The 49,347-nt window shown below is 62.7% G+C and carries 39 protein-coding genes and 2 pseudogenes; 23 read left to right on the plus strand and 18 right to left on the minus strand.

Annotated features, from left to right (window positions below; translation table 11 throughout):
• Positions 1-176 precede the first annotated feature (176 nt).
• A complete protein-coding gene (ycaC, locus tag HBO05_RS27665) occupies positions 177-803 on the minus strand; it encodes an isochorismate family cysteine hydrolase YcaC (RefSeq protein ID WP_032861405.1) in 627 nt (208 codons plus the stop codon).
• 64 nt (positions 804-867) lie between these two features.
• Positions 868-1,557 carry an isochorismatase family protein gene (locus HBO05_RS27670; protein ID WP_172314808.1) on the minus strand — a complete coding sequence of 230 codons (690 nt, stop codon included), beginning with the start codon at positions 1,555-1,557 and terminating at the stop codon, positions 868-870.
• 432 nt (positions 1,558-1,989) lie between these two features.
• On the opposite strand from HBO05_RS27670, the gene HBO05_RS27675 reads away from it, so the two are divergent.
• The 6 genes from HBO05_RS27675 to HBO05_RS27700 all read left to right on the plus strand — a co-directional run bounded on the left by HBO05_RS27675 (position 1,990) and on the right by HBO05_RS27700 (position 8,526).
• Positions 1,990-2,901 (plus strand): LysR substrate-binding domain-containing protein, encoded by a 912-nt coding sequence (locus tag HBO05_RS27675; RefSeq protein ID WP_169955267.1) that lies wholly within the window; start codon positions 1,990-1,992, stop codon positions 2,899-2,901.
• A gap of 330 nt (positions 2,902-3,231) precedes the next feature.
• Positions 3,232-3,906, plus strand: a complete 675-nt coding sequence (locus HBO05_RS27680) for a class I SAM-dependent methyltransferase (RefSeq protein WP_172314810.1) — start codon at positions 3,232-3,234, stop codon at positions 3,904-3,906.
• 13 nt (positions 3,907-3,919) lie between these two features.
• Complete coding sequence (locus tag HBO05_RS27685; protein ID WP_169955269.1) at positions 3,920-4,849, plus strand: isopenicillin N synthase family oxygenase; 930 nt, start codon at positions 3,920-3,922, stop codon at positions 4,847-4,849.
• Between the two features lie 23 nt (positions 4,850-4,872).
• Complete coding sequence (locus HBO05_RS27690; RefSeq protein ID WP_172314812.1) at positions 4,873-6,243, plus strand: NAD(P)-dependent oxidoreductase; 1,371 nt, start codon at positions 4,873-4,875, stop codon at positions 6,241-6,243.
• On the plus strand, positions 6,240-7,343 hold the full coding sequence (locus HBO05_RS27695) for a mandelate racemase/muconate lactonizing enzyme family protein (RefSeq protein ID WP_172314814.1): 1,104 nt from the start codon (positions 6,240-6,242) through the stop codon (positions 7,341-7,343). The genes HBO05_RS27690 and HBO05_RS27695 overlap by 4 nt, the downstream gene beginning before the upstream one ends.
• A gap of 40 nt (positions 7,344-7,383) precedes the next feature.
• Positions 7,384-8,526, plus strand: coding sequence for an aromatic ring-hydroxylating dioxygenase subunit alpha (locus HBO05_RS27700; RefSeq protein WP_172314816.1), 1,143 nt, complete (start codon positions 7,384-7,386; stop codon positions 8,524-8,526).
• A 91-nt stretch (positions 8,527-8,617) separates the two neighbouring features.
• On the opposite strand, the gene HBO05_RS27705 is transcribed toward HBO05_RS27700, so the two are convergent.
• Positions 8,618-9,523 (minus strand): LysR substrate-binding domain-containing protein, encoded by a 906-nt coding sequence (locus HBO05_RS27705; protein WP_170041572.1) that lies wholly within the window; start codon positions 9,521-9,523, stop codon positions 8,618-8,620.
• A 91-nt stretch (positions 9,524-9,614) separates the two neighbouring features.
• Between HBO05_RS27705 and HBO05_RS27710 the strand changes: the two genes are divergently transcribed.
• From HBO05_RS27710 to cysC, 4 genes are read left to right on the plus strand one after another with little or no spacing between them, the layout of a single operon-like run.
• Positions 9,615-10,550, plus strand: a complete 936-nt coding sequence (locus HBO05_RS27710; protein WP_172314818.1) for a DMT family transporter — start codon at positions 9,615-9,617, stop codon at positions 10,548-10,550.
• A gap of 37 nt (positions 10,551-10,587) precedes the next feature.
• On the plus strand, positions 10,588-14,691 hold the full coding sequence (locus tag HBO05_RS27715) for an SDR family oxidoreductase (protein WP_172314820.1): 4,104 nt from the start codon (positions 10,588-10,590) through the stop codon (positions 14,689-14,691).
• Positions 14,692-14,695: 4 nt separating this feature from the next.
• The gene (locus HBO05_RS27720) at positions 14,696-15,703 is read left to right on the plus strand and encodes an NAD(P)-dependent alcohol dehydrogenase (RefSeq protein ID WP_169955276.1); all 1,008 of its coding nucleotides are present in this window, start codon (positions 14,696-14,698) and stop codon (positions 15,701-15,703) included.
• 31 nt (positions 15,704-15,734) lie between these two features.
• Positions 15,735-16,355 carry an adenylyl-sulfate kinase gene (gene cysC / locus HBO05_RS27725; protein WP_172314822.1) on the plus strand — a complete coding sequence of 207 codons (621 nt, stop codon included), beginning with the start codon at positions 15,735-15,737 and terminating at the stop codon, positions 16,353-16,355.
• Positions 16,356-16,612: 257 nt separating this feature from the next.
• Here cysC and HBO05_RS27730 read toward each other — a convergent pair whose 3' ends face one another.
• A complete protein-coding gene (locus tag HBO05_RS27730) occupies positions 16,613-17,491 on the minus strand; it encodes a LysR family transcriptional regulator (protein WP_172314824.1) in 879 nt (292 codons plus the stop codon).
• A 132-nt stretch (positions 17,492-17,623) separates the two neighbouring features.
• Between HBO05_RS27730 and ampC the strand changes: the two genes are divergently transcribed.
• The gene (gene ampC, locus HBO05_RS27735; protein WP_172314826.1) at positions 17,624-18,766 is read left to right on the plus strand and encodes a class C beta-lactamase; all 1,143 of its coding nucleotides are present in this window, start codon (positions 17,624-17,626) and stop codon (positions 18,764-18,766) included.
• 194 nt (positions 18,767-18,960) lie between these two features.
• On the opposite strand, the gene HBO05_RS27740 is transcribed toward ampC, so the two are convergent.
• The 7 genes from HBO05_RS27740 to norR form a co-directional block, all read right to left on the minus strand.
• Positions 18,961-19,428 carry an SCP2 sterol-binding domain-containing protein gene (locus HBO05_RS27740; protein WP_169955280.1) on the minus strand — a complete coding sequence of 156 codons (468 nt, stop codon included), beginning with the start codon at positions 19,426-19,428 and terminating at the stop codon, positions 18,961-18,963.
• Positions 19,422-20,312 carry a U32 family peptidase gene (locus HBO05_RS27745; RefSeq protein WP_169955281.1) on the minus strand — a complete coding sequence of 297 codons (891 nt, stop codon included), beginning with the start codon at positions 20,310-20,312 and terminating at the stop codon, positions 19,422-19,424. The genes HBO05_RS27740 and HBO05_RS27745 overlap by 7 nt, the downstream gene beginning before the upstream one ends.
• Before the next feature lie 10 nt (positions 20,313-20,322).
• Positions 20,323-21,318 (minus strand): peptidase U32 family protein, encoded by a 996-nt coding sequence (locus HBO05_RS27750; protein ID WP_076960737.1) that lies wholly within the window; start codon positions 21,316-21,318, stop codon positions 20,323-20,325.
• A 183-nt stretch (positions 21,319-21,501) separates the two neighbouring features.
• On the minus strand, positions 21,502-22,737 hold the full coding sequence (gene glp / locus HBO05_RS27755) for a gephyrin-like molybdotransferase Glp (protein WP_169955282.1): 1,236 nt from the start codon (positions 22,735-22,737) through the stop codon (positions 21,502-21,504).
• Complete coding sequence (gene moaB, locus HBO05_RS27760) at positions 22,734-23,288, minus strand: molybdenum cofactor biosynthesis protein B (protein WP_169955283.1); 555 nt, start codon at positions 23,286-23,288, stop codon at positions 22,734-22,736. The genes glp and moaB overlap by 4 nt, the downstream gene beginning before the upstream one ends.
• A 92-nt stretch (positions 23,289-23,380) precedes the next feature.
• A complete protein-coding gene (pdxH, locus tag HBO05_RS27765) occupies positions 23,381-24,028 on the minus strand; it encodes a pyridoxamine 5'-phosphate oxidase (RefSeq protein ID WP_170058037.1) in 648 nt (215 codons plus the stop codon).
• Positions 24,029-24,128: 100 nt separating this feature from the next.
• Entirely contained in the window at positions 24,129-25,646 is a 1,518-nt protein-coding gene (norR, locus tag HBO05_RS27770) for a nitric oxide reductase transcriptional regulator NorR (protein ID WP_172314842.1), read from the minus strand.
• A 190-nt stretch (positions 25,647-25,836) separates the two neighbouring features.
• On the opposite strand from norR, the pseudogene HBO05_RS27775 reads away from it, so the two are divergent.
• A pseudogene (locus HBO05_RS27775) lies at positions 25,837-26,274 on the plus strand (hemerythrin domain-containing protein); the annotation flags it as partial.
• A gap of 40 nt (positions 26,275-26,314) precedes the next feature.
• Here the strand turns inward: HBO05_RS27775 and HBO05_RS27780 are convergent.
• Both HBO05_RS27780 and HBO05_RS27785 read right to left on the minus strand, forming a co-directional pair.
• Positions 26,315-26,746, minus strand: a complete 432-nt coding sequence (locus HBO05_RS27780; RefSeq protein WP_170041581.1) for a hypothetical protein — start codon at positions 26,744-26,746, stop codon at positions 26,315-26,317.
• Between the two features lie 10 nt (positions 26,747-26,756).
• Positions 26,757-27,944: an NnrS family protein gene (locus HBO05_RS27785; protein ID WP_170041582.1), complete on the minus strand. Its 1,188-nt coding sequence runs from the start codon at positions 27,942-27,944 to the stop codon at positions 26,757-26,759.
• Between the two features lie 513 nt (positions 27,945-28,457).
• Here HBO05_RS27785 and HBO05_RS27790 point away from each other — a divergent pair.
• Together HBO05_RS27790 and HBO05_RS27795 are read left to right on the plus strand one after the other, a co-directional pair.
• Entirely contained in the window at positions 28,458-29,159 is a 702-nt protein-coding gene (locus HBO05_RS27790; RefSeq protein ID WP_170041583.1) for a Crp/Fnr family transcriptional regulator, read from the plus strand.
• Positions 29,156-29,356: a protein DnrP gene (locus tag HBO05_RS27795; RefSeq protein ID WP_169955289.1), complete on the plus strand. Its 201-nt coding sequence runs from the start codon at positions 29,156-29,158 to the stop codon at positions 29,354-29,356. The genes HBO05_RS27790 and HBO05_RS27795 overlap by 4 nt, the downstream gene beginning before the upstream one ends.
• Here the strand turns inward: HBO05_RS27795 and HBO05_RS27800 are convergent.
• The 3 genes from HBO05_RS27800 to HBO05_RS27810 form a co-directional block, all read right to left on the minus strand.
• Positions 29,350-31,191 carry a VWA domain-containing protein gene (locus HBO05_RS27800; RefSeq protein ID WP_172314828.1) on the minus strand — a complete coding sequence of 614 codons (1,842 nt, stop codon included), beginning with the start codon at positions 31,189-31,191 and terminating at the stop codon, positions 29,350-29,352. The two genes, HBO05_RS27795 and HBO05_RS27800, sit on opposite strands and share 7 nt — an antisense overlap.
• Positions 31,192-31,263: 72 nt before the next feature.
• Complete coding sequence (locus HBO05_RS27805; protein ID WP_172314830.1) at positions 31,264-32,685, minus strand: cbb3-type cytochrome c oxidase subunit I; 1,422 nt, start codon at positions 32,683-32,685, stop codon at positions 31,264-31,266.
• A 3-nt stretch (positions 32,686-32,688) separates the two neighbouring features.
• Positions 32,689-33,129 (minus strand): cytochrome c, encoded by a 441-nt coding sequence (locus tag HBO05_RS27810; protein ID WP_154842703.1) that lies wholly within the window; start codon positions 33,127-33,129, stop codon positions 32,689-32,691.
• Positions 33,130-33,550: 421 nt separating this feature from the next.
• Between HBO05_RS27810 and HBO05_RS27815 the strand changes: the two genes are divergently transcribed.
• The 8 genes from HBO05_RS27815 to HBO05_RS27850 all read left to right on the plus strand — a co-directional run bounded on the left by HBO05_RS27815 (position 33,551) and on the right by HBO05_RS27850 (position 44,562).
• Positions 33,551-34,702: an LLM class flavin-dependent oxidoreductase gene (locus HBO05_RS27815; protein ID WP_172314832.1), complete on the plus strand. Its 1,152-nt coding sequence runs from the start codon at positions 33,551-33,553 to the stop codon at positions 34,700-34,702.
• Between the two features lie 19 nt (positions 34,703-34,721).
• Positions 34,722-35,753, plus strand: a complete 1,032-nt coding sequence (locus tag HBO05_RS27820) for an ABC transporter substrate-binding protein (protein ID WP_172314834.1) — start codon at positions 34,722-34,724, stop codon at positions 35,751-35,753.
• A gap of 53 nt (positions 35,754-35,806) precedes the next feature.
• The gene (locus HBO05_RS27825) at positions 35,807-36,865 is read left to right on the plus strand and encodes an ABC transporter substrate-binding protein (RefSeq protein WP_169955294.1); all 1,059 of its coding nucleotides are present in this window, start codon (positions 35,807-35,809) and stop codon (positions 36,863-36,865) included.
• A 306-nt stretch (positions 36,866-37,171) separates the two neighbouring features.
• On the plus strand, positions 37,172-39,409 hold the full coding sequence (locus HBO05_RS27830; RefSeq protein ID WP_172314836.1) for a TonB-dependent receptor: 2,238 nt from the start codon (positions 37,172-37,174) through the stop codon (positions 39,407-39,409).
• 152 nt (positions 39,410-39,561) lie between these two features.
• A complete protein-coding gene (locus HBO05_RS27835; RefSeq protein ID WP_172314838.1) occupies positions 39,562-42,024 on the plus strand; it encodes a TonB-dependent receptor in 2,463 nt (820 codons plus the stop codon).
• 205 nt (positions 42,025-42,229) lie between these two features.
• On the plus strand, positions 42,230-42,991 hold the full coding sequence (locus HBO05_RS27840; RefSeq protein ID WP_169955297.1) for an ABC transporter permease: 762 nt from the start codon (positions 42,230-42,232) through the stop codon (positions 42,989-42,991).
• Between the two features lie 9 nt (positions 42,992-43,000).
• Entirely contained in the window at positions 43,001-43,762 is a 762-nt protein-coding gene (locus HBO05_RS27845) for an ABC transporter permease (protein ID WP_170041590.1), read from the plus strand.
• Positions 43,763-43,773: 11 nt separating this feature from the next.
• A complete protein-coding gene (locus HBO05_RS27850) occupies positions 43,774-44,562 on the plus strand; it encodes an ABC transporter ATP-binding protein (RefSeq protein WP_170058031.1) in 789 nt (262 codons plus the stop codon).
• Positions 44,563-44,564: 2 nt separating this feature from the next.
• On the opposite strand, the gene HBO05_RS27855 is transcribed toward HBO05_RS27850, so the two are convergent.
• Positions 44,565-48,323 carry a hypothetical protein gene (locus tag HBO05_RS27855; protein WP_172314840.1) on the minus strand — a complete coding sequence of 1,253 codons (3,759 nt, stop codon included), beginning with the start codon at positions 48,321-48,323 and terminating at the stop codon, positions 44,565-44,567.
• 151 nt (positions 48,324-48,474) lie between these two features.
• A complete protein-coding gene (locus HBO05_RS27860; RefSeq protein ID WP_169955301.1) occupies positions 48,475-48,942 on the minus strand; it encodes a GNAT family N-acetyltransferase in 468 nt (155 codons plus the stop codon).
• A gap of 224 nt (positions 48,943-49,166) precedes the next feature.
• Here HBO05_RS27860 and HBO05_RS27865 point away from each other — a divergent pair.
• Positions 49,167-49,347: pseudogene (locus HBO05_RS27865) on the plus strand (ribonucleotide-diphosphate reductase subunit beta); the annotation flags it as partial.

The following is a 49,347-nucleotide window of genomic DNA, read 5'->3' on the forward strand; positions in this document are numbered from 1 at the left end:
TCGTTGACGATTTTCGCCGGCAAGCCGGCTCCTACAGAGTCAGATGAGCCCCGGCTTTTTGTAGGAGCTGGCTTGCCAGCGAAAAACGCAAACTGGCTGCGTTTCTGCAGGTTGCCCGCATTATCGTCGACGATTTTCGCCGGTAAGCCGGCTCCTACAGGAGGTGGGGCTGGGGCTTACTTGCCCTCGGTCAACGCGTTGTAGCTGGTGAACAGGTTGCGATAGTCCGGGATGTGGTTGGAGAACAAGGTCCCCAGGCCTTCGATATCGTTGCGCCAGTCGCGGTGCAGCTCGCACGCCAGGCCGAACCAGGTCATCAGTTGGGCGCCGTTGGCGGTCATGCGGGCCCAGGCCGATTGCTGGGTCAGTTCGTTGAAAGTGCCGGAGGCATCGGTCACCACAAACACGTCATAGCCTTCGGCCAGGGCCGACAGTGCCGGGAACGCCACGCACACCTCGGTCACCACGCCAGCGATGATCAGTTGCTTCTTGCCGGTGGCCTTGATGGCCTTGACGAAGTCTTCGTTGTCCCAGGCGTTGATCTGCCCAGGGCGGGCAATGTACGGCGCGTCCGGGAACAGGGCCTTGAGCTCGGGCACCAGCGGGCCGTTGGGGCCGGTTTCGAAGCTGGTGGTGAGGATGGTCGGCAGCTTGAAGTATTTGGCCAGGTCAGCCAGGGCCAGGACGTTGTTCTTGAACTTGTCGGGCTCGATATCGCGGACCAGTGACAGCAAGCCAGCCTGGTGGTCAACCAGCAGGACAGCTGCGTTGTCTTTGTCCAGGCGAACGTAAGGTTTAGACATCATGATGCTCCTGATAAAAAAGGTGCTTGCCCAAATGGACCGCACCGGGGAAGGTCAGCCGTATTTACTTGCGCTGGGAGTCTAGCTCTTCGTGATTGTTTGCCACTTGCTGGGCCTTGATGTAGCTCTCGATCAGCAGTTGGTAGTGCGGCATGGCCTGGGTGTAGACGTTCGCCCACTCCTGGGCATCCGGACGGTTCCACGAGCCTTGCAGTTCCGACAGGGTGCCCATGATGTCGATCGGCACCACGCCGGCCTGGGCCAGGCGCGCGACGGTCAGGTCGGTGGCCAGTTTCGAGTGGTTGCCCGACGCGTCGACTACGGCGAACACCTTGTAGCCTTCATGCACCGCCGCGATGGACGGAAACGCCAGGCACACGCTGGTCAGGGTGCCGGCAATCACCAGGGTCTTCTTGCCGGTGGCCTTGACCGCCGCGTGGAACTCGGGGTTATCCCAGGCATTGATCTCGCCGCGCCGGGCGACGTACTGGGCATGGGGCGCCGCTTCATGAATTTCCGGGATCAACGGGCCGTTCGGCCCCTGGGGCACTGAAGCGGTGGTGATGACCGGGATTTTCAGCAGGGTCGCGGCCTTGGCCAAGGCAATGGCATTGGCGCGCAATTGAGGAACATCAATGTCCTTGACGATCTGGAACAGGCCGCTCTGGTGGTCGATCAGCAACATGGCGGTGTCGGTGGGGTCAATCGTCGGCTTCTGACCATTAAAGTTTGCAGCGTTACTTGAAGCGCTCATTTGCATTTCCTCTTGCGTGGATGAACCTCCCTGGCATTACTGCCTGCCAAATGCCCGGCAGGCTCTGCACGTCCTGTGCAGATATGAATGGGTTACGACTCGCCAGGTTCGTTCGCTTTCGGACCTCAGGCCTCGAAGCGCCTGGCAACAGCTGACAATTCCAACAATGGAACGCCTGCGCACAGCAATTTTTGTTAGCGCAAGGCGATCATTTTTTGCATTCCTGCAGATTTACCCCGAACGGAGCCAACGCTCATGGACCACCCGAGCCAGTCCAGCCCACCGAGTGCCAGCCCATATGCCCCCTACCGCTACCGTGATTCACTGCGCGTGTGTGGCCTGAAACAAACAGCGGCTCCACCTTAGTCATCACTCTAGGTGTTCGGTAGTGGTTGAATTAGACTTCACCATCTCAAAATTGGAACGATGCGCATGTTCGACCTGAATGAACTCTTCCTCTACGCCAAGGTGGTGGAGCATGGTGGCTTTGCGGCGGCCGGTCGGGCACTCAACATGCCCAAGTCGACCTTGAGCCGCCGGGTCAGCCAGTTGGAGGCGCGGCTGGGGGCACGCCTGATACAGCGCTCGACCCGGCAGTTCCAGGTCACCGACATTGGCCTGGCCTATTACCGCCACTGCGTGGCGATGACCGCCGAGGCGGAGTCGGCCGAGGACCTGATCGCCTTCAACAAGGCCGAGCCGCGTGGGGTGATTCGCCTGAGTTGCACCACCGCCCTGCTCAATTACTGGGTGGCGCCGATGCTGGGCCAGTTCATGGCGCAGTGCCCCAGCGTCGAGCTCAACGTGAAGAGTTTCAACCGTAAGGTCGATGTGATCAGCGAGGGCTATGACATTGCGCTGAACCTGTGCTTCCCACCGTTGGAAAGCAGCGACCTGGTGATGAAGCTGCTCGCCAGGAGCACCCAGGTGCTGGTAGCGAGCCCGGGTTTTCTACAGGAGCATCCACGGCCCCTGGTCCCTGCCGATTTGTCAGGACTGCCGACCATCTGCTGGGGCAACCCGACAGCGCAGTACGTCTGGGGCCTGACCGGGCCAGCAGGCGAGACGGCCGAGATCTGCCACGCACCACGGCTGATCAGCGATGACATGCCCACCCTGAAAAGCGCGGTGCTCCAGGGCGTGGGCGTCGCCAACCTGCCGCTGGCGGTGGTCGAGGATGAGATCAGACACGGGCGCCTGATCAGCCTGCTCCCCGATTGGCGCCCCACCGAAGGCGTGATCACCGCCGTCTTCCCTTCAAGGAGGGGACTGTTGCCGTCGGTGCGCACGTTGATCGACTTTCTGGCGCAGGCGTTTGCCGCGCAGCAACAGCAGCACAGCTGAGGCCGCGCCCAAGGTGACGAAGTGTGACCGCGACCATTAACCGTACCCTGCTCGGCCCACATCCTGCGTACCTCCCACGGCGTGAAAAGCACTGCACCCCGGGCAACCTCCCTTGATCGCCCCCGGCGTCTGTGACTGGACGCCAGTGGCGGGAATTACATCAGCTCAATAAACGTTATGTATAACGACCAGTTAACCATGTCGCGCATTTTGTAGGATAAGTCGTCTATCCCCCGCTTTACACCATCGTAGTTACCGAACAAGAATGAACACCCCACGCAGTACCATTAACTAATTCAACCAGAAAAACATTTTTCCGGAGAATACAGAATGGCCAGCGAAAACTATGCAAGCAATGGCGTCGCAACTGCCCCATTAACTTCCGTGAATCAGGCACTCAACTTTGGTCGTGACTATTCGCGTCTAAAGAACTACTACGAGACCTGGTCAGCCGATTATGACAATGATGTCTCTGAAGAAAATTACTGCGGCCCCAGCATGCTCGCAGATCTCTTCGACTCATTGCACCGAGCCCCGCGGGAGCGCCAGTCGCTGCGTATCATGGATGCCTGCTGCGGCACTGGCCTGGTGGGTAAAGAGCTGATGCTACGGGGGTTTGCGCCGGTAGACGGGTGTGACCTGTCGCCGGCCATGACCCACCTGGCGCACAAGACCCAGGCCTACGCCAGACTGTATGGCGGGGTGGATCTTACGGAACACAATCCATTGATTGCAGATAACCAGTATGACGCGACCTTTTGTTGCGGTGCGTTTATCCAGGGCCACTTACCCATCGAGGCGATCCATGAACTTATGCGCATTACCACGCAGGGTGGAGTGATTCTGTTCAGTACTCGCTGTAGTTTTTATCAAGACGAACACTTTGATAAATTCCTGGACAAGTTAACCGCCTCTGCACAACTTTGTGCACTGAGCTCCTTTATGAACGCTGCTTACTTAAACGACGTGCAAGCCCACTACTTGGCGTTCGCCGTCAACAAATAATCAGGAGTCGAACATGGATGTGCTCAAAAGTATCTCCCTTGAGCGCCTTGCATCGACCCAAGCAGATTATGAAGTCAGCCGTTTGCGCGATTGTTGCGTCAATGATGGATTCTTCTACCTGGCCGATCATGGTATCCGGCTCTCGTTGATAGAGGATGCCTTGGCCACGGCGCGCCAGTTCTTTGCGCTGCCACTGTCGATCAAAAAGCAGTTCGGCCAGGACCGCCAAGTAGTCAGCCCCAAGACGTGCCGTGGGTATGTCGATACGTTTGGCGAGACCCTGCATGCGCCCACCGGCCCCGACCGCAAGCAGCATTTCGACATGGGCCGGGAAGCACCGGCCTGCGACTTGCCTTTTACCGGGCCAAACCTGCTGCCCAGCGACGACCAGGCGCCCGGATTTGCCATGGCCATGCTGGCTCTGCAACACGAAGTAATGAGCCGCGTAGTGCCCGCGCTGTTGCGCGGCCTGGCCCGGTCCCTGGGGCTGGATGGCGAATTTTTCCAGGGCTTTTTTTCCGACCCGGTGTTGATCCAGCGCGCCCTGTATTACCCGCCGTCGGGCAGCGGCGCGGGCAAGCACACCGATAACGGCATGTTTACCTTGCTGTTCCAGGACCCGCGAGATGCCTGCGCCCTCAGTGCGTTTTCCCAGGGGCGCTGGATCGACGTGCCGTGCCGCAAACACGAGGTGGTGGTCAATCTCGGCGATATGTTGATGAAGTGGAGCAACGGCCTGTTCACCAGCACACCGCACCAGGTCATCCACCGCGCCAGCACCGCCAGAGTGTCGTTGCCGTTTTTTGTGTACCCGAACATCGATGCGGTGTTCACGCCCCTGGGCGGCGACGCAACGGTCGCCTGCCAACAGGTGATGCTCGACAACTTTAATTCCATCTGGGTGTCCGGCCAGGGCGCCGGCAGGGCGCGCGAGTTCGCTTGAAGCAGCCCCACAGGAGAAGCGATATGGACAGCGCAACGCCAAGCAAAATCGCCTTCATCGGCGTCGGAAATATGGGCCGCCCCCTGGTGGAGCGCCTGCTGCACGCCGGCTACGCCGTGCAGGTGTATGACATCGACGCGGCACACACACGCTCGGTGATCGCCGCCGGTGCCTGCTGGAAGGCCACCCCGGCACTGTGCGCCAGTGGCTGTGAGGTGGTCGTGACCTGCCTGCCTCTGCCCCATCATGTACTGGAAAACATGACCGGGCCGCACGGCGCGCTGGCCGGGATGGCGGCGCATTCGGTGTGGATCGACACCTCCACCACCGACTACCACAACACCCGCTACATCGCCGGGCTGGCCCGGCAAAAATCCATCTACAGCCTGGAAGCCCCGGTCAGCAACCTGTCGCACATGGGGGTGGATTTCGCCAACGTGTGCTTTTACATCGGGGGCGATGAGCGCGGTTATCAATTGAGCCGCAACGTGTTGGAGACCATGGGCCGCAAGGCGTTTTACGTGGGCGAGATCGGCGCCGGGCAGTCCGTCAAGCTGCTGACCAACCTACTGTTCTACGCTGCGACCGCCGTGTGGGCCGAGTTACTGGTATTGGCCAGGGCCCATGAGATCCCGCTGCATTGGCTGTGGGATTTCGTCAAGACCTCCCGTGGCAACTGCTTTGTCAGCAACCAGTTGACCCCCTTTATGCTCGACGCCAGCTATGACCATTCCTGCACCCTGGAGATCACGGTCAAGGACATGAACCTCACCGAGGCGCTGGCCGATGAGCTGGGAGTGGCGATGCCGTTGGGGCGCATCGTCGCTGAGCGTTATCGACAGGCAGGCGCACAGTTCGACAGCCAGGACAATCACGTCAAGATCGCCGCCTTGAGCGAACAGGAAAATCGCATTGCCCTTGCCCTGCCGGGCTTCCAGGCGCCCTCGCCCTACGGAGCCAATCGCGCCTACCGCCATAGCGGCGCCTTTACCGAGGATGCCTTCGGTCGCATCACCCCCACCCTGCCGCACGCGTTCCATTGCGGCATCACCTTTACCGACAATCAGAAGATCAAGCTGGCGGCGCACCTGGTGGAGTTTCTCGCTTGCATCAACCGGGTCATCCTTGGCGAAGCGGCTGAGATCGGCAGCGCCATGGGCCTGTCACCGACGCTGATCACCCAGGTGGTCAACTGGAGCTGTGGCCCCAGCTGGGTGGCCGAACACCTGGACAGCTACGAGCCGTGTTTCGACAGCATCGCGGTGGTCGAGCAAAAACGCCACGCGCTGCAACTGAGCGTGATCAACCGGATCTTCCAACAATCGATCCTGGATGCGGCCATCCCACGCCGGATACCGGGCCTGGCCCTCGCCGAGGGGGTATGTGCGCCATGAAAATAACGTCGATCAAGGTCTATCAGTTCGATGTGCCGCTCAAGGAAAAATACAGCCTCAGCGGCGGGCGCCTGCACTATGCCGCGCTGGACTCCACCGTGGTGGTGATCGGCACCGACAGCGGCTTGCAGGGGGTGGGAGAAAGCTGCCCATGGGGCGCCACCTACCTGCCGGCCTATGCCAAAGGCGTACGGGCGGGGATCGCGGAACTGGCGCCGCACCTGCTGGGGGAGAACCCGCTGTACCTGGAGCAGATCAACGAGCGCATGGACGTCATGCTGCCCGGGCACCCCTATGTAAAAGCGGCCATTGACCTGGCCTGCTGGGACATTCTGGGCAAGCACTGCCAGTTGCCGGTGTATGCCTTGCTGGGAGGCAAATTCCAGGCCTCGATTGCCTTGCAGAGCAGCATCCCCACAGGTGATCCCGAGCACATGGCAACGCACCTGCAAGCCGCCCGCCAGCAGGGTTATCGTACCCATTCGTGCAAGGTGGGTACCGGTGTCGTGGAGGATGTCGCGCGGATCAACAGCCTGATCGAGCAACGCCTGCCGGGCGAGGTGATCACCTTCGATGTCAATCGCGCCTGGACGGTGGCCGATGCCGTCGCGGTGATGAACAGCGTGCAGGATCCCACGGTGTGTTTCGAACAGCCCTGTGAGTCCATGGACCAATGCCGCGCCGTGCGCGAGCTGACCCGCAACCCGATCATCCTGGATGAGTCCATCGTGACCCTGGCCGACCTGGTGTACGCCCAACGCCATAACATCACCCAGGCCATCGGGCTGAAAATCGCCCGGGTCGGCGGCTTGACCAAGGCCCGGCAACTGCGCGACTTCTGCCTCCATCACGGGATCCAGATGAACATCGAGGACGTCGGCGGCACGCTGGTGTCCGACAGCGCCGTCATGCACCTGGCTACCGCGACGCCGGCGCGTTTTCATCGTGCGAGCTGGAACTGTTGCCGCCACCACGATGTGCAACTGGCCACGGGCGGGTTCGATATTCGCCAGGGCCGCGCCTATGTGCAGGACAGGCCGGGGCTGGGGCTTGACCTTGACCCCCGGTGTTTCGAATCGGCGCTCGCCCAGTACAGCTGAGCCCCCCACCCCTTTATCCCCGTTGATCCATGGAGGTTCCATGTCCAGCGCCCCATCGTCCCCGCACCTGGCTCGAGGCTTTGCCGCCGACCCCTTTGCATCCTTCACCTTGCCCAGCGAACACTATGTGGACAGCGGGCTGTTCGAGCAGGAGATGCAGCTGATTTTCTGCAAGACCTGGCAGTACGTATGCCACGTGTCAGCCCTGGCCCAGGTCGGCGACTATTACGTACGCGACCTGGGCCGCCAGAGTGCCCTGGTGGTCAAGGACCAGGATGGCGCCTTCAAGGCCTTCCACAATGTGTGCCAGCACCGTGCACATCGGCTCGTGGAGGGCCGCGGGCATGTGCCCGGGCTGCTGACCTGCCCTTACCATGCCTGGGCCTACAACACCCAGGGCCAACTGATCAGTGCGCGCAAGTCCGAACACGTCAAGAACTTCAGCACCGCGCAGGTGCAACTCGCACCCATCCTGCTTGAGGTATTTTGCGGGTTTATCTTTATCAACTTCGACAGCCACTGCGCCTCCATGCAAACCCTGCTGCCCGGCCTGGAGGACTCCATCCGCGCGTTCGCCCCCGCACCGGAACGCTTGGTCCATGCCTACTCCAAGGACTACAGCGTGCAGTCGAACTGGAAGGTCTCGGTGGAGAACTATTCGGAGTGTTATCACTGCCCGATGTGCCACCCGACGCTGTCCATGGCCACCCTGGACCTGAAGAGCTACCACTTGGCGATCCATGAGCATTACCACGCCCATGTCAGCCACGACAGCGGTGAGAACCAGGGGTATACGATGAAGCAGACCTCAGCCCAGTCCCGCCAGTTTGGCGCCTGGTACCTATGGCCGAATTTTTGCCTGGAGGTTTACCCAGGAGGCTATATGAATGTGCTGCATCACATCCCGCTCGCGGTGGATCACACCGTGCAGGTGGTCGAATGGTTCTGCGAGGCGGCCACCCCCACGCGCGAAGAACAGGAAGTCATCGACTTTGTGGCGGTGATTCGTGAAGAAGATGTGCCGCTGTGCGCCAGCGTGCAGCGCGGCTTGAGCAGTGATGGCTACCAGCAGGGGCGTTTTATCGTCGACCCAGGCCTGGGCGCCAACAGCGAACACGCCGTGCATGACATCCAGAAAAAAACCCTGGCAGCCCTCGGCCTGCTGCTCGCCGAAGATCGCTAAGGCCCGTGTAGGCCGATGCCCCTGACTGAGCAGGCTTGCCGGCTCAGTCAGGGCACAAACGCTCCCCCCATGTGCTGGGCAGCGCTTAGCCTCAGTCGGCGAACGACGACTTCAACCATTCCAGCAACTGCCGGGCTGCCGGGCCCAGGTTGGCGTCTCGCCACTTGTAGACGCTCAGGGCTTGCGGCAAGTGGGTCGATTGCGCAAAGGGCCGCACCAGCTCACCGCTGGCCAGCATTCTTTCAGTGGTCCTGCGCCATCCCAGGGCAAAACCGAAGCCCGCGACGCAGGCCTGCATCATCACCGGATAGCTGTCGAAGAACTTGCCCTTGGGGTCGCCCAGCTTGATGCCGTACTCCAGCAACCAATCGTTCCAGGTGCTCCAGTCCTGCGGCACCGCGACATGGTGCAGCAGCGGCAGGTTGGCCAGGTCTGCCAGGGCCAGCGATGTACTGCCAAAGGACGCGAGATAACGGGGGCTGCACACCGGGTAGATTTCGTCGCTCAAGGTAAACAACCGCGTGTGGTCACCAGATGCCCGGCCCGAGGTCTGGATGGCGATATCAAATTTTTCCGCGGTTTCGGTAATGGGCTGGGTCGATGCGTTAAGCCGCACCTCGATCTCGGGGTGCTTGTTGTGCAACGCGGGAATATTGGGAGTCAGCCAGTAAAAGGCTTCGCACAGTTGCGCCACCAGCACCACTTCGCTGTTGTCCCGGCCTTTTTTCAGGTCTTCGGCTTGCGACGCAATGCCCAGGAAGGCGGTGCGCACGGTATCGCGAAATTCGACCCCCGCCGCCGTGAGGAACACCGCGCGGTTTCTACGGGTAAACAAAGCAACACCGAGAAATTCTTCGAGGGCACGGACCTGTTTGCTGATGGCTGCCTGGGTCAGGTGCAACTCTTCTGAGGCTTTGGAAAAGCTCTCAAGTCGCGCCGCCGCTTCAAAAGGCACAAGGCTGGACAGTGGAGGCAGTGAGCGTTTGAAATTATCCATAATTTTCAGTCCTTCTGCGTAACCATAAGTCACTTTAAATACAACCAGTGCTCACCCAAAATCCTTACTGCAGGCCAATCAAGGAAAACTCATGTCTGGAAGCACTACGATAACCGCCACCGATAACCGACAAAGCATTCTTATCGTGGTGGGTTCGGTATTTTTGCTGTCGGTGTCAGACGCCATCATCAAGGCGACCAGTCCCGATACGTCAATGTGGCAATTGTATGTGATCCGCTCCGTCCTGGCCTGCGCCATTCTGCTGGCGTTAGTGGTGCACATGCGCGGCGCCGCGCAGTTGCGCCCACTGTCCCCGCTGTGGGTGGTGATAAGAAGCCTGCTGCTGTCGTTGATGTGGATCGCCTTTTACGGCGCCCTGCCCTTTATCAGCCTGACCATCGCTGCCCTGGCAATCTACACCACGCCCCTGTTCATTGCGTTGTTCGCGGCCCTTTCACTGAAGGAAGACGTGACCCTGCGCAAATGGCTGGCGATCGGCCTGGGTTTTGTCGGGGTCTTGATCACCCTGGCGCCGAGCACCGAAGAATTCAATACCTATGCCCTGCTGCCGGTACTCGCCGCCATCCTGTACGCCCTCGCCGTGGTGGTGACCAAGGGCAAATGTGCCGATGAGGACCCCATGCTGCTGGCACTGGCCATGAATGCCGCGCTGCTGGTGATCGGTGTGCTCGGCAGCCTGGTGGTGATGCAGACCGGCCCGCATTTCCCGAGCAATGAAGGTTGGCGCTTCCTGATCGGCGGCTGGTCGACCATGGGCCAGGCCGACTGGTGGATCATGATCGTATTGGCGGTGTTGATGGTGCTGGTCAGCATCGGGATCGCCAAGGCCTATCAAATTGGCGAGACCTCGATCATCGGCGCGTTTGACTACACCTACCTGATTTTCGCCATCGCCTGGGGCGCCCTGCTGTTCAACGAAATGCTCAACGGCCGAACCGCCACCGGCCTGGTCCTCATTCTGCTCTCGGGTTTCCTTGCGCTGAAAAAACCCGCTGGCGAGCTGTAGATACCTCACGTGCACAGGCCCTGCCCAGGAGCTGTTTATGCTGACGTCATCTCATCTGCCCAATGTGATTGTGTGGGCCGTTTCCAGGAGCCGCTCAACCGCCTTCGAGCGCGCCGTGATGCAACACCCGGGCGTGAAGGTGCTGCATGAACAACTGTCGGAGCCGTTCCTGGCCCGACACTTCCCGGCAAAGCATGCGCTGATCGAGCGCAACCGCCAGGCCGCGCAAGGCCCTGCGGGCATCACCCACTACAGCCAGGCGCTGGCCCTGCTGAGCCAACGTCCGGCCGAACCCCAGCACCTGCAATGTGCCAAGGAGATCGCCTATTTCTTCGACTTCCAGGCCATCGATGGCGCCTGGTTGACCGCATTCAAGCATGTGTTCCTGGTGCGCCAGCCGCTGGCGGTCATGCAGTCGCTGTATCGCGTCAGCCAGGGCGGCGGCACCACCTATTTCGATGCCGACGAGTCGGGTTTCGATGAACTGGCACGCATTCGTGGCCTGGTGCTGGAGCATTGCCCCAGCGATCACGTGCTGTACCTGGACAGTGACGCCGACTTGATGGCAGACCCCCAGGGCACCCTGCTGCGCTTCTGCGATTTTGCCGGCATCGAGTATTCCCCAAGGCTGTTGGCGTGGCAGCCGGAACAGGTCGCGCAATGGCAGTTTTTCAAGGGCTGGCATGATGACGCCGAGCGCTCGTGCGGGTTCGCCCAGGTGACGCACCCGACCATGGATTTCCCGCCTATCGTCGAACAGACGGCCCGGGACAAGCAGGTGATTTATCGGTTTTTCCAGCTGTGCGCCACCTGGCAACGCCAGGCTGATACAGCCGATCACCTCAAGTGCCTGCATGAACCCGCCACCACGCGGCTCCAGGTGCTGTTACTGGCCCACACCGACGAGCAGCGCCAGCGCGCCCTGCAACTGGCGGCGCATTTGCCCGACGACTATGCCCTTTGGCTGCTGGACAGCGCCAGCCACACCCTGAGCGACCAGACCCTGCGTGAACTGGCGCTGTTGCAGGACGGGCCGCTGGTGCTGCTGACGGCCAACGAGCACTTGACCTATTGCTCGCCCGAGCAGGCGCGCCAGCGGTTCCTGTGCCTGGTGGCCCCGGATACGGCCTCGGCCAGGGCCCTTGGCCTGCCACTGATTACCCTCGAGCCAAACACCCCTGCTGCACAGGGGCCGCGAATCAGTGCTCAGTTGGCCACCCTCGCGCGCAACGCAAGCCTGCACAGCCGCGCACGCCAAATCGCCAGCAACCGCTACGCCAGTGCGGCCATCGCACCGGGCCTGTCATGGCAGCAACACTTCTTGCGCCTGCTGGAGCAGGCTCCCGAAAGCCTGGTCGCGATGACGCCCCACAGGCAGCTAAATGCGCGGCAGCTACACGCCCATGCCGTGACGCTGGCCGAGCGCCTGTCGAGCCAGTGTGCCCACGGCGGCTGGGTGGCGATCCGCCTGGACAAGGACCTGCGCAGCCTGATCAGCATGACCGCGTGCAGCCTGCTGGGCTGGCCCTACCTCGACATCCCCCATTGGTATGGGCTGGAGGCCACTGCCAAGGCCCTGGCCAATCTGCGGCCGGTGGTGGTGATCGGCGACAGCAGCAGCCTCAATGACCTGCCGCCCGGCTACCCCAGCCTGGTGTTCGATGAACTGCCCGCCACGCCCGCCCGGCCCGCCACCTTGCCCCACCGGGTACCGGGGGCAAATGACCTGGCCTACGGCCTGCTCACGTCCGGCACCACCGGCACGGCGAAGATCGTCACCATCGGCGAGCACGGCCGCCTGGACTCCCTGGCGTTGTGGCAACAGCACATCCGCCCGGGTGATCGGGTGGGCCTCAACGCCTGGATGGCCGGGTATGTGTATTACCCGATTTTCAGCGGCGCCACCGTGTGCCTGATGCCCGACGCCATGGTGCTCGACCCCCAGGCCCTGCGGGCATTCGTCGAGCATGGCCAGCTCAGCCAATTGATGATCACCCCCAGCCTGGCCGCAGGCCTGATGCACGATGAGCCCGCGTTCAAACAGGCCTTTGCCGGCGTGCGGTGCCTGTGGCTGAGCGGCGAACAACTGCCGCCGTCCACGCGGCAGAACCTGGTGCGCTGCCTGCCCAATTGCCGGGTGATCGACCTGTATGGCTCCAATGAAGCGGGCGACGTCGCGTTAGTCGCTCCCGACGGCCATCTGCAATGGACCCCTGGCACCCAGGCCTACGTGCTCGACCCGGCCCTCGATTGCACCCCACTGGGTGGCCACGGCGAACTGTACGTGCAGACCCCGGGGCTCAGCGTCGGCTACCTGGAGGACGATGCGGCCAACCGCAGCGCATTCGTGGCCAACCCACTGGCCCAGGAGTGCCCAGCGCTGGCCCCGCGGCTGCTGCGCACCGGCGACAGGGTCCGCCTGGACGAGGCCGGCGAGGTCTACCTGATCGGGCGCGCGACCACCCACCTCAAGGTGCGCGGCTTCAAGATCTTCAGCGCCGACGTCGAGCGCGTGTTGATGGCCCATCCCGAGGTGCGCAGCGCCCTGGTCACCACCCGTGGCGAAGGCCCGGACTTGCAGCTGGTGGCGTTTATCTGCGCCGTGGACTCCGGCAAGCCCCCCACTGCCGGCGCCCTGCGCCAGTGGGCGGGCCAGCACCTGCCCGCCTTCAGCGTGCCGCTGGGGTATTTTTTGGCCGCCTCGATTCCGGCAGGTGCCAGCCAGAAGCGCCTGGGCGCCCAGGCCCTGCTGCAACAGCCACTGACACCGCTGGCCGACGAGCAACCGCCGTTGACGCCGCTGCAAACCCGCCTGGCCCGGTTATGGGCGCGCTGCATGAACCTGCAAGGCGTCACCCTGGGGCCGGACAGCGACTTTATCGAGATTGGCGGCAGCCTGTTGCTGCTGGACTTGATCAATCGCATCAACCGCGCGTTCGACACCGACCTGACGATTGCCGACATCACCCGTGACTCGACATTGGCCGGGATCAGCCGGCAGTTGGCCCATCGGCTGCAAGGCGCGCCGCTTTTGGAAGTGGCCTTTTCGGTCACGGCACACGCCGAGCGTTATCTGGCGCACTTGAACACGGCCGTGGCGAACCTGCCCCAGGTGCCACCCCGCCTGGCCCGACGCACGCTGCTGGTCACCGGCGCCACCGGGTATCTGGGGCGCAGGGTGGTTGCCGAGCTGCAACACAGCGCCGGGGTGCAGACGGTGTTGTGCCTGGTGCGCGCCGATGATCCGGCCCAGGCCCAGCGGCGCATCGCCGAACTGGGCCTGACACCTGGCAACGCACGAGTCGTGGGCCTGGCCGGGGACCTGGCGCAACCACGGTTGGGCATGTCGAGCGCGGCCTATCAAAGCCTGTGCCAGGAGGTGGACTGCATCATTCACTGCGCCGCCGACGTCAACTGGCTAAAAAGTTATGAACGCCTGGCCCAGACCAACGTCGGTGGCGTAGTCGAGGTATTGGGCCTGGCCGCCGCAAGCGGTGCGGCCGTGGTGTTCGCCTCGACCCTGCCAGAGCCGGTCCCCTCCACCGGCTATAACCGCGCCAAGCTGGTGGCCGAACAACTCGCGCTGGGTTTTTGCCAAAGCCGTGGGCTGTGCCTGAACATCCTGCGCTGCGGTGACATCAGCGCCCCCGCCAACCCGGGCAGTGGTTCATCGATCAACCAGGAAGACTATGTGGGGCTGCTGATTCGCAGCTGCCTGGCGCTCAAGGCCTGGCCTGACGAAGCCCATTGGTCGCTGAACCTGACCCCCGTGGACTATGTCGCACAGGTGTTCACCCACACCGCCCTCCACGGCCAGGCCCTGGGTTTGCCGCCGCTCCAGCACCTGTACAACCCCGCACCGAACCTGCCCTGGACGCAGCTATGCGCCTGGATACAAACGCTGCTGGGCCACGCGCAGTTCGCGCCCCTACCCCTGGCGCAATGGCAAGCCCGACTCAAGGCGCAGGCCCCGGGCCAGGCCGTGCTGCAACGCACGCTGCTGATCCTGGAAATGATCATCGACGACTTCAGCCACTTCCACCCGCCACCGCCGCTGCTGCTCGATCACCTCAAGTGCCCGGTAATCGACGCCGAATGGACCCAGCACTATCTCGCGGCCTTAACCCTTACACAGGAGTGACCCCATGACACGCACCACTCACGGCTGGGCCGCCTATGGCCCGGGCTCGCCACTGGAACCTTTCACCTACCCGCGCCCGGACCCGGGGGCCAACGACGTGGAAATCCAGGTGACCCATTGCGGCGCCTGCACCAGTGACCTGCACCTGATTGAAGGCCATTGGGGCGAAGCCTCCCAATACCCTCAAGTGTGCGGCCACGAGGTCGTGGGGCGGGTGGTGCGTTGCGGCTCGGCGGTCACCCACCTGGCTGCCGGCCAGCGCGTTGGCGTGGGCTGGTACAAGGGCGCCTGCCTGGCGTGCGAATGGTGCCTCAAGGGCGAGGAGCAACACTGTGCGGCGGTGGTGGCGACCTGCGCCGATGGGCAAAAAGGCGGGTTTGCCGACTTCATGACCTGCGACAGCCGGTTCGTGTTCCCGATCCCCGACAACCTGCCCTCCCATGTCGCCGCTCCGTTGTTCTGCGCCGGGCAGACCGTGTTCACCGCGCTGCTGCGCGGCACCCGCCCGGGCATGCGCGTGGGGGTGCTGGGCATCGGAGGGCTCGGCCACCTGGCCATCCAGTTTGCGGCCAAGTTCGGCTGCACCGTCACCGCACTGTCGAGTTCCACCAGCAAAAAAACCCAGGCCTTGCAGTTGGGGGCCCGTCATTTCCACGGCCTGGACCCGGCCACCTTGCAGGCCCAGGAAAACACCCTGGACTTCCTGCTGGTCACCGCCTCCAACGACCAGGACTGGGAGCGCGCCATCGCCCTGCTGCGCCCCCACGGCACCCTGTGCTTTGCCGGGATGCCCGGCCCGGTCACGCTGGATATTGCGGCCATGACCTACAAGACCCTGACCGTCAGCACCGCCAATGTCGGCGGGCGCCACGACATGCTCAAGATGCTGGAATTTGCCAGCGAACATCATGTGTGGCCCCTGGTAGATATTTTTCCCACGGCGCAGATCAACCAGGCCCTCGACGCCCTACGCAACAACACCGTGCGCTACCGCGCGGTGATCGAGTTTTGACTGGCGTGCGCGCCCCCAGGAGATGCCCCTGATGCCTCCCTTCGCTCGCCCCCGGGAAACCCCGGACCTGGTGCCCCACCCGTTCGATGTCGAGCGCCAGGCCCAATGCAACCTTAAAGGGCATCGCTCATTGCTGTTGTGGTTCACCGGGATGTCGGGCGCCGGCAAGTCCTGTATTGCCAATTGCGTGCAGGCCAGCCTGCACGCGAAACAGCTGCACACCTGCCTGCTCGACGGCGACCGCCTGCGCCAGGGCTTGACCGCCGACCTGGGCTTTGCCGACAGCGACCGCAAGGAAAACATCCGACGCACCGCCGAGGTCGGCAAGTTGATGGTGGATGCCGGGGTCATCACCCTGGTGTGCCTGATCTCGCCCTTCGAACAGGAAAGACGCATGGCCAGGGCGCTGTTCGCCCCTGGCGACTTTATTGAAATCTTCATCGACGCACCGCTGCCGGTCCTCGAACAGCGCGACCCCAAGGGCCTTTATGCCAAGGCCCGCAAAGGCCTGATCAAGCACTTCACCGGCATTGACTCACCTTACGAGCGCCCGGTAGCCCCCGACATCGTGATTGACAGCGCCAACACCTCGATCGAACACGCCGCCCACACCATCGAGACGTTTGTCCTGCGCCAACGGCTGTGGACTTGACCCACCAACGGCCACCCCTGCCAACTGAGGCGTATTGACCCTCGCCTGGTGTTTGAGACCGGTCTTATGGTCGCCGTGGCCATGGTCACGATGAACCGCGCCAACTGGCGTAACTCGCGAAAGAAAACCACCACCATGACACTTTACGCACCGCAAATAGAGGTCAGTTGATTGGGGGCGCAATAGGAGTTAGAAGGGTCGGGGCAACCCAGTGCAGGAGCTGACTTGCCAGCGATGGCGTCCGGCAAGCCAGGCACCTACAGGCCCGTCACCTGCTCCAACAACCATTGCTTGAACGCCTGCATCGCCGGGGTTTCGGTGCGTGATTGCAGGCGCGTCAGCCAGTAGCTACCCGTGGTGATGCCCACGTCGAACGGCTGGCGGATCACGTCCTGGGCCAACTGGCGGGAGAACATCAGTGCCGGCGCCAGGGCCACACCATTGCCCTGCAAGGCCGCTTCCATCATCGCCAGGGACGAGTCGAACACGATGCTGCGCGGCACCAGGGTGTCGGCGGGCAAGCCCGCGGCCTGGAACCACAGGCTCCATTCATCCGCCCGGTAAGAGCGCAACAGCGTGTGCTTCAACACATCGCCCGGGCCTTGCAATTGGCGGGCAATCGCCGGTACGCACAGTACGGTCAGCGGCGCCGCCAGCAACTCACAGGCGTGGGTGCCATGCCACGCGCCGGCGCCGAAGCGGATCGCATAATCCAGGCCTTCAGCCGCCACATCCACACGGTTGTTGTGGGTCGACAAACGCAGGTCGATAAACGGGTAGCGCGCCTGGAAATCCGCCAGGCGCGGCAGCAGCCAGCCCACCGCAAACGTGCCCACCGCGCCCACCGTCAGCACCTCGCGGTAATGCCCGGCCTGGAACTGGCCCAGGGTCTGGGCGATACGATCGAAGGACTCGCGCAATACCGGCAACAGCGTCTCCCCTTCGCGGGTGAGCATCAGGCCACGGGGCAGGCGCTTGAACAGGGTGACGTTGAGTTGGGCCTCCAGGCTCTTGACCTGGTGACTGACCGCCGCCTGGGTCACGCACAACTCGATGGCCGCCCGGGTAAAGCTCAAATGCCTGGCAGAGGCTTCGAACGCGCGCAGTGCGTTAAGGGGGAAATGGGAACGCAACATGGTCTTAGCCCAAATTTTTCTAATGACTGGTGCGAGATATCATCGGTTGTCCGGGACCGGCAAACTGCCTATCTTGGCGGCGCCTGCGCAGGCCGTGATTCCCCCGACAATCCTCAAGGAAGCGACCTCATCATGTACCAACACGTGCGCAACGTCACGATTCTCAGCCTCTTGCTCGGCGCCGGCAACTGCCTGGCCGCCACCGACCTGCGCCAGGTGGTGGACGCCACCGTCAAGCCGCTGATGCAGCAGCAGGCAATCCCAGGCCTGGCTGTCGCCATCGTGCAGGACGGCAAGGCCCGATACTTTAACTACGGTGTCGCCGCGCAGGACAGCCAGCAGCCCGTCAGCGAAAACACCCTGTTCGAGATCGGCTCGGTCAGCAAGACCTTCACCGCGACCCTGGCCGGCTATGCCCAGGCCACCGGTAAGTTGAAGCTCTCCGCCCCGGCCAGCGACTACTTGCCAGCCTTGCGCGCCAGCCAGTTCGAGCACATCAGCGTACTTGACCTGGGCACCTACACCGCAGGCGGGCTGCCGTTGCAGTTCCCCGGCGAGGCGGACAATGCGCAGCAGATGATCGGCTACTTCCAGCACTGGAAAGCCACTTTCGCCCCCGGCACCCACCGCCAGTATTCCAACCCCAGCCTGGGCCTGTTCGGCTATCTGGCGGCGCAGAGCCTGCAGCAACCGTTCGACGTGGCGATGGAACAGACCCTGCTGCCCAAGCTCGGCCTCAAGCACACCTATCTCAAGGTGCCCAAGCCCCAGATGGGCTTGTATGCCCAAGGCTACGACAAGGCCGGCAAGCCGGTGCGCGTCAGCCCCGGGGCGTTTGACAGCGAAGCCTATGGGGTGAAGACCAGCCCGGCAGACCTGGCCCGCTACATGGCGCTGAACATGGACCCGACATCGCTGGAGCAGCCGCTGCAACAGGCCATCGCTACCACGCATACCGGTTACTACACCGTGGGCACTACCACCCAGGGCCTTGGTTGGGAGATGTACGCCTACCCGCTGAGTGTTGACGCCTTGGTCGACGGCAATTCCACACCCATGGCCATGGAGCCGCACCCGGTCCACTGGCTAACCCCGGCACAGCCGTTGCGCGCCAATACCCTGGTGAACAAGACCGGCTCGACCGGCGGTTTTGGCGCCTATATCGCTTATGTACCGAGCAGAGGCATCGGCGTGGTGATCCTGGCGAACAAGAACTACCCCAATGCCGAGCGGGTGAAAGCCGCCCACGCGATCCTGCAGGCCATGGAGCAATAGCCCAGCTTTTTTAACCCGTCATCTTGCCAATGTGGGAGCGGGCTTGCTCGCGAAGACGTCGGCCCAGCAAACATTGATGTTGACTGACACACTGCTTTCGCGAGCAAGCCCGCTCCCACAGGGGATCTGCGCTTGACTGACTGGCATTAGGGCTTGCCCGCTCCCACAGGGGCGCAGCTACGCGAGCTTGATCTTCAGGCCGCCAGGCCCTTGCCGGCTCGTTCCAGGTTGCGCCACAACCAGGGCGGCAACACGTCTGGGTCGAGGCTGTCGATCAGATTCTTCAGGCTCAAACCCAGCTCCGTGTCACCCTCGATCACCAACCGCCGGCGGAAGAACAAGGTATCCGGATCCTCCTGGCGGCTGGCCAATAACAGGAACTCGCGCCAGTTGCCGCTGATGGTCACCTGGGCCTGGGCCTGTTCGGCGATGCGCAGTCCGTCGCGGCCCAGGGTCAAGTACCAGCGCAAGCCCAGGTCGGGAATGCGCAGGCACATCCAGCGCCCGCGCAGCAGTTCAAAGCCGCCATCGCGCAAAGGTTCGGCCAGGCAGCGGTTCAGCGCCTGTTGCAAGGCCAGGCGCTGCACCACGAACGGCACCTTGCGCATCAACGGCAGTAAGCGGTCGGCGCCCTTGAGCAGCCATTGCTTGCGGTTCAGCACAGTCCCACCTCCTCGACCCGCAACATCCCGGCCTGGCCATGCCAGTAGCCATTGCAGCCTTCGACAAACACCGGCGGCGTGGCGCCCTGGCGGACCCGGTCAAAGGCTTCGACGATGCCCACCATGCCTTGCGCCCGTGGGCTCAGGCGCAGCAGATCGGCGCCGCAGCTGATCAGCCCCGGGTAATCGGCCAGCAGGTTGGTGACCTCCGCCGACAGAGTCTGGATACCATTCAAGGTAAACAGCGCCTGCCCTTCCTGGCTGGTCAAGGCCATGCCATCGGGGTAGTTGAGGCAGCAGAACTGGCAGTCATCCTTGGGCCGATTTTCCGCCCGCGCCGTAAAGCAGCGCGCCGAATAGGCCAGGGGCAGATGCCCATAGGCGAAGACTTCGACTTGCGGCAACGGCCGGCCCAGTTCACGCACCTGCTCCAACACATCGCCAATCAGCGCCGCCGAGCACTCCACCGGCGGCACCCAGCGCATCATCCCGGCATCCAGCAGTTGCACCAGGGCATGGCCGTTATACAGATTCAACGCCGGCCCACCGACAAAGGGCAGCTTGCGCTCGGCGAGCAGCTGCACGGCGCCCATGTCATTGGCCTCGACCAACACCTCGCCGTTGTCACACAGGCGACGCAGGCTCGACAGCTCCGAGGCGGCCTCGATCAGGGTCAGGCTCGACAGCACGATTTGCGCATGGCCCGCCGACTGCAATTCGCGGCCCAGGCCCAACCACTGGTCGAGGTTGAACGCGCGGCGCTTGGAGCACACGGTTTCCCCCAGGTAGATCACATCCAGCGGCAGGCTGGCCATCTCGCTGTAGAACTGCCCCAGTTGTTGCTTATCCCAATAAAACAGCACCGGTCCCAGGCTGAGTTTCATGTGCGGTTCCTCATTGCCACGAACGATGGTAGGCGCCCAGGGTGGTCTGGCTGCCTTCGGATAGACCGGCCAGCACGCTGCGCCACTGGTCCTTGACCACAAAGCGTTGCGGCGCGCTGCGGTGCGCGTCCAGTGCCGCACGCCAGACCCCGGTGACTTGCTCGACATACGCCGGGCTGCGCTGGCGGCCTTCGATTTTTACCGCTTCGACGCCCATGGCGATCAACTCGGGGATCAAGTCCAGGGTGTCGAGGCTGGTGGGTTCTTCGAGGGCATGGAAGCGCTTGCCATCGACCATGAAACGGCCCTTGCACAGGGTCGGGTAGCCCGCCGGTTCGTCCGGTGTGTAGCGGTCGATCAGCACTTCGCTCAGGCGCGCGCTCAGGCCATCGGCATCTTCGCTCCAGCGCACCGCCTTGGCCGGCGAGCACACGCCGCACAGGTTCGGTGACTCACCGGTGATATACGAAGACAGGTGGCAACGGCCCTCGGCCATGATGCACAGGCTGCCGAAACCGAAGACTTCGATGGGCACCGAACTGCTGGCGGCTACGTGTTTGACCTGGGCCAGCGACAGCACCCGGGGCAACACCGCGCGGCGGATGCCATAGCGCTCGGCGTAGAACTGCAACGCCGCCGCATGGGTCGCCGAACCCTGCACCGAGAGGTGCAAGGCCATCTGCGGATGGCGGCTGCTGGCGTACTGCAGCACCCCCGGATCGCCGGCAATCAGGGCATCCACGCCATGATCGGCAGCACGGTCCACCGCCCGTTGCCAGCGCTCCCAGCCCTTGGGCTGCGGGTAGGTGTTGACCGCCACATACAGCTTGCGCTGGTGCTGGCGGATGTGGGCGACGGCGCCGTCGAACTGCTTGTCGTCCATGTTCAGCCCGGCAAAATGCCGGGCGTTGGTGTCATCGCGAAAACCCACATACACCGCATCGGCACCTTGGCGCACGGCGGCTTTAAGCGCAGGCAAATTGCCTGCCGGGCAGACCAGTTGCATGGTTGATCCTCATCAGAAAATTCATCACCAACACCGCATATCCCTTGTGGGAGCGGGCTTGTGTGGGAGCGGGCTTGCTCGCGATTACGGTGTGTCAGGCAATTTAAATGTTGACTGATCCACCGCTATCGCGAGCAAGCCCGCTCCCACATTGACCATCACCACCATCGGCACCGCTGGCAGTTATTGCATCAGTTCGGCAAAAGACACGAACCGCACCAGCCCGCCCTTCTCCACCAACTGCTCACGCTCCACAATCGCCAGGCCATCGGCCCAGCACGCGGCGCTGAGCATCGCCGAGCTTTGCCGGGGGTGCAGCGTGACCCGCGCCTGGCCGTCGATGCCCGGGGTCAGGCGTGCGCGCAGGTATTGGCGGCGGCGGTTGCGCTGGGCCCAGGTAAAGTCGGCGGGCAGCAGCATCGGCACCGGGGTGACGTCAGTCACACCCTGGGCGCGCAACAGGAACGGGCGCACCACCACCAACGCGGTAATCAGTGCCGCCGAAGGGTTGCCGGGCAAGCCGATCCACGGTTTGCCGGCCACATCGCCAAAGGCCAGGGGTTTGCCCGGCTGGATTGCCAGGCGCCAGAAATCAACGCGCCCCAGCTCCTTGATCGCCTGCTTGAGGTGATCTTCCTCGCCCACCGACACCCCGCCAGACGTCAGCAGCAAGTCGCATTCCGAGGACGCCAGGGTCAACGCATCGCGGCTGACGGCCAGTTCGTCGGCCATCACCCCATAGTCATGTACCTCCACGCCCCAGCCTTGCAGCAGCGCGGCCAGGCAATGGCGATTGCTGTTGTAGATTTGCCCCGGCGCCAGGTGATCGCCCGGCTCGCGCAGTTCATCACCGCTGCTCAACAGGCACACCCGCAACGGCCGATAGACCTTGACCTGGGCCAGCCCGGCCGCCGCCAGCAGGCCCAGTTCCTGGGCGCGCAGGCGCTTGCCGGCCGGCAGCAGCAAGGCGCCCTGGGTCACTTCTTCACCCTGCTTGCGCACATGCTCGCCAGTGCGCATCGGCGGGCACCAGATGCGTTGGCCGTAGACCCGGCAACGCTCCTGGGGCACCACGGTGTCAGCCCCGGCCGGCAAGGGTGCGCCGGTAAAAATGCGCATGGTTTGCCCACTGCTCAACGCTGTGGCTGCGCCCTCGCCAGCGGCGATGCGCCCGGCCAGGCGCAGGTAGCCGCCCTCGGCCGGCAGGTCGGCGGCGCACAGCGCGTAGCCGTCCATGGCACTGTTGTCCCAGGCCGGCAGGTTGACCGGGGAAAAGATATCGCTGGCCAGCACCCGGCCCAGGGCCTGGGCGGTTTTCACTTGCTGGGTGGACGGTGGAGGGGGTGCCTGGGCCAACAGGCGTTCGATGGCCTCGTCCACCGGGATCAGTTCGCCGCTTTCACACACCGAGGTGCTCATGACCGCGCCTCGCAGGGTTCCAGCGCTTGCGCGGCCTGGGCCTTGAGGTGCGGGGCGAAGTTGCACGGCCCGGTGCGGCTGTCCAGCTGCCCCAAGAGGATCTTGTCCCAGCCCGTGCGGCAGGCCCCGGGCGAGCCGGGCATGCAGCACACCAGCACGCCATTGCTCATGCCGGCCAGGGCACGCGATTGCAGGGTCGACATGCCGATCTCTTGCAGGGACACCTGGCGAAACAGCTCGCCAAAGCCTTCGACATGCTTGTCCAGCAATGGCAGCACCGCTTGCGGGGTGTTATCGCGCGCGGTAAAGCCGGTGCCGCCGGTGGTGAGGATCACTTGCACCTGGGGGTCGGCAATCCATTGCGAAATCCGCGCGCGGATCTGGTAGATGTCGTCCACCACCAGGGCCCGGTCGATCAGCGCGTGCCCGGCCCCTTGCACGCGGTCGCACAGGGTTTGCCCGGAGGTGTCGTTGTCAAAGTTGCGGGTATCGCTGATGGTCAATACGGCGATGTTCAGTGAGACAAAATTGCGTTGAGTCAGATGTGCCATGGTGAAAATCCCGGGATAAATGAGCAATGGCTCCAGCCTGCACCGCAAAGGCCGGCGGGCCTATTCCTCCGAGGAGGTACCTCTAGGCGGATTCAGGGGGCCAGGCGGCTGCGCTGCCAGGTGTCGTCGTGCCGGCGATAGTCGAGGCGGTCGTGCAGGCGGTCGGGGCGGCCTTGCCAGAACTCCACGCGCTCGGGTTGCAGGCAATAGCCGCCCCACTCTGCCGGGCGCGGCGGTGATTGCCCGGCAAAGCGTTGGGTGACATCACGCAGGTGCCCTTCCAGCTCGGCGCGATGGGCCAGGGGCTGGCTTTGCGGCGACGCCCAGGCGCCGATCTGGCTGGCCAGCGGGCGCGAGTGGAAATACTCGTCGGACAGCTGCGGCGCCAGGCGTGCGACCGTGCCTTCGATGCGTACCTGGCGCTCCAGGCCGGGCCAGAAAAAGGTCATGGCCGCGCTGGGGTTGCTCGCCAGTTCCTGGCCCTTGGCGCTCTGGTAGTGGCCGAAAAAGGTAAAGCCCTCGGCACCAAAGCCCTTGAGCAAGAGGATCCGGCAATGGGCACGGCCCTGGGCATCGACCGTGGCCAGGGCCATGCTGTTGGCCTCCACCGGCGCCACTTCGGTCTTGCGCGCCTGCTCCAGCCACTGGCCGAACAACACGAGGGGATCGTCCTGTACCAGGTCATCCCGCAAACCGTACAGGGTGTAGTTGCGGCGCATCTGCGCCAGGGAAAGGGGCATGGGGCGAACCTCCGGTCAATTCGCCACAGTCTGATCAGCCGACGCCCTGCGCACCTTGATCGCGATCAACTGCGCGCCGCGGCATGGGGTCGCAGCCCGGCTACTTGAGCCCCAGGCGCCGCGCCAGTTTGTGCAGGTTGCTGGAGTCCAGGCCCAGCATGCGCGCAGCGCTGGCCCAGTTATCGCCGGACAGGCTCAACGCCTGGCGCACCTTCTGGCGCTGGCAGTCGTCCACCGCATCGCTCAAGCTCTGGAATGCTGGCGCCGGCACTTCAGGCACAGGGGCCTGGGCCAAGGTGGCGCTGTCGAGATCCAGCAGCTCGACTTCCAGGGTCATGATCTGGTTGCGATTGCCGCCACGGCTCAACTGCTTCAGGGCAGCGCGGCTGATCACGTGTTCCAGCTCGCGCACATTGCCCGGCCAGGCATAACCAAGCAGGCTCTGCTCGGCTGCCGGTGACAGGCGCAAGCCGCGCAGGCCCAGGCGCGCGCGGTTGAGCTCCAGGAAGTGCCCGGCCAGCAGCAGCACATCGTGGCCGCGCTCGCGCAATGCCGGGATCGGCACCGGGTACACCGACAGCCGGTGGTACAGGTCGGCGCGAAACAGCCCTTGGCGAATGCTCTCGGGCAGGTGGCGGTTGGTGGCGGCGATAATCCGCACATCCACATGCAACGGCTTGTCGGCGCCCAGGCGCTGGATCTCACCGTTCTGCAAGGTGCGCAGCAGTTTGGCCTGCACACTCAACGGCAACTCGCCCACTTCATCGAGGAACAGCGTGCCGCCGTTGGCCGCGTCAAAACGCCCGGCGCGGTCGCTGGTGGCGCCGGAGAACGCGCCTTTGACATGCCCGAACAACTCGCTCTCGGCCAACGACTCCGGCAGCGCCGCGCAGTTGACCTGGATCAGCGGCTTTTTACTGCGCCGCGACAGGCGATGCAGGCGCCGCGCGAACAGCTCCTTGCCGACCCCGGTTTCGCCAAGCAGCAACACCGGCAGGTCCGAATCGGCGAGCACATCCAGCTCGTTGAGCAACTGGTGCAGGACCGGGCTCTGGCCGAGGATTTCGCCATCTTCGACCCTGGGCAAACCCGCCAGCGGTTCATGGCGTGACAGGCGCAGGCTGCGGTTCTCCTGCTCCAGCCGCGTGACCCGCACCGCAGCCTCGATCTGCAACGTACAGCGCTTGAGCTGCTCGCGGGCATTGGCGTCAAAGGTCCCGGCGTGCAGGGCATCCAGGGTAATCGCGCCCCAGGGCCGGCCCTCGACGAACAGGCTCACGCCCATGCAGTCATGCACCGGCAGCGGTTCGCCGACCTGAGTGTCCAGCAGCCCGTCGTACGGGTCCGGCAGGCGGCTGTCGGGCTCGAACCAGGTCGGCTCGCGGGACGCCATGATCGCCGCCAGCCGTGGATGCTGGGCAATCACAAAACGCCGGCCGAGGGCCTCATGCACCAGCCCCACCGTGGCCACCGGACGCAGGCTGTCGTCGCCATCCAGGCGCAACAGGCCCACGGCGCCGCTATGGAAATATTCGCGCAGGGTCTGCACCAGGCGTTGCAGGCGCACCGCGTTGGGCAATTCGACAATCAGGTCGGCCGACAGGCTTTCACGCAACATGGTCATTACTACCCTTGTATGGTCGGTTCTACCGTGCAGCATCAGGGTGATCCTGACCACTACAAAAAATTAAATGCGGTTTTTCAATGGGTTGGCAATGGCACACGGCATGCAATCAGCGGTGTATCTGTTCACTTGATGAGGAAAGCCGATGAACACCATCGCCCCGGACAGCCTGCCCCAGGCGCAACTGATCGAACATTTGCTGGAGCGCTACCACGCTCGCCACCGCGAGCAACTGCCGGAACTGATCCGCCTGGCCAGCCGTGTGGAGCAGGTCCACGGCCATCACCTGGCGTGCCCCAATGGCCTGGCCGACCTGCTGCGGGATATCGAACAGGAACTGGAGGGCCATATGCTCAAGGAGGAACAGGTGCTGTTCCCGATGCTGCAAATGGGCATGGGTCCCCAGGCCGCGCCGCCGATCCAGGTCATGCGCTATGAACATGAACAACACGGCCAGGCCCTGGAGCAGTTGCTGGCGCTGACCCATCGCATCCAGCCGCCCGCTGACGCCTGCAATACCTGGCGTGCCCTGTATCACGGGCTGGAGGTGTTTCATGGGGATTTGCTGGAGCATATTCATCTGGAAAATGACGTGTTGTTTGTTCGTGCGCTGACAGCCTGACCCCTGCCTGTAGGCGCGAGCTTGTTCGCGCCTACAGGACTCAGCGCAGCATCAGCTTGGCCAGGATCACGATCAGCACCATATGCCCAAGGATGCTGCGGCGGATCCACACCGCCCGCAGCGGGCTCAGGCGTTTTTGCGCCAGCCAGTACGCGAGCAACAGGTAATGCCCGATGATGCTCAGCGCCAACACGATCTTCAGGCTCAACATCGCCGAAAACTGGCTGGCCCAGGGCGCGCCCAGCACGCCGCGGTAATGCCAGGCCAGGCCGATGCCCGCGCCATACAACAGCACCACCACGCCATGCAGCACCTGCCGCGAACGCCGGGCAATCGCCTGGTCGCTGGTGAACTGCGCCGACCACGCCAGCTCGTCACGGGCGCGGTGCCAGATAACCACCTCAAAGAACAGCGTGCCGATAAAGGCGATGGCCGCCAGCAGATGCACGATCAATAACCACGAATAGAGCATTCCCGTTCTCCTAGCCCGGATGGCCGTCAACCCGCGCACGCCACAGCATTGGGGCATAGCGCCATAGATACACACCCAGGCCCAGGGTCCAGCACAGGCCTGCCAGCCACAGCGCGGCATACGGCCAGATCAGCACCAGCAGCACCCGGCTCAGGCAGGCCAGGTTCAATAGGCTGAAGGCCAGGGTCATGCCCTTGGGTGGCGTCAGTGGGCGGCCGGTATGGCCCAGGCTGACCCGCGCGATCATCGCCAGGATCAACCCGCCCATCGCCCCTACCGTCAGCGCATGCACCGCCAGGCTCGGGTTCAGCGGCACGCCGAAATGCCACAGCGCCATGCCCAGGCAAGCCACGGCCAGCCAGGCATAGGCCAGGTGCAGCGACCACAGCAGCGGCACGCGCCACAGGCCTGGGTCGTGCCAGCGCACCAGGCGCAGCAGATGACCGAGCCCCAGCAGGGCAAACACCAGGCCAACCCAAAGGCTGGGCATCAGCGCCACACCGCTGGCATACAGCAGCGCCACCAACGCCGAGCCTGCCAACAGCAGGTAATCCAGCCACGGCCAGGGCTTCACTGCTTCAGTACGCCCCAGGCCGCGCTGGGTGAAGAACGGAATCACCCGCCCGCCGATCAAGCCCATCATCGCCGCCACCAGCCACAACCCGGTCAACACCGCCTGGCGCTGCCAGCCTTCGTCACCGCGCAGCAGGCCATACAGGGACAGGCCATCGGCCAGGGTCAACAGCAGCAGGACCAGCACAATCGGGTAGTTGCGTTGTTGCCGCACTTTCCACAGGGTCCAGCCCATCAGCCCGGCGACCGCCAGGGGAAAGCTCAGTTCCAGCACAGCCAGCAACGGCCATGGCAGGTTGAACAGCCACGCCAGGCGTGCGCCCAGCCATAACCCGGCCAGCACCGCGAGGGGCGCACCACTGATGCCGGGGCGGCCGGTCCAGGTCTGCACCGCCGTCAGCAGGAACCCGCCGATGATTGCCAGGGCGAAACCGAACAGCAACTCATGGCGATGCCACGCCAGCCAGCCACCCGCCGGCTGCCAGCCCGCATCGCCGGCCAGGGCCAGCAGCCACAAGGGAATCGCCAGCAGCGCCAATAGGCAGCCACCAAGGAAAAATGGCCGGAAAGCCAGGCGAAACAACGGGGTTATCGACATGGCCTTGCGTCGATCCAGCACGTGCATACCACCACTCCTCAAGTCATTGCCGGCCCGATCATCCGGGATTGCCCGCCCCTGGCCCTTGTCGCAGATCAAGCGGGGCTCCTGGGCGGCGCACTATCCTGGGGGCCGTCGCAGGATAAGCGTTGCAAAGGCCGGGCCGAATTCCCCGGTGCGCCGCCCCACCGCTGTGGGAGCTGGCTTGCCTGCGATGCAAACACCTCGGTCTGGTGGTTACACCGCAGCGATGCCATCGCTGGCAAGCCAGCTCCTACAGGGGGATAGCGTTGCCCAGGAGGGTTTAAATGACCATTAGAGGGTTATTTAAACCCACAAAGGCAGGGTCATTCTGACCATGTAGGCGCTACAGCCCAGGTTTTACACGGCCCGTGCCTTGGCCCAGCTCTTGCTCTAGCCGGTTATCCCTTATTACTGCCCCCACGGAGTCCCCATGAAAAAAGTCATCCAGCCCCTGGCCTGGTTCGTGATTCTCGGTTCGATGATGGCGGCGGCCAGTGGCCTGTCGTTGTGGCTTGTATGATCAGCGACACGCCGAGGGTCCTGCACCGCGTGCATCATCAGATCCTGCGCAGCCATCACCTGTTCGAGCCGCTCAACGAAGAGCAGATGGACGAGCTGATGGCCAGCAGTCAGTTGCTCAGTGTCGACAAGGGCGAGCCGCTGTTCCGCCAGGGCGAACCGGCCGATGGCTTTTACTTTGTGATTGCCGGCGCGGTGAAGATCTACCGCCTGACCCCGGACGGCCAGGAAAAGGTCTTTGAAGTGATCGGCGAGCGGCAGACCTTCGCCGAGGCGATGATGCTGATGGACACGCCCAACTACGTGGCCTGCGCCGAGGCGGTGTGCCCCACGCAGTTGTATCGCCTGTCCAACGCCACCTATATGCGCCTGCTCCACAGCAACAGCCGCCTGACCTTCGCCCTGCTGGGCAAGTTGTGTGTGCGCCTGCACCAGCGGGTCAACGAGATCGAGACCCTGTCCCTGAAAAACGCCACCCACCGCGTGGTGCGCTACTTGCTGACGCAATTGGTGCGCTTGCACAGTGTCGACAGTTCGTTCGAACTGCCCATGGCCAAGCAGTTGATCGCCGGGCACTTGTCGATCCAGCCGGAGACGTTCTCGCGGATCATTCGCCGGCTGATCGATGAAAAAATCATCACCCAGGACGGTCGGCAGATCGCCATTCTTGATCGCCTGCGCCTGGAGCAATTTGAATGAGCGCAGCGCGAGTCTGCCTGTATTGCCAGCATGCCAACCCGCCACCCCACGCGGCCTGCGAACGCTGCGCCATGCCTCTGCCCGTCTCCACCGCCAGCCTTGAGGCGCGGCGGCTCAAGCGCTTCCAATGGTTCTGCCTGGGGCTGGCGGTGTTCTGCATCACGATGTTCTTCTGGCTGCCCCGGGACTTTTACTGATCTTCGGTCAACTGCCGGTAGAGCTGCGGCAAGCGCAGCGGCAGTTGTTCCGGCTGGCGGATCAGGGTGTAACCGTGGGCACCGAACATGTACGGCAGGTACTCCCCGGCCTGTTTATCGATCGTGATGCAGAACGGCACCAGGCCCTGGCGCCGCGCTTCTAGCACGGCCTGGCGGGTGTCCTCCACGCCATAGCGGCCCTCGTACAGGTCCAGGTCATTGGGCTTGCCATCGGTCACAATCAGCAGCAGTTTGCTCCGTTGTTTACAGGCGCCCAGGGTCTGGGTGGCCTGGCGGATGGCGGCGCCCATGCGTGTGTAATAACCCGGTTTCAGGCCCTGGATGCAGCCACGGGTGTGGTCGTCGTAGGGTTGCTGGAATGACTTGAGCTGTTGCAGGCGCACCTGCTGGCGACGCAAGGACGAAAAGCCATACAAGGCAAACGCATCGCCCAGGCCCGCCAGGCTTTCGCCAAACAGCAGCAGGCTGTCGCGGATCACGTCGATGACCTTTTGCGTATCGTTCAAATGGGCGTCGGTGGACATCGACAAATCGGCCAGCAGCAAACAGGCCAAGTCGCGCCGGGTGCGGCGCTGCTCCTTGAACAGGCCACGCTCGGCGCATGCGCCGTGCTGGCGCTCGACATAAAAATCCAGCCACGCCTGCAAGTCCAGTTCCGCGCCCTGGGGCTGTTGGCGCAGCCATTGGCGGTCGGTGCGCAGTTGCTGGAACTGGCGGCGCAAACGCGCGGCCTGGGGCAGCAGGCGAGCCGGCAGCGGCTGGGGCGCGCTGTCGCGGGGTTGCAGCAGTTGCAGGTTGACGAAGTTGGCTTGCAGGCGCTGCTGACGGTAGTCCCACTCCGGCAGCTTGATGCCTGCGCCCAGGGGGATGTCATCGACATCGGCCGGCGGCAAATCCAGGTGCAGCTTGAGCCCGCCGCTCTTGCGCACGCGCTGGCGTGACAGGCTCAACTGGTCGAGGTCTTCGGCGACCCGCGCGGCATCTTCGTCTTCGGAGTCGTCGGCCCAGCGGTCCAGATCGACGTGCTCGGTCCAACTGAACAGGTTTTCCAGGCGCACCACCAACAGGCCACCGTCGCGGCTGTTGTCGTCGACCCGGTTGGCCTGCTTGGGCGCGCCCTGTTGTTCGCCAGGCCGCGTCGTCAGGTCGTCGCCCTCGTCGTCCTGATCTGCGGCCTGTGGGCTGTGCAGGTGCAAGGGTGGATACAGCCACAGCGGCAACGGCCAGGCGGCGCGCTCGCTGCGGGGTAGCTGGCGCACGCTGCCGGGTTCACGCAGGGCCTTGCGCAAGGCCATTTCCACGGCGGCTTCGGCGGGGTTGAGGGTGGCGGGATCGGGGCGCAATTGCAGGTGGGCGTCCACCAGGCGCTGATAGCTGGGGAGCATGGCCGGGTAACGCTGCAACAGCAGCCAGGTCCAGCGCTGGTTATCCCGGGCCCAGTGGGTCATCGGCCCGGCATGGGCGGCCAGCAGCGCCAGCCAGCGGTACAGCTCCAGGTTCAGGGCCACCGAGGGAAACACCGCCAGGCTTGCCGGCAGGCGCAGGCGATGGCCGTCGCACGAGGCCAGGGGCGCCTGCCGGCAGGTGCCGGCGATGCGCATCAACAGGTTGCGGCGCAGCAGCAGGTCGCGCTCGCTGGCGGCTTCCACGGCTATCCCATGGGCACCGCCCAGGGCGCGGAACAACAGGGCCAGGCTGCGCTGGCGGTCGACCAGATCGACCCGCGCCTCGGGGAAGTCGGCACTGGCGCGACGGGTGATAAAGCGGTGCCAGACACTGCCGACCCACTCTTCCAACTCAAGGGTAAAGGCCATGTGAAGTGCTCCAGACGTAAAACGGCCCGCAGTACCTGCCGGGCCGCCCTCTTGGGGATTAACGTTGACCGCTCAAGCAGTCACGGGGGTGGCAGAGTCCAAGCCTTTGCCCCGCTGCCGGAAGCTCCACAGGTAGCAGAGCAGGCCCAGCAGGAACACCACGCCACTGGCCAGCCGTGCCCAGAACAGCACCGACAGGTGGTCCATGGTGGCCATGAACGGCAGCGCCACACCGTCCACTTGCCAGCGTTGCAACCAGACCTGCACGGCACCGGCAGCGGTGAGGAACAGGGTGATCATCACCATCGACAGGACCATCATCCAGAAGCCCCAGATCTCCAGGGTCTGGGAGCGTGCATCCGGTGCTTCACCGATACCGCGCAGGCGGGGCATGGCGTAGCTGATCAAGGTCATGACGATCATGGCGTAGGCGCCGAAGAACGCCAGGTGGCCGTGGGCGGCAGTCAATTGGGTGCCGTGGGTGTAGAAGTTGACCGGTGCCAGGGTGTGCAGGAAGCCCCAGACCCCGGCGCCGAAGAACGCGGTGACCGTGGTGCCCTTGGCCCACAACGTGGCCGCCCGGTTCGGGTGCTGGCGCCGGCGCTGTTTGACCATGGTGAAGGCGAACATCACCATCGCCAGGAACGGCAGCGGCTCCAGGGCCGAGAAGATCGAGCCGACCCACAACCACACCTCGGGCGCGCCGATCCAGAAGAAGTGGTGACCGGTGCCGATGATCCCGGTGATCAGGGCCATGGCGATGATCACGTACAGCCATTTTTCCACGACCTCGCGGTCGACGCCGGTGACCTTGATCAGCACAAAGGCGAGCATCGAACCCATGATCAGCTCCCACACGCCTTCAACCCAAAGATGCACCACCCACCACCAGTAGAACTTGTCCCGCGCCAGGTTGCCGGGGTTGTAGAACGAGAACAGGAAGAACACCGCCAGGCCGATCAGCCCGGTCATCATCACCATGCTCACCGTGGTCTTGCGGCCCTTGAGCAGGGTCATGCCGATGTTGTAGAGAAAGCCCAGGCACACGACCACGATGCCCATCTTGGTGATGGTCGGCTGCTCCAGGAACTCCCGGCCCATGGTTGGCAGCAACTCGTTGTGGGTCAGCTTGGCCAGGGCCGCGTAGGGCACCAGCAAGTAGCCGAGGATGGTCAACACGCCGGCGACGGCGAACACCCAGAACAGCAGGATTGCCAGCTTGGGGCTGTGCAACTCGCGGTCGGCCTCTTCCGGCACCAGGTAATAGGCGGCGCCCATGAACCCGAACAGCAGCCAGACGATCAGCAGGTTGGTGTGGACCATGCGGGCCACGTTGAAGGGGATCAACGGGAACAGAAAGTCGCCGACCACGTATTGCAGGCCCATGATCAAACCGAACAGCACCTGGCCCAGGAACAGGATCAGGGCGAATACAAAGTAGGGTTTGGCCACGGCCTGGGATTGGAATTTCAGATATGGATTGACGGTACGCATCCCTTAGCCCTCCTTGTTTGGCGGCCAGCCATTGGTGTTGATCTTCGAGCTCCATTTGAGGAACTCGGCCATATCGTCCACCTCCTGGTCGCTGAGGTTGAATTGCGGCATCGCACGCCGGCCGGGAACGCCCAAGGGTTGCATCTTCATCCAGGCGTGCAGGAATGGCTTGAACGCTTCCTCGCCGCCGCGGCGGTTGAACACATTGCCCAACTCCGGCGCAAAGTACGCACCCTCGCCCAGCAGGGTGTGGCAGCCGACGCAGTTGTTGCGCTCCCAGACGCCCTTGCCGCGTACCACCGATTCGGTGAGTTGGTCCTGGTTACTGCGCGAGGGAAAGGTTTGTTCGGTGTGGTAGGTCAGGGCCAGGAATATCAGGAAGAAGAACACGCTTCCTCCGAAGTAGATATTCCTGGCCATGCCCTTGGTGAAGGTCTCTGACATGGTCGCTTCCTCATTGCTTGGCAGGGGCCATGATAGAAAGCTGGGGGGTAAAAGCTGCTTGATGGCGATCAAGAAATGCCGATGGTTTTGGTCGGGTATTGATTGTCGAGACGTACGCGCCCCTGTAGGAGCCGGCTTGCTGGCGATGCCGGCGATGGCCGCGATGACGGCGGCCCAGTCAATACCTGTGTCGACTGATACACCGCCATCGCTGGCAAGCCAGCGCCGACAAAAGTTTTGTGCTGCCCGCTGAACAGCCACTGCTGCTCAGGTGTTGCTACAGACGCAATCCCCACATCGCTCCTGCCCCCCATCCGCAGGCATCCCCCCGCCCGCAGGGGCCGCAGCCGCCATGGCATGGCCGTTGCACTCGCTGCTGCAACAGGTCCTCGCACCTTGCATGACTGAATCAGGAGCACCCATGAGCACTGAATTTTTCTGGCGCCTGCCGCTGGGCACCGATGGTCCGCAGTTGACCACTGACAAACACAACCGGGGCAATGCGCAATACCGCCCCGGCCATATCGCCCCGGGGCGCTTGCCCAATGGCGAGCCGGACGGTTTCACCTACATCGACTACATCGCCCAGGTGGCCAAGGCCGCCGAGTTGGCCGGCTTCGAAGGGGCATTGCTGCCCACCGGGCCCGAGCCATGGATCGTCGCGGCCGCGCTGGCCCGGGAAACCCGGCGTATCAAGTTCCTGATTGCCTTCCAGGCCACCTGGACCCTGCCCGCCTACGCCGCGCAGCAAGCAGCAATCCTGCAGAACCTGAGCCGGGGCCGCCTGGACTGGAACATCATCACCGGTGGCAACCCGGCCAGTCAGCGGGCCAATGGGGATTTCCTCGAACACGACCTGCGCTACAAACGTACCGGGGAGTTCCTCGACATCATCCAGGGCCTGTGGGAGCAGGAAAAGTTCTCCTATGACGGTGATATCTACCAGTTGGAAAACGGCGCCCTGCCCCCTGGCCTGCACCATGAGCGCAAACCGGGGGTGTACTTTTCCGGGTTCTCCGATGCCGCTCTGGACGTGGCCGCCAGGCATGCCGATGTGTACCTCAATTGGGCCGAGCCCATCGACAAGCTCAAGCCGCATATCGAGCGGGTGCGTGAGTTGGCCGACAAACAGGGGCGCAGCGTGCGCTTCGGCCTGCGGGTCGACCTGTTTGCCCGGGAGACCGAAGAGCTGGCCTGGAAAGACCTGCGCCGCCAGTTCGACAAACTCGAAGGCCAGGGCAGCGCGCTCGCCAAAGGTTTCACCAACGGTTCGGATTCGGTGGGTGCGGCGCGCCAGACGGCCTATCACCAGAATGTCGACCGCTTCGACGACCTGATCATCGGCCCCAACCTCTGGGCCGGGTTTGCCAAGGCCAAGCCGGGGCCCACCGTGGGCCTGGTGGGCAGTCACGAGAACATTGCCGAGCGCCTGGTGGAGTACCGCGACGCCGGGTTCTCGACCTTTATCCTCGCCGGCAACCCGCACCTGGAAGAGGCCCTGCGCATTGGCCAGGAAGTCTTGCCGCTGGTGCATCGACAGGCCGCCACCCAACCTTTGCGCGCCAGCGCCTGACTGCTGCGGGAGACCCTGAATGAGCCAACACCTCGATACCCTCTGGTACACCCGCTGCCCGGTGCCCACCGGGCTGGGGATTGCCGTGCAAAAAGGCTGGCTGCAAGAGACCGTCGGCGCCCTGGGCGCCGAGGTGCAGTCGCTGCGCGAGTCCAATGACCAGGCCGTGCGCGAGTCGCACTTTGATCACAGCTTGCGCAACTCGGTGCGCCATGGCGGCAATATCCCGGCGATCTGGGCCCGTGCCCAGGGCCGCGAGACCCGGGTGATCGGCTTGTCCTGGGCCGATGAAGTGCAATTGATCCTGACCCGCCGGGGCAGCGGCATCCAAACGGTCAAGGACCTCAAGGGCCGCACTTTCGGCCTGCCCGACTGGTCCGGCGCGCAGATCGATTTCACCCGCGCCCAGGCCTTGCGCGGCCTGGAAAATGCCCTGTCGCTGGAAGGCTTGCAGGTCGGCGATGTGAAGCTGGTGAACTTCCGGTATGGCGGCACCTTCAGCGACAGCCCGGTGCGCAACATCGCCGGCACGCAGGTCTCTGCACCGCTGGCCGAACGCAACCTGGAGTTGATCGGCCTGCTGCGCGGCGAGGTGGATGCGATCTTCCTCAAGGGCGCCAGCGCCGCCCAGCACGCCCATGACTTTGGCCTGCACACGGTGATCGACACCGGTTCGCACCCGGACCCGCTGATCCGCAGCAACAACGGCACGCCGCGCACCCTGGCGGTGGACCTGAACCTGTTGGACAACCATCTGGATGTGGCCACCGGTATCCTCGATTCGGTATTGCGCGCCGAGCAATGGGCCCACACCCACCCGCAAGAAACACGGCGCTACCTGGCCCGGGAAACCAACAGCAGCGAATACTGGGTCACCGCCGCCTATGGCGAGGATGCCCACCTGCGGCTGCATACGGCCCTGGATGAACAGGCGATTGCCGCGCTGCAGGACTTTGTGCAGTTCCTGCACCGCTGGCGCTTTATCCCCAACAGCTTTGATGTGCGCGCCTGGATCGATGCGCGGCCCCTCAACCACCTGACATCGTTGTAGGAGCCCGGCTTGCCGGGTTCCTACAGGGCATAGGGATTTGAACGAAGACCTTTATGAGCAAACCACTCGATACTCTCTGGTACACCCACAGCCCGGTGCCCACCGGGCTTGGCATTGCGGTGCAGTCCGGGCGACTGGCCGAAGCCTTCCAGCCATTTGGCACCAATATCCAATCCCTGCGCGAGTCCACCGAGCGCGAAGTACGCGAAGCCCACTACGACCATCACCTGAAGAACTCGGTGCGCCACGGCGGCAATATCCCGGCGATCTGGGCCTACTCCAGCGGGGTCCAGACCCGTGTGCTCGGGCTGTCGTGGAGCGATGAGGTGCAGTTGATCCTGACCACCGCCGAAAGCGGCGTGAGAAGCGTGCGCGACTTGAAAAACCGGCGCTTCGGCCTGCCCAAGTGGGCCAACGTGCAGATCGACTTCACCCGCGCCCAGGCCCTGCGCGGCCTGGAAAACGCGCTCAAGCTCGAAGGCCTGAACGTGGCGGATGTGGAGTTGGTGGACTATCCCTACGGCGGCACCTACAGCGACAACCAGACCCAGTACGTGTACGGCACCCCGGCCAGCCTCGGGGTGAGCCGCTTCAGCCGGCGCAACAACGAGTTGATCGGCCTGCTGCGCGGCGATATCGATGCGATTTTCCTCAAGGGCGCCCACGCCGTACACCTGGCCAATGAGTTCGGCTTGCATGTGGTGGTCGATACCGGCTCCCACCCGGACCCGTTGATCCGCAGCAACAACGGCACACCGCGTACGCTGACGGTAGATACCCACCTGCTGCACGAGCATTTCGATGCCAGCGTGAAGATTGTCGATACGGTATTGCGCACCGAGCAATGGGCCTGGGCCAATCCCGACGAGACCCGGCGCTTTCTCGCCCAGGAGCTGAACACCAGCGAGTACTGGGTGACGGCGGCCTATGGCGAGGATGCCCATCGGCGGCTGCGCACCACCCTGGACTCTCGCTCGATCGAGGCCTTGCAGGACTTCACCGATTTCCTGCATCGCTGGCACTTCATCCCACGGCATTTCGATGTGCGCGACTGGATCGACTTCAGCGTGCTGGAAAAAGTCATCGGCTCCACCTCCCGCGTCGCAGTCTGACCCCCTCACAACCTGTAGGAGCCGGCTTGCCGGCGATGACGTCCCTGGGTGATGCAGTGCTTTCAAGGGCGCCATCGCCGGCAAGCCGGCTCCTACAGTGTTGGCCACGCAGCACTTTCTGTGCTGCTCCAGCAGCACTGGCCACGCAGTTTTTGCTGGATCCTCGACAGCCCGGATTCACCGCGTTTAATCACATCCAAACAGAAACTTTTTATCCTTAAATATCAATAACATAAATACACGTATCGGGATTGGCACGATCTCTGCTCTAGCCCCTTCAAAGACACTTTTCCGGGGGAGATTTACATGCACAAACTTAATCCAATCACCAAGGGCCTGTGGCTCGCATTGCTGTTCACTGGCAGCGATCACGTGCTGGCAGCCGACACTGAAAACGAGCCGGCACTCAAGACCGTCACCGTCACCGCGCAACACCGGGAGCAGACCTTGCAAGAGGTGCCGGTGGCCGTGTCGGCGGTCCAGGGCACCAGCATCGTGGCCGACGGCGTGCGCTCGATGGGCGACATCACCACTTTCATTCCCAACGCCTCGGCGAAGAACCCCGACGGCGACGGCCGCCCACGCTGGTATATCCGCGGCCTGGGCACCGGCGACACCGGGGCGGCCACGGTGTACCCAGTGGGCATTTATGCCGATGACGTTTACCTCAACGCGCCGATTGCCGGCGGCGGCCCGCTGTTTGACCTGGAGCGCATCGAGATCCTGCGCGGGCCCCAGGGCACCCTGTATGGCAAGAACACCACGGCGGGCGCGGTGAATATCATTTCGAAAAAACCCGCGTTCGACACTGACGGTTTCGGCACCATCGGCTTTGGCAGCAAGAATGAAAGGATCCTCAGCGGCGCCCTTGGCGGCGCGCTGGTGGACGAAAAACTCGCCGCGCGGATCTCGCTGTACTCCGAGGAGCGCGACGGCTTCCAGAAAAACCTGGTGGACGATCACACCTACGGCGACGTCAACAAAAAGGCCGTGCGCCTGCAGTTCCTTGCCCAGCTCAACCCGGACCTGGACGCGCTGCTGAAGATCCACAGCCGCGAGTTCAAGGGCGACGGTTCCAACGGGGCACTGACCCTGGGCCGCTACTACAACGTCGGCTACCAGCGCCCCGAAGGCCGTAATATCGCGCTCAACGTCAAGGACGATTCCAAGCTCAACCATGACGGCACGTCCCTGACCCTCAATTGGCACCTGGGCGACTACACCCTCACCTCCATCAGCGCCTATGACTACATTCGCGGCCAGTCCAGCAGCGATGCCGACTACACGCCCTATGAGGTCAACGGCACGTCCACCAGCGATAACAAATACACCCAGTATTCCCAGGAAATCCGCCTGGCCTCGCCGCAGCAGGAAACCTTGCGCTGGCTGGCCGGTGCGCACTACTTCCACGAAGACCTGGACAGCAGCGGCGGACGTTTCATTGCCCCCGGCCCGACGCCCAATGGCACCGGTTCCAACCAGATCAATGGCGCGACCGACCTGCGGGATCTCAATTACGACCACAAGACCAACAGCTACGCGCTGTTTGGCAACCTGACCTACGACCTCACCGACAACTTCACCGTGACCGGCGGCCTGCGCTGGACCCAGGAAAAGAAAGACATCGACCTGAACCTCACCCAACTGACCCGCAATACCGCCAACGGCCCGCTGGTGCCCTTGGCCGGCAGCGGCACCAATGGCAGCCGCCAGGAGAACAAGACCTGGGAAGCCTGGACCTACGATGTCACGCCCGAATACCGGATCAATGACAACGTACGAGTGTTCTTTCGCTATGCCCACGGCTTCCGTTCCGGTGGTTTCAACACCGGGCTGTCCACCAGCCTGGCGCAGTTGACCACGGTGGACCCGGAACAACTCGACGCCTATGAGTTCGGGGTCAAGTCCGAGTGGTTCAACCGCCGCCTGACCGCCAACGCGAACATTTTCTACTACGACTATTCGGATATTCAGGTCAACCTGCTGACAGTCAACAACGGCGTGCTGACCACGGCCCTGACCAATGGCGCCAAAGGCAAGGTCAAGGGCGCCGAGCTGGAACTGGAAGGCCAGCCCACCGACTCCCTGCACCTGCGGGCGGCGGTGTCGTTCCTCGATACCGAATACACCGACTTCAAGAACACCAACCCCAACACCGGCGCGGTCACCGGTGACTACAGCGGCAACAGCTTTGTGCGCTCGCCGCGCAATGTGGTGTCGGTGGGTGGCGACTACACCATCGCGCTGCAGATCGGCGGCAAGTTGGTGGCCGGGGCCGACGCCAGTTTCCGCGACAAGGAATACTTCCTCGCCGACCGCCAGAGCAGCGCCGACAAGACCCTCAGCCAACCCCACTACACCCTGGTCAATAGCCGCCTGAGCTGGTACAGCGCCGATGAAAAACTCAGCGTCACCGGCTTCGTCAACAACCTCACTGACCGCCGCTACCAGGTGCATGGCCGGCCAAACGGTGGACTGGGGCAGTACGTGATCACCTACGGCGACCCACGCACCGTGGGCGTGAGCGTGACCAGCCGTTTCTAAGCCCAAGCCCCTCTCCCAAACAACACAGACCCACTGTAGGAGCCAGGCTTGCCTGCGATAGCGTCCTTGAGCTCGCCATCGCAGGCTTGCCGGGCTCCTACAGGTGATCTGCATTGTTTGGAGGGCCAGCCTTGTTTGAAAGGAATACGTTTATGTTCCAGCACACTCCACTGGCCGGCGCCATCGCGCTGGTCCTGGGCAGCCTTGCCGTGCCCGCCATAGCCGCACCAATCCAACCCACGGCCAAGACCGACCACCTCGACACCGTGGTGGTACTGGGAACCCGCCGCAGCGACCTGACCGCCCTGCAAAGCGCCGCGCCGGTGGATGTGCTGTCCGGCGAGCAACTGCAAGAGACCGGCGCCAGCGACCTGTCTGGCGCGCTGACCGCCCTGTCGCCGTCGTTCAATTTCCCGCAGTCACCCCAGGGTGCCTTCGCCGGCTCTATCGCCCAAGGCGCATCGCTGCGCGGCCTGGCGTCGGACCAGGTGCTGGTGCTGGTCAACGGCAAGCGCCGCCACAGCAGCGCCAATATCACCCGCCAAAGCCTGGTCAATGGCCGGGGCGCAGCGGCGGTGGATTTGAGCCTGATCCCCCTGAGTGCGATCCAGCGCGTGGAGATCCTGCGTGACGGCGCGGCGGCGCAATACGGCTCGGATGCCATCGCCGGGGTGATCAATATCGTGCTCAAGGAAAACGACGACGGCGGCAACGTCGGCTACCGTTTTGGCGGCTATGACAAGGGCGATGGTATCCAGCGCAAACTCAGCGGCTGGAAAGGCTTCAGCCTGCCCAACGACGGTTTCCTGACCCTGAGCTTCGACGCCGGCAGCCAGGATCCGGCCAGCGACACCAACCCCGACAACCGGATCTTCTACCAAGGCTCCACCAGCATCAACACGCCCCGGGAACAGAACAACCGCTACCGCACCTGGCGCTGGGGCTCGGGCAATGTCTCCGACCAGTACAACTTCGTGGCCAACAGTGAGATCGGCGTCGGCGACGGCCTGACCGCCTATGGGTTTGCCACCTACGCCCACAAGAACACCGACGCCGAAGGTTTCTTCGACCCGCCGACCACCCTGCGCAGCAACTACGGCAGTACCGCGTTGCAGCGTTACCCCGACGGGCGCCTTCCGGTGACGCGCTACAGCCTGCAGGACTATGCGGTGACCGGCGGCCTGCGCTACGAGCACGAGCAACTGGGCAAGTTCGACCTGGCGCTGAACCACGGTAACAACACGCTCGAATCCACCGATCGCAATGCGATCAACCCCAGTTGGGGCACCAACAGCCCGTCGAATATTTACACCGGCCAGCGCGAAAACGAGCAGACCAACCTGACCCTGGACTGGGTGCGCGACTTCCCCACCGACCTGCTGTTCAAGCCGCTGACGCTGTCCGCCGGCCTGGCCTGGCGCAAGGAGAACTACCAACTGAGTGCCGGTGATGCGGCGGGCTGGCAGAACGGGCCGCTGTTCAACACGGTCGACCCGATCACCGGGCGCCGCATCCCTGGGTATTACTCGGGCATCACCCAGGTCGATGCCGCGTCCCTGGAGCGCAAGGTGCTGGGCGCCTATATCGATGTCGAAGGTCAGGTCACCGAGAAATTCCAGGCCGGGGTGGCAGTGCGTACCGAGCACTATTCGGACTTCGGCGACACCACCAACGGCAAGCTGTCGCTGCGCTACGACTTCACCCCACAGATCGCCGCGCGCGCCACCGCCAGCACCGGCTACCGCGCGCCGTCGCTGGTGCAGAGCGGCATGTCGTCGTTCAGCGTGCAGGTGGTGGAACAGCCGCCCGGCAGCGGCAACTATGTGGAAGTGCAGCAACGCACCCTGCGTGCCGACAGCCAGGAAGCGCGGTTGCTGGGCGGCAAGGCACTCAAGCCCGAGGAGTCCACCAACTACTCCCTGGGCCTGGTATGGCGCCCGCTGGACAACGCCTCGGTGACGGTGGATGCGTACCGGATCAATATCGACAACCGCATCACCCTCTCCGACCAACTGCCGTCTGCGGTGGTCACGCCGATTTTTGCCGGCACGCCCTACGCCAATATCCAGAGCGCGGCGTTCTACACCAACGTCGCCGATACGCGCACCGATGGCATCGAGCTGACCGGCAACTATCAGTGGAACCTGCAGCAATGGGGGCGCCTGAACCTGAGCAGCGGCTTTGCGAAGAACCGCACCACAATCACGGCGTTGCGCGACGTGGGCAATATCAAGGGATCGCAGATTGTCGGGCGCAACACCCAGGGCCTGATCGAAGAAGGCACGCCAGAAACCAAACTGACCCTGAGCGCCAACTGGCTGTATGAGAACTGGGGCCTGACGGTTGCCCAACGCCGCTATGGCCAATGGATCAGCCGCAATGCCACCAACCCCAGCCTGGACCAGACCTACAGCCCGCAGTGGGTCACGGACGTGGACCTGTCGTACACCTTCGACAAGGGCCTGAAGGTCTCGGTAGGCGCGATCAACCTGTTCGACAGCCACCCGGACAAGGCCGATGGCGCGCAGTTGTACGGCGTGCCGATCTACTCGATCACCAGCCCAGAAGGTGCCCAGGGCGCGTTCTACTACACCAGCGTGAGTTACGACTTCTAGACGCGACTGCTGAACGGGTGTTGCCACAGCAGCACCCAACCACCATTTCCCCCTGTCGGAGCCGGCTTGCCGGCGATTGCGGCCTCATGCCCTGCGCATGGCAGAAGGGCGCCATCGCCGGCAAGCCGGGCTCCTACAGGGTTTACGGGTTTATGGCACATGTCTTGCGATGGTGGCTGGGTACTTCGCTGAAATAAGACCTGCCATGCGCCTGAATCACTTACTGAACCCTCTTACCTGGCTGATCTCCCCCCTGGCCTTGCTGGCGGTGTGGGCGTGGGTCGCGCACCTGGGGCTGTTCCCGCGCAACCTGCTGGTGCCGCCCGCGCAGGTGCTGCAGACCTTTGCCGATCTGCTGGCCAGCGGCGAGTTGCAGGAACACCTGGGCAACAGCCTGTCACGGCTGGGCATTGGCTTTGCTATCGGCTCGCTGTGTGGCCTGGGCTTTGGCGTGTTGATGGCTTTGTCGAAAACCGTCGAGGCTTATTGCGGGCCGCTGTTCCATACCCTGCGCCAGATCCCCAGCATCGCCTTGATTCCGATGTTCGTGCTGCTGTTTGGCATCGATGAAACCTTCAAGATCATCATCGTGGCCAAGACCGCGTTTTTCCCGGTGGCCCTGGCGGCCGGCGAAGGGGTCAAGGGCATCCCGCGCAGCTACTTCGAGGTCGCCGACGTGTACCGCCTGCGCTGGCCGAGCTTTGTGCGCCTGGTGGCCCTGCCCGCCGCCGCGCCGCCGATCATCACCGGCTTTCGCATCAGCCTGACCCGCGCCTGGGTGGTGCTAGTGGCCACCGAGTTGCTGGCGGCCGATAGCGGCCTGGGGCAGATGATCGAGATGGCCCGGCAGATGCTGCGCATCGACATTGTGATGGTCGGGGTGGTGGTCACCGGCGTGATCGGCTTTGCCATCGACTACCTGTTGCGCCATATCGAACAGCGCCTGTTTCGCTGGCAGACGCGCTAGGAGCCCTCTATGACGAACCTGTTGAAAAAGTCCCGCGGGCTGTTGCTCCCGCTGCTGCTGGTCCTTGCCTGGGAATACGCCTCGCACCAGGGCGCGGCCGGTGCCTATGCGTTCGTGCCGCTGTCGGCGATTGGCACGGCCTTGCTGGATATGCTCGGCAACGGCGAGTTGCTGGTCAACCTGCTGGCGAGCCTGGCGCGCACCAGCAGCGGCCTGGCCCTGGGCATTGTGTTCGGCGTGGCGTTGGGGGTGCTGATGGCGTTGTCCAGCGTGGCCAACCGCTTGATCGGGCCGCTGTTCCATAGCATTCGCCAGGTGCCGATGCTTGGCTGGATCCCGCTCATCGCCATGTGGTTCGGCAATGGCGAGTTTTCCAAGGTGCTGATCGTCAGCCTGGCCGCGTTTTACCCGATGGTGCTGAACACCTGGCAGGGCTTTACCCATGTCGAGCAGCGTTACCGCGAAGTGGGCCTGGTGCTGGTGCTGAGCCCCGTGCAGCGCTTCACCCAGGTGCTGCTGCCGGCCGCGCTGCCGAGCATCGCGACCGGCGTTTTGCACGCCCTGGCCTTTGCCTGGGTCACGACGATTGGCAGCGAGTTATTCCTGTCTTCCGCAGCGGGCCTGGGCAACTTGATGATGAATGCCGAGGCCGGCTCGCGCATGGAAGTCATCGTGCTCTGCGTATTGTGCATCGGCCTGCTCGGCTACCTCATGACCCTGTTGTTTAACCGCCTCGTGCGCCACCTGCTGCGCTGGCGCCACCTTCGTTGAAAGGCCCTGACATGAATGCAATCGCTCACCACGCCTTACACCAGCACCTGCAAACCGGCGCCTTGCAGATTCGCGGCCTGAACAAGGCCTACCGGATCGAAGGCCGCTCGTTGCCGGTGCTGCACAATATTCACCTCGACGTGCAACCCGGCGAGTTCGTCAGCATCGTCGGCGCCAGTGGCTGCGGCAAATCCACCTTGCTGCGCCTGATTGTCGGCCTGGAGGCCGAGTACGAGGGCGATATCCTGCTCGATGGCAAACGCATCGCCGCCACCAGCCTGGAGCGCGGCATCGTGTTCCAGGACCACCGGTTGTTCCCGTGGATGACCGTCAGCCAGAACATCGCCCTGGCCCTGAAAAACCATGACCTGCCCCAGGCCGAGAAAAACCGCCAGGTGGCCGAGCACATCGCCCTGGTCAACCTCGGCGGTTTCGAGAATGCGTACCCCCATCAGTTGTCCGGCGGCATGGCGCAACGCGCCGCGATTGCCCGGGCGCTGATCAACAAGCCCAAGGTCCTGCTGCTGGACGAACCGCTCGGCGCCCTCGACGCCCTGACCCGCGTGCACCTGCAACGGGAACTGCAGCGCATCTGGGTGCAGCAGCGCTGCACGGTGCTGATGGTCACCCATGACATCGAAGAAGCACTGTACCTGGGCGACCGGGTGATTGTGATGGACGCCCATCCGGGGCGGATCAAGCACGAGATTCGTGTCGACCTGCCCCACCCACGGGATCGTGCTTCAGCGGTGCTGCAACAGCACAAGCGGCAATTGCTGGAGGAGCTGACAGGCCACTGAGGTCAGCCCGCCGCAACCTTCAGGCGCTGGATCTGTGGCGTGCCTGTGGATGATCCCGGCTTGCGCGGGTCAATGACACTCATCATCACCCCATCGCTGGTGATGAATACTGGCCGTGACTTGCCTTGGTCTTTCGGGTCATTGGAAAAGGCCCCCTTGAACTCGACGGACCGGCGTTGCTCGGCAGTGCCGCCGTCCAAGGTCACCTTCAGATCCCCCGCGGGCGTCACCTGCCAGTCCGAGATTTGGGCGTCGGTGTAGTCCAGTTGAACGGTACTGCCCTGCAGGTCTTCTATGTGAACACTGCCTGACCCCTTATTGATGATGTACGTATTGCTGCCGCCTTCAGCGACCACCCTGGCCCCCCCATTGATCACCACGACATCGGCCCCCTTGCCTGTGCGGGCAATGTCCTCGCGGCCATTGAGGGTCAGCAAATTATTCTGATCATCACCTTGAACATAACTTTCGCCGTTCTTCACCGTGGTGACATTGGAAAAGTTCTGCACACTGGCGATTTTTTTCACCCCCTCGGTGTTGGATTTTTCAGTTTTTACCGAGACGGTATGGTCTTTCAGATTAATGACATGCCCTACGTAGCTGACACTTTCTTTCTTTCCAACATCGTCGCGTGGCGAACTTAATTCTCCAGAAAAAACCAGGGTGTTACGTCCCTCGCCACCCTCCAGGGATATTTGCCGGGGACTGAAGTCTTTGTTTCCCGTTTTCTCGACCTCACGCGCCCGCTCCAGTGTCTGGCGTGCATCGGCATTCATGACCACCGTGTCATCAGCGCGCCCGCCACTGACCACCTTCTTGCCGGTACCTAGCAAGAAGACGTTGGGTTTGTTTTCCACCCCTCTTACATAATCATCACCACCACCCAGGTCCCATAACGTGGCTTTTCCATCACCCAACTCGCCTTCAACCTGTTTGACCGGTTTGCCGTTAAATGATGAATAGCTTTCATCCACGCCTACCCGGTCAGTGCCATCACGAACCGCCACCGACGGGACCCTGCCGGGTACTGGAATCAGATTCAGCAGCCAGGTGACCGGCGAAAACCAGACTCTTGGCGTCAGTGGGACTTTGCCGTCCACTTGCTTGACCTCAACCTGCGACGAGCCGTAGACCACCCGCTCGAAGGTGTTCTTTGCATCACCGCTCAGGAACGCTTTATAGCGAGCTTGGCGTTGCTCATCGATTTCGTGGGTGTATTGGGTCTGCAGGTAAGGCTTGAGCACATCGAATCCAGGCTCCAGACCCAGGAACGCCCTCACACCGGTGACGGCCTTTTGTTCGCCCGAAAGCGGCGTGACCTTATCCAGGTCTTCCACGCTGCGCACGGAGTGGTAAATCATCTGGCTCATCATGAGCGTCCCGGCCACGACCAGGCCCACCGGCCCAGCCGACGCCGCCCCCATCATGAATGCGGCGCCCAACGTTACCGAGGTCGCGGCGTTGGCCACCGCGAAAGCACCGTCAACATAATGGTCCTGGGCTTGAGCACCGCTGCTCTTACTGGCCTTTTTAAAGGAATCGACAGCACTGTAGATATCAAACGGCACGCTGACCGCCGCACCCGCCCCGGTGCCGACTTTGCCAATCAGTTGCCCAACACTCGACGCTTTAAATCCCATGATCGAAGGCGCAGCCTTATGAATGACACTTTGCCCCAACTTGTTGAGCGAAGCCCCAATCGCGTCGCCCCCGTACTGGGCAGCCACTGCACCTAAACTGATACTGCCTTGGGTCACGTCTCCATTGTGAAAAGACTCTATCGCGCTGCGCAGCCCCTGGAATGTACTGAATGCCTGGAAACCCAAGCCCGCAGCCCGCGTTTTTCCAAACTTGTCCACCCCACCTGCATCAAAGAAATTCGCAGGCATCGCTTGTTTAGTACGAACCATCTCTTGAATCTGAGCCGAAATCTTGTGCACTTGCTGCATCTGCTTTTCGAAGTTGTCAGGCACCTTCGACACTTCGGTACTGGGGATCAGCGGTCCAGCGGACGGATCACGATGAATCGCAATTTCAAAGAACAGCTTGGTTGCCTGGTCACTGAACCGGACATCACCGGAACCAGACCATGCCTTGAAACGCGCAAAATCAATTTGCAGGTTATTGGCCAACAGCTTGCCATTCGGGTCACCTGCAGGCTGGGCATCTATCGGCTTGCCGTGGATATGGATGCCCATTTTGTAAAGATCGACGCGACTGATATCCAGGGTGCCGATACGGATCGGCGGCTGGCTGTCATCGAGGGCCTGAAGGCGCTGCACTTCCCCCGTATTGCTGATGACAGTGGGTGCAGCCATCCTGGCAAGAGGCGCCGCCCCCTGGTGTGTGGCAAACAACTGGCGATCGCGCTGCATCTCTTTGTCGATGTACGGATAACCGGGAGGTGGGGTTGCTTGGGCTAAGGTGCGCAGCAACTTTTGCTCAAGCCCCTGCATGCTGCCAATGTACGGGGAGCCGGGGTACTGTTTTATAAAGCCCTGAACGGTTTTCAATGAATCGAAGGTGGCGTGATACTGGGCCATACCTTTCTTGGCATGTATGTTGTCCACGCTTTCCAGAACATTTTGATAAACCGCAGCTTCCATACCCGCAACAGGCCTTGCATGTTTTCTAAAATCAGCCGAGGAAGGCAGGTGCGCACTATCAACTACTTTTATCGTATCAAGATCGGCCAAGGGCGCATTATATGCCAGTTGCATCCGCGTGGACGTCGGTCTAATCCCCGAGACATGCTCTGGATTAAATACGCTGAACCTGTATTTAGGATTATCCAGATCGTTGTTGTATGGCCTAATTAACTTTTTCAGATCTGGATCGGTAAAGATTTTTTTCATTCCGCTTTCAAATGCCTTGGCAGAAGAAAACCTGACCAAGCCAATATTGGGGTCGGCGTAGTAATAGGTCCGTTTACCGTCCGCTCCCGCCGTCACTCCTGCCGATAGACGATGCCCACTGGCGGAAATAATCAACGTCGTCGGGGCTGGGGCTTTGAGGAGCTGCGATACGATTGACTTGTAAGACCCGAGCCTGTCAGTGGCCGGATCATGAGCCTTATCGGCATACCCGGCGTACTTCTGGGCCCTGCCGATTGCAGCAAAGAATGCTTGAGATTCAGGCGTATCAGGAGAAGCCAGCGCCTGGTAAATATTGCCCAGGAAAATATCAGCCTTGCCCTCCCTTGTCGCCAAGGACAGCAGGTGCGATATGCCCGCACACTCTCCGTCGCTCGATTGGTTAATCATTGCCAGATAATAACTTTGCGGCATGGGTGTCAACTTAGTTTCTTTACCCGAAACTACGTTCGAAAACTCCATCACCCTTTCTTGTGTTTTGATAATAGTGCGCTTTTCGGCCAAGTGCTTGAGCATGCCTAATTGCTCATCGGTCACCCCGGGCTGCAATGCCATTTTATAAAACTCGGAACTACTCATCAAATCCGAATAACCAGCCGGCAGCGGCACGGACCCCGGTGAGTTATACCCTCGCATATAGGCCTCTCGGCCCTGGCTTTGTTTGACACTTTCTACTTTTGAAAAAAAATCATCTGCGCTGCCCGTCTCGCGAACAGCTGCCACCGGTACTCCCCTACGCAGGCGGCGCTTGTCTGGCACATCGTTCTGCGTCGTCAGTTGCCCCGGTGATGGTTCTCGACGTTCTTCATGGGAAGTTGGAGGGGCGGTTTGAGCGGACTGATTTTGTCTAATGAACGACAAGGTATTGGGCAGGGACGATACGTGCATAATCACTCCAGCTAACAGGTTTTGTTCATTCAATATCCTTTTATGTGAAGGGCTCCTGGAGTGATAAAACCTAGCACCAGACGCAATGCCACCCTGACAGACAAATCCGAGAGCAAACCACAAGGTATTACCAAATGCAGCGCGCCCCTCACTACAGAATGCGCGCCATCTTGATGATCTCGATAGACACCGGGCTGTTGCCACGGCTGAAGGTGCCTTCGCCAATCTTGCGAAAACCGCACGCGGCGTAGAATTTTTCGGCGGTCAGGGTCGCTTCCAGGTAGGCGCTGGTATGCCCGGCTGCGGCGATCTGCTGCAAAGCCTCGGCCAACAGGCGCTTACCCACCCCCTGCCCGGCCGCCTCGCCACGAATAAACAACTTGCTGACTTCCAGACCCTCGATCTCCACGAAGCCCTGGAGCACATCGCTGCAGGCCAGCCACAGGTTGCCGGCGGCGATGGCCGGGCGGTAAGTCTCAGGGGAGCGGCCATCAAGCCACATGGCGATCTGTTCGGCACCATAGTCGGCGGTGCACAGGTTTTCGACGGAGTTTTTATGCACCTGGAAGATGCTCTCGGCGTCGTCCTGGGTGGCTGGGCGGATCAGTAGATTTTTCATTCCTTTGAGTTTCCGAGCAGGGCCAATAAACCCAGGCGTTATAGCTGATCTTGCGCCGGGCAGCGACCGAAGACCGCACATCTTGTGCGTTGACCAGCTTCCCTACACACCATATAGTGTGCCCACACACGCAGCCGACCACTACATAGTGTGCGATGCCGGCAATTATCAAGTTTTCTGGACGGCCTCACACACCGTCAGAACAGACCAGGAAGGAGTATTTCATGCTGAGTTGGGATGAAGTCGACACCGAAGACACCGGTGCAGCCGTGATCCGTGGCGCCAACGCCGGCCACGCCACCGAAGCCAACATGGACCGCCTCGACGGTGCCGGTGCCGCCGCCGCCATCGAGGCCCGCGCCGTCACCGCCAATGACTCCGCCGCCATCGTGCGCGCCAAGGCCG

The sequence above is a fragment of the Pseudomonas sp. WS 5079 genome (assembly GCF_012985465.1).
GTDB lineage: Bacteria > Pseudomonadota > Gammaproteobacteria > Pseudomonadales > Pseudomonadaceae > Aquipseudomonas.

What these genes read in the sequence shown, in the direction of transcription:
- HBO05_RS27715 (WP_172314820.1), top strand. Translation starts at nt 10,588, where the DNA reads ATGCTGACGTCATCTCATCTGCCCAATGTGATTGTGTGGGCCGTTTCC.
- HBO05_RS27750 (WP_076960737.1), bottom strand. Translation starts at nt 21,318, where the DNA reads ATGCAACTGGTCTGCCCGGCAGGCAATTTGCCTGCGCTTAAAGCCGCC.
- HBO05_RS27845 (WP_170041590.1), top strand. Translation starts at nt 43,001, where the DNA reads ATGACGAACCTGTTGAAAAAGTCCCGCGGGCTGTTGCTCCCGCTGCTG.
- HBO05_RS27780 (WP_170041581.1), bottom strand. Translation starts at nt 26,746, where the DNA reads ATGCTCTATTCGTGGTTATTGATCGTGCATCTGCTGGCGGCCATCGCC.
- pdxH (WP_170058037.1), bottom strand. Translation starts at nt 24,028, where the DNA reads ATGCCCCTTTCCCTGGCGCAGATGCGCCGCAACTACACCCTGTACGGT.
- norR (WP_172314842.1), bottom strand. Translation starts at nt 25,646, where the DNA reads ATGTTGCGTGAAAGCCTGTCGGCCGACCTGATTGTCGAATTGCCCAAC.
- HBO05_RS27795 (WP_169955289.1), top strand. Translation starts at nt 29,156, where the DNA reads ATGAGCGCAGCGCGAGTCTGCCTGTATTGCCAGCATGCCAACCCGCCA.
- HBO05_RS27675 (WP_169955267.1), top strand. Translation starts at nt 1,990, where the DNA reads ATGTTCGACCTGAATGAACTCTTCCTCTACGCCAAGGTGGTGGAGCAT.
- HBO05_RS27830 (WP_172314836.1), top strand. Translation starts at nt 37,172, where the DNA reads ATGCACAAACTTAATCCAATCACCAAGGGCCTGTGGCTCGCATTGCTG.
- HBO05_RS27685 (WP_169955269.1), top strand. Translation starts at nt 3,920, where the DNA reads ATGGATGTGCTCAAAAGTATCTCCCTTGAGCGCCTTGCATCGACCCAA.
- HBO05_RS27705 (WP_170041572.1), bottom strand. Translation starts at nt 9,523, where the DNA reads ATGGATAATTTCAAACGCTCACTGCCTCCACTGTCCAGCCTTGTGCCT.
- HBO05_RS27745 (WP_169955281.1), bottom strand. Translation starts at nt 20,312, where the DNA reads ATGAAACTCAGCCTGGGACCGGTGCTGTTTTATTGGGATAAGCAACAA.
- HBO05_RS27720 (WP_169955276.1), top strand. Translation starts at nt 14,696, where the DNA reads ATGACACGCACCACTCACGGCTGGGCCGCCTATGGCCCGGGCTCGCCA.
- HBO05_RS27730 (WP_172314824.1), bottom strand. Translation starts at nt 17,491, where the DNA reads ATGTTGCGTTCCCATTTCCCCCTTAACGCACTGCGCGCGTTCGAAGCC.
- HBO05_RS27710 (WP_172314818.1), top strand. Translation starts at nt 9,615, where the DNA reads ATGTCTGGAAGCACTACGATAACCGCCACCGATAACCGACAAAGCATT.
- HBO05_RS27840 (WP_169955297.1), top strand. Translation starts at nt 42,230, where the DNA reads ATGCGCCTGAATCACTTACTGAACCCTCTTACCTGGCTGATCTCCCCC.
- HBO05_RS27800 (WP_172314828.1), bottom strand. Translation starts at nt 31,191, where the DNA reads ATGGCCTTTACCCTTGAGTTGGAAGAGTGGGTCGGCAGTGTCTGGCAC.
- moaB (WP_169955283.1), bottom strand. Translation starts at nt 23,288, where the DNA reads ATGGCACATCTGACTCAACGCAATTTTGTCTCACTGAACATCGCCGTA.
- HBO05_RS27850 (WP_170058031.1), top strand. Translation starts at nt 43,774, where the DNA reads ATGAATGCAATCGCTCACCACGCCTTACACCAGCACCTGCAAACCGGC.
- HBO05_RS27855 (WP_172314840.1), bottom strand. Translation starts at nt 48,323, where the DNA reads ATGCACGTATCGTCCCTGCCCAATACCTTGTCGTTCATTAGACAAAAT.
- ampC (WP_172314826.1), top strand. Translation starts at nt 17,624, where the DNA reads ATGTACCAACACGTGCGCAACGTCACGATTCTCAGCCTCTTGCTCGGC.
- glp (WP_169955282.1), bottom strand. Translation starts at nt 22,737, where the DNA reads ATGAGCACCTCGGTGTGTGAAAGCGGCGAACTGATCCCGGTGGACGAG.
- HBO05_RS27835 (WP_172314838.1), top strand. Translation starts at nt 39,562, where the DNA reads ATGTTCCAGCACACTCCACTGGCCGGCGCCATCGCGCTGGTCCTGGGC.
- ycaC (WP_032861405.1), bottom strand. Translation starts at nt 803, where the DNA reads ATGTCTAAACCTTACGTTCGCCTGGACAAAGACAACGCAGCTGTCCTG.
- HBO05_RS27700 (WP_172314816.1), top strand. Translation starts at nt 7,384, where the DNA reads ATGTCCAGCGCCCCATCGTCCCCGCACCTGGCTCGAGGCTTTGCCGCC.
- HBO05_RS27695 (WP_172314814.1), top strand. Translation starts at nt 6,240, where the DNA reads ATGAAAATAACGTCGATCAAGGTCTATCAGTTCGATGTGCCGCTCAAG.
- HBO05_RS27825 (WP_169955294.1), top strand. Translation starts at nt 35,807, where the DNA reads ATGAGCAAACCACTCGATACTCTCTGGTACACCCACAGCCCGGTGCCC.
- HBO05_RS27785 (WP_170041582.1), bottom strand. Translation starts at nt 27,944, where the DNA reads ATGCACGTGCTGGATCGACGCAAGGCCATGTCGATAACCCCGTTGTTT.
- HBO05_RS27670 (WP_172314808.1), bottom strand. Translation starts at nt 1,557, where the DNA reads ATGAGCGCTTCAAGTAACGCTGCAAACTTTAATGGTCAGAAGCCGACG.
- HBO05_RS27815 (WP_172314832.1), top strand. Translation starts at nt 33,551, where the DNA reads ATGAGCACTGAATTTTTCTGGCGCCTGCCGCTGGGCACCGATGGTCCG.
- HBO05_RS27690 (WP_172314812.1), top strand. Translation starts at nt 4,873, where the DNA reads ATGGACAGCGCAACGCCAAGCAAAATCGCCTTCATCGGCGTCGGAAAT.
- HBO05_RS27810 (WP_154842703.1), bottom strand. Translation starts at nt 33,129, where the DNA reads ATGTCAGAGACCTTCACCAAGGGCATGGCCAGGAATATCTACTTCGGA.
- cysC (WP_172314822.1), top strand. Translation starts at nt 15,735, where the DNA reads ATGCCTCCCTTCGCTCGCCCCCGGGAAACCCCGGACCTGGTGCCCCAC.
- HBO05_RS27860 (WP_169955301.1), bottom strand. Translation starts at nt 48,942, where the DNA reads ATGAAAAATCTACTGATCCGCCCAGCCACCCAGGACGACGCCGAGAGC.
- HBO05_RS27790 (WP_170041583.1), top strand. Translation starts at nt 28,458, where the DNA reads ATGATCAGCGACACGCCGAGGGTCCTGCACCGCGTGCATCATCAGATC.
- HBO05_RS27820 (WP_172314834.1), top strand. Translation starts at nt 34,722, where the DNA reads ATGAGCCAACACCTCGATACCCTCTGGTACACCCGCTGCCCGGTGCCC.
- HBO05_RS27680 (WP_172314810.1), top strand. Translation starts at nt 3,232, where the DNA reads ATGGCCAGCGAAAACTATGCAAGCAATGGCGTCGCAACTGCCCCATTA.
- HBO05_RS27805 (WP_172314830.1), bottom strand. Translation starts at nt 32,685, where the DNA reads ATGCGTACCGTCAATCCATATCTGAAATTCCAATCCCAGGCCGTGGCC.